The following is a 57671-nucleotide window of genomic DNA, read 5'->3' on the forward strand; positions in this document are numbered from 1 at the left end:
CCATGGCAAAACCGGCGGCTATCTGCGCTATTCGACCGAGCGCCGGAACTGGTTCGAAACCGATTTCCCCATGTTCAAGGAGCAGGCCAACAAGCCGCTTTCCGAACACAAGCGCACCAGCGAACACGCCAGCTACATTATCGAGGCCATCGAAACCGGTCGCTCCTATCGCGGTCATTTCAATCGCCGCAACAATGGCATCATCACCAATCTGCCTGATGACGCGATCATCGAAAGCCCGGGCTATGTTGACCGTTTCGGGATCAACATGATCGAGGGCATCACCCTGCCCACGGCCTGCGCGGCCACCTGCTCGGTCTCGGTGTCGGTGCAGCGCCTGTCGGTCGAAGCGGCCATGACCGGCAATATCGATACGCTCAAGCTGGCCGTTTTGCACGACCCGCTGGTCGGCGCCATCTGCACCCCGGACGAAGTCTGGGCCATGGTCGACGAAATGGTCGTCGCCCAGGCACAGTGGCTGCCTCAATATGCCGATGCAGTGCCGGCCGCAAAGGAGCGCATGGCCAAGTCGACGGTCAAGACCCGCGACTGGGACGGTGCCGCCCGCAAGCGCGTCCGTTCCGTGGAGGAACTGCGCGAAATGAGCGGCGCGCATCACTGATCTGAGGTCCCCCCGACGCTCCTCCTGGCGTCATGAAGCGGCCCGGCCTGAAGGTCGGGCCGCTTTCGATTTTGGACCTACAGTTTCCGGTTTTCACAGAATTGCGACGCAAGAGCCGACGGCTCGGCTTGTGTCGGGGGCGGGGCAAATCTAGCTTGGCGTCAAGGGAGGACAGGGCATGGACAAACCATCCCATTACGTCATTGTTGGTGGGGGCACGGCGGGTTGGATCGCCGCCTTCATCATTCAGGATGAGGCGCGCCGGAGGGGGCTCGACTTCAGGATTTCGGTGGTCGAGAGCAGCAAGATCCCGACGGTTGGGGTTGGCGAGGCGACTACGGCTGCCTTCCGCGTATTGCTCAAGCATTTCGGCATCGACGAAGTCGAGTTCATCCGGAAGACCGATGCAAGTTTCAAGCTGGGCATTCGCCACGAGGACTGGCGGCGCAAGGGTTTCACCTATTACGGCCCGATTGATGATCCGCATCAAGTGGTGCGGGCGCCCGTCGGCGCGCCCAGCGATTACCTCAACGTCTACGCGGTGGCCGCGGGGCGCAAGGTGCAGGATATGCACATGTTCCAGCCATTGCTGGAACAGTGGAAGGCGCCCTATGCCCGCAAAACCGATGGCGGCCTCATTCCGCTGGGACCGTTTCATCATGCCTTTCACTTCGACCAAGCGCTGGTGGGCAAGTTTTTCGCCAGCAAATCCCGCGACGTGGAAAAGGTCGATGCGCTGGTCGAAGGGATCGAACGGGACCCTGAGAGCGGTGACATAACGGCGCTGGTGTTGGACGGCAATCAGCGGCTCGAAGGCGATTTCTTCATCGACGCCACAGGCTTTCGCAAACAGCTCATTGTCAAGGAATTGCAGGCGCCCTGGATATCCTATGCCCATGAATTGCCGGTGAACCGGGCACTGCCATTCTGGATCGATGTGGAAGAGGGCGCCGAACTGCCCACCTATACGCGCGCCTGGGCACAGAGTTCGGGCTGGATGTGGCAGATCCCCACGCGTACACGCTTCGGTTGCGGCTATGTCTATTCCGATGAGTTTACCACCCCAGATCAGGCCAAGGCGGAGATCGAAGCGGCGCTGGGTCACAAGATCGAAGTACGTGGCGATATCCGCTTCCAGATCGGGCGGCTGGAAAAGGCCTGGATCGGCAATTGCCTTGCCGTGGGGCTCAGCTCAAGCTTCCTCGAGCCACTCGAATCCACTTCCATCCACGGGACTATCGTCCAGATGATGCTGTTCGCGCAGCGCTATATGGATCGGCCGGAGCGGATCGAGCAGAAGGCGCGGGATGACTATAATGCCCGCGTCGGGCGGCAGGTCGACGACTTCCGGACATTCGTGAACACACACTATGTCACCGAGCGCGACGATACTCCGTTCTGGCGGGAAGTTCGAGCCAACCGCATTCATCCCGAGACGAAGGAACGCCTCGCCCGCTGGCACAAGCAGATGCCGCGGGCCGAGCATTTTCCTGCCTATCTGGGCGGCCTGCCGCATATCGAGACGCAGTTGCACTATCCGGTACTGGACGGGCTCGGCCTGCTCGACCAATCCCTTGCGCGCCGCGAGATGGAGGCTGACCCCAAATTGCGCCAGTTTGCCCGCGAGACCTTCGACGCCCTGGTCCGCGAATACCGCGCGGCAGCGCAAAAGGCTTTGGGCCATGCCGAATTCCTGCGCATCGTGCAGGAGATGGGGTAGGGGCCCTAGGCGATCTTGTTTTCCCGCATCTGGCTGGGGGTCATGCCATAGGCCTTGCGGAAGTGCTCGTAGAATTGGGTCTGGCTGGAAAAACCGGACTGGAAGGCAATGTTGGCGATGGCCAGATTGCTGTCGAACAACAGGCTGCGTGCCCGGATCAGCCGCATGCGGGTGACGAATTTCTGCACCGAGATATGCATGACCTTGGTGAACAGGTTGGTCGCGTAGTTGGGGTGTAGGCCAACGACATCGGCGATGGCCTCGACCGAGAGCGGATCGCTGATGTTTTCCACGATGTGGCGCACCATGCGCACGACATAGCGAACCGGGCTTGCCGTGCGGCTGCGGGCGCTCGTTTTTTCGACCCAGGCCGGCAGCAATGTGTCCCATCCAGTGATGGCCGCGCGGCGGAACATGGTGCCGATCTCGGCGCGCACCAGGTCCGTGCGGAGCGCGTTGCCGCTGCGATAGTCGCCATACCAGCGCTCCAGCGTTTCAAGGCCGATGCACTCCGGCGCCAACTGGATCACCCCGCCGCCCATCAGGGTTTCCGTCAGTCGTCCGAGCTGCGGCATCTCGAGAAAGGCATCCATCGGCAGGGAGATATTGAGCTGCCGGGCATCGTCGACATCTCTTAATCCCACTGTCTGATGCGGGATGCCCGCCCAGAAAGCGACCAGCCGATTGGCACCCACGGTCAGGGGGCCACCATCAAAGACATAGTCCATGGTCCCCCGGGTCAACCAATTGAATTCTATATGGCCATGGCTGTGGGGTTGCGGCATGATCTGGGGTGGGAAAGCCCGGATGCCGAAGCGCCCGAAGGCCTTTCCCGAAGAGTAAAAGCTGCGGTCCGGACGCGGGGTCGGACGTGGCGCCTTCTCTTTTGCGCGCACCGGTCTGCCAAGGCCTTCAATTACAGTCATACTTTTCCCGCAGTTCTTAGAAAACCGGAATTAGTCACTATCATTCCGGATTGCGTCGGTCACTGCAAGGGGTAGGCTTTACCCATGCACGGAGGCAGGTTCGGAGAGGAGTATCCGGACCGGGCAATCATCGCCTTTGCCCCGATTGCGATGGGAGGTTCTATTGAGAAAGCACATCTATGCCCTTGGCGGGGCAGGACTTTTGCTGTCCGTTTCCATGTCGGCGATGCCGGCACAGGAAATGACCGGTGAACTGCCGGATCCGCCGGAATTCTCGGCCCAGAGCGAGCCGAATTTCGTCAGCATTTCGGACATCCTCGAATACAAGGCATTGCCCGAATACAACGAGCCCGATTGGGTCACGTCCAAATATGTGGACGCCGGGGCCCTGCCGCCTGTCGCAGAGCGCCTGCCCAAGGAGCCACTGGTCTACAAAGCCGCCAACATGCCGGACGGCATCGGCGTTTATGGCGATACCATGCGCCACGTCATCGGCGGCCGGCCTGAAGGCTGGAACTATATCGGCGGCCAGAGCCAGGGCTGGGGCGGCATCGACATTGGCCTCAGCGAATGCCTGACGCGCACCGGTCCGCTGTTCATGGTCAAGGCCGACGAACTCGAACCCATGCCCAACCTCGCCAAGAGCTGGGAATGGTCCGAGGACGGCAAGGAACTGACCATGCACCTGATCGAGGGTGCCAAATGGTCCGACGGCGACCCGTTCGATAGCGAAGACGTGATGTTCTATTGGGAGGACAATGTCCAGGATCCCAATGTGAGCGCGGTTCCCTCGGGTACCGGCACGCCTGAGCGGTTCGGCACGGGCACCAAGCTCGAGGCGATCGACGCCTATACGATCAAGTGGACCTTCGAAGAGTCATTCCCCACGCAGTACCTCTACGCGATGGCCTACGACTCCTTCTGTCCGGGCCCGAGCCATATCCTCAAGCCCGAGCACCCCAAATACTCGGACAACAGCTACGAGCAGTACAAGAATGCCTTCCCGCCCGAATATCTCAATATTCCGGTGATGGGCGCCTGGGTGCCGGTTGAGTATCGTCCTGACGATATCATCGTGATGCGCCGCAACCCCTATTATTGGAAGGTCGACGAACAGGGCAACCAGCTGCCCTACCTCAACGAGATGCACTATCGCCTCTCGACCTGGGCCGACCGTGACGTCCAGGCTGTTGCCGGTTCGGGCGACTTCTCCAACCTCGAACAGGCTGAAAGCTATGTCGAGGCCCTGCGCCGCTCGGCCGACGACAGTGCTCCGGCCCGCCTGCAGTTCGGTGCCCGCACCATCGGTTATGCCCTGCGCATGAATATGTCGGGCAATGGCTGGGGTGAACCCGACGCTCGTGAGCAGGCCGTGCGTGAGCTGAACCGGAACCTCGACTTCCGCAAGGCCGTCACCATGGCGGTCGATCGCCAGCGTCTGGGTGAATCGCTTGTCCGCGGTCCCTTCACCGCCATCTATCCGGGCGGGCTCTATGCCGGCACGACCTATTACGACAAGGACTCCACGGTCTACTACCCCTACAACATGGACGCAGCCAACGAACTGCTCGATGGCCTGGGGTTGATGGATACCGATGGAAATGGCGTGCGCAATTTCCCCGCAGACACCGCCGGCGGTGCTGATGTGGAAATCACCCTGCTCGCCAATACCGACTACGCGACCGACACCAATCTCGCCGAAGGCGTGATTGCGATGATGGAGCCGCTTGGTCTGCGTGTGATCGCCAATTTCCAGACCGGCACGGCGCGTGACGACATGGCACAATCCGGCCAGTTCGACTGGACGGTGGAACGCCAAGGTTCGGAAATGGTCGCGGTGGTACAAAATACCACCATGCTTGCCCCGACCGGCCCGCGGACGCACCCCTTCCACAAGGCTGGATCGGACGGCACGCTCGACCTGCTGCCCTTCGAGCAGGAACTGACTGATATCGTCAACGCCTTCATCTCGACCAGCGACAATGCCGAGCGGGCCGAGCTGATGAAGCAGTACCAGCAGATTTTCACCGAGAACGTCTATTCGGTGGGTCTGACCCAGTATCCGGGTGCGCTGATCATCAACAAGCGCTTCGCCAATATCCCGGCTGGTGCCCCGATCTTCATGTTCAACTGGGCTGAAGACAATATCATCCGCGAACGGGTCTATGTGCCCGAGGACCAGCAGGGCGATTACGAGCTGCATCCGGAAACCCTTCCGGGCGCTCCGGGCAGCGACGGCCCGGCCTGACGAGAAACGGCCGGCGGGACCCCGGGTTCCGCCGGCACCGCCCACGCCCGACCCCATAGGCGCAGGGCATCGAGTTCAGTATCCTCGGCCTGATCGTGCGACGACCACGATCGGCCCCCTCGGTCCACACTGACCTGAGGGTTGGGGTGAACGGCGACCCCGTTCAACAACGTCATAGAGGCTGACGATGCTTCGTTTTCTCTTCATTCGCATTCTAGGCGCCATCCCGCTGCTGCTGCTGCTCAGCGTGGTCACCTTCGCCATCATTCAGGCGCCTCCGGGCGACTATGGCGACTACATCCGCTCAATGGCCGTCAATCAGGGCGGTGCGACCTTCGAGCAGGCCGAGGCGCAGGCCCAGATGTATCGTGAGCAACACGGGCTGAACGATCCCCTGGTGGTGCAATATTTTCGCTGGATTACCGGCATCGTCACCCGTTTCGACTTCGGCCACTCCCTCTATTACAACAAGGAGGTCGGCCAGGTTGTCGCCGAGCGTCTGCCGGCCACCATCCTGTTGGCACTGACCTGTCACATCCTGGCCTCGGTCCTCGGCATTGGACTGGGGATCATTGCCGCCACCCGGCAGTATTCCTGGGCTGATACGCTCCTGGGCGTGATCTCGTTCCTGGGCATGACCATTCCGCGGTTCCTGCTGGCGATCATCATTCTTTACGTCCTGGTGTTCCGGCTCAATGTGTCGGAGGTGGGCATGTTCTTTTCCGCCCAATATGGCGGCGCGCCCTGGAGCTGGGACAAATTCGTCAACCTGGTCCAGCACGTCTGGCCGGTGATCTTTATCGCCACCTTTGGCGGGCTGGCCTACAATATGCGCGTGATGCGGGCGAACCTGCTCGACGTGCTCAACTCGCAATATGTCGAGACGGCACGAGCCAAGGGTCTGCCGGAAGGCGCGGTGATCATGAAGCATGCCGTGCCCAATGCGCTGCATCCGCTCATTGCCTATCAGGGCGTGGTGCTGCCCTACATGCTGACTGGTGAAATCGAAGTGGCCATCGTCTTCGGCCTGGCCACGGTGGGTCCGGCCATTGTCGGCTCCATGGGTGTCGGCGACGTCTATGTCACCGCCACATTCATGCTGGTGCTGGCCACCACGCTCATCATCGGCAACATCATCGCCGATCTTCTGCTTGTCGCGCTCGATCCGCGCGTTCGCCTGGGAGGGAACGCCGAATGACCCGCGTTGACAACAGTTCATCCGTGCCCTTGCCGCCCGATGTCGAGGCCGGACCCAAGCCGACACCGGCAGAGGAGGCCAGCACGGCGCCCGTGGTGACGCGCTATGGTTCGGGCAATGAGACCTATGCCACCCTGGTCTGGCGCCGTTTCCGCCGCTCCACCATGGGCATGATTGGCCTCGTCCTGGTGGCGATGCTGCTGGTCATCACGGTCTTTGCCGATTTCTTCGCGCCGATGGACCCCAAGGAGCCGAACCTGCCCTTTGCGCCGCCGGACCTGATCGCCTTCGAGGACCCGAGCGGCAATTTCAGCCTCTTGCCCTATGTCTATCCCATTGGTGACACGGGGGAACTCGACCCGGTGACGTTCCAGCCGCTGACCGGCGCCATGAAGGACAATCCGACGCCGACGGGCTTCTTCGTGAAAGGGTATGAATACCACCTGCTCTGGTTCATTCCCTCAAACATCCATTTCTTCGGCTCGACCGATGGCAGGCCGATCCAGCTGCTGGGAACCGACAAATTCGGTCGCGACATTCTCTCGCGCGGTATTGTCGGCTCCCGCATCAGCTTGATGATCGCCCTTGCCGTGGTGACCATGACGACGGTTGTGGGTACGCTCGTCGGGATTACCTCAGGCTATATCGGCGGGGCCGTGGATGCCTGGGTGCAGCGGTTCGTCGAATTCGTGCTCGCCTTCCCGCAATTGCCGCTTTATCTGGCCCTGACCTCACTGATCCCGGTGACGGCGCCGTCCAATGTGTTCCTGACCTTTGTGATCTTCGTCATGGCGGTGCTGGGCTGGGCGCAATTAAGCCGGGAAGTGCGATCCAAGACCCTGGCTCTCGCCCGCGTGGATTATGTCCGGGCCGCCATCGCCGTGGGCGCGACCGACGGGCGCATCATTACCCGCCACATCCTGCCCAACGTGCTCAGCCACATCATCGTGGCCGTAACCCTGGCCATTCCCACAGTGGTGCTGCTTGAAAGCTTCCTCGGGTTCCTGGGCTTTGCGGTCAAGCCGCCGCTGATCTCATGGGGGCTGATGCTGCAGGATACCGGCACGTTCTCGGTGATCGGCTCCTATCCCTGGATCCTGACCCCGGTGATCTTTGTGCTGATCACGGTCTTTGCCTTCAATGCGCTGGGCGATGGTCTGCGCGATGCCGTCGACCCCTATTGAGGATTGAGCCATGACCGAGAGCAAACCGGTTTCGTCCGAGCGCCACGATCTGGGGACGCATGAGCGTGAACTGATCCTTGACGCGCGCAATGTCGGCGTCGACTTCAAGGTCGAGGGCGGCGTGGTTCACGCTGTCCGCGACGTTTCCTTCCAGCTGCACAAGGGCGAAACCATCGCCCTTGTGGGCGAGAGCGGCTCGGGTAAGTCGGTGACGGCCCGCACACTCATGAAGCTGCTGACCAAACGCGCCACCATCCTACCGGAGACCAAGATCACCTTGTCGGGCAAGGACGTGGTTTCCATGAACGACCGCGAGATGCGCAAGCTGCGCGGCAATGACATCGCCATGATCTTTCAGGAGCCGATGAGCTCGCTCAACCCGGTCTATACGATCGGCCAGCAGATCTGCGAGATCATCCACCTGCACAATCGCGTCTCGCGCCAGGAAGCGATGAACCGGGCGGTCAAGCTGCTCGAGGAAGTGCAGATTCCCGAGCCGCGGGCGCGCCTCAACAATTACCCGCACCAGCTTTCCGGCGGCCAGCGGCAGCGTGTCATGATCGCCATGGCACTGGCCAACCGTCCCGAGGTGCTGATCGCCGACGAACCGACCACGGCGCTCGACGTGACCGTGCAGGCGCAGATCCTCAACCTGATCAAGGATCTCAAGGACAAGTACGGCATGGCGGTGATCCTGATCACCCATGATCTGACCATCGTTCGGCAGTTCTCCGAATATGTCTATGTGATGCAGAACGGTCGGGTGCAGGAGCACAACGAAACCGAGGCGCTTTTCGCCAATCCGCAGCATCCCTACACCAAGCATCTGCTCGCGTCCGAGCCCAAGGGCACGGCCCTCCCGCTTGAAGAAGGTGTTCACGAGACGGTGCTGGAAGGCAAGGAGGTGAAGGTCAGCTTCACCCTCAAGCGGGGCGGTTTCTTCAAGCCGGACTTCTTTGACCTTAAGGCCGTCGACAATCTCGACATCAAACTGATGCGCCACGAAACGCTTGGTATTGTGGGCGAAAGCGGCTCGGGCAAGACCACCTTCGGACAGGCCCTGATCCGCCTGATCGGCAATCAGGGCGGGCAGATATGGTTTGACGGGGAACGGATTGACACCAAGGACCGTCAGGCCATGCGCCCGCTGCGCAGCCGCATGCAGATCGTGTTCCAGGATCCCTTTGCCAGCCTCAACCCGCGCATGTCGATCCGCCAGATCATCGAGGAGGGGCTGGTGGTCAATGGCATCGGCGCCAATAGCCGCGAGCGGGTCGATCGCGTGCGCCAAGCCCTGCGCGATGCCGGCATGCCCGACAATATCCTGCAGCGCTTCCCGCACGAATTCTCCGGCGGGCAGAGGCAGCGTATCGCCATCGCCCGCGCCATCGCGCTCGAACCCGAATTCATCCTGCTGGACGAGCCGACTTCGGCCCTTGATCTCAGCGTGCAGGCCCAGATCATTGACCTGTTGCGCAAGCTGCAGGACGAAAAGGGCCTGAGCTATTTGTTCATCAGCCACGACCTCAAGGTCGTGCGCGCGCTCTGCCACCGCGTCATGGTGATGCAGCACGGCAAGATCGTTGAGCAGGGGCCGGTGAGCGAGGTGTTGACCAATCCATCGACCGACTACACCCGGCGACTGGTCCGCGCGGCGTTCGAGATCGCTGCCTGATCCATCAAAGTCAGGCCGGACGCCTAACGCAACGCCCGCCCGGCCTCGTCGAACAGGTGAATCGCTTCGGGTGGCACCTTAATGTGGATTGTCTCGTGCAAGTGTAGTTCCGGCGCCCCGTCAAGCTTGAGGGTTATGGTCTCGCCGCTCGGCATTTCCACATAGGCCAGGGCATATTCGCCGAACTGCTCGATGACGGCGAGGGTGCCACTCAGGTCCGCGGCCCCGTCGCTGGCAAGCTCCAGATGCTCCGGGCGAACCCCCAGCGTCCTGGCGCTGGCCAGCCCGGCATGTTGGATTGGCAACAGGATCTTGCCCGGCAGCATCACGCCATCCGGGGTGGGTGTCACATCGATGAAGTTCATCCGCTGGCTGGCGATGAAGCCGGCGACAAAGGTGTTGACCGGTTCCCGATAGAGCTCAAGCGGCGTGCCGACCTGCTCGATCCGGCCTGAATTGAGCACGACGATCCTGTCGGCCAGCGTCATGGCTTCGACCTGATCGTGGGTGACATAGATCATGGTGGCATCGAGCGTGTCATGCAGCTTGGCGATTTCCACGCGGGTCTGGGCGCGCAGGGCGGCGTCGAGATTGGAAAGCGGCTCATCGAACAGGAAAACCTTGGGATCGCGCACGATGGCCCGGCCGATGGCGACGCGCTGGCGCTGCCCGCCGGAAAGGGCCTTGGGCATGCGGTCGAGATAGGGCTCGATCTGCAGGATGCGGGCCGCCTCGCGCACGCGCTGGTCAACCTCCGCCTTGGGTGTCTTGGCGAGTTTGAGGCCGAAGGCCATGTTCTCATAGACGCTCATATGCGGGTAAAGCGCATAGGACTGGAACACCATGGCAATGCCGCGCTGCGGGGAGGGGACATCATTGACCACCCGCCCGCCTATGCTGACTTCACCGCCGCTGATGGGTTCAAGGCCGGCGATCATGCGCAGAAGCGTGGACTTGCCACAGCCAGAGGGCCCGACGAAAACGACGAACTCGCCCGACCTTATGTCGAGATCGACGCCATGGACCACTTCGAGTGCGCCGTAGGACTTGCGGACACCTCTGAGGCTTACATCAGACATTTGCTTCTCCTCAGGTCTCGACCATCAGCGTTGCGATCTCGAATGGCCGCAGATTGAGGGTTACGGCATTGTCCTTGACCTCCAGCGGCTTGCTATCGCCTTCCTCCATCAGGTTGACGATGCGCGCCGATCTGACCGGCAGGCCGAAAGTGATCGTGGCTTCGGCCCGGATATTGGCGTGTTCGAAGATGCGCAGCACCAAGGCGTCGGACTTTTCCGCCTTCTTGATGGTTTCGATAGTGACGTTCGGGACGTCGACCGAGGCGAGGCTGAAGCGGGCGAACTCGCTTGCCTGTGATGTAGCAACGGAGCGGGAGCCGATGACGGCAACCGGATTGTTGAAGCGTTCCGCCGCGCGGTGGACGTCCGCAAGGTCCGCCACACCCTCATGCACGAACATGGCGTAGCGGATGCGATGCTCGCCCAGATCGGCCTCGGGATGGGGGAAGGTCGAACCGCGCACCAGGGTCAGCCGCACCGATTGCTCGTGGCAGTCATAGGCATATTTGCTGTCATTGATGAGGGCGATGCCGAAATCGGCCTCGGAAATGTCGACCCAGCGATGCATCGAGGCCTCGAACCGCGCGCGGTCCCAGGTGGTGTTGCGATGGGTCGGGCGGGTGACATGGCCGAAGGCAATCTCGGACCTGATTTCGCTGGTGTTGAGATCAAAGCCGAACTGGGCCTTGAGAACCTGCGCCCGTTCCTGCCAATCGATGAAGGTATCGAACTCGACCTGGCGTTCGCCGGCGGCGAGCGAGATCACCTGAACGATCTTGGACTTCTGATAGGAACGCTCAATGCGGATGGCGGCGCGATGGGGGCCTGTTTCGACAACGGAAATCTCGGCCTTGCCATCGGCGAGCGGCCAGAACTGCTCTTCGAAATAGCGGTCGATATCCCAGGCATCCCAGTTCATCGGCTTGTCTTCATAGGCGATCAGACGGTTCGCACTGGCGCCGGGAGCGAGCGTTTCGCGGTTGCGGGTCTTGTCGAAGACGGAGGTGATTTCGCCGGACTTGTCGAAGGTGACGCGGATCAGCGCGTTTTCGAGATGGGTGGTCGAGACGGAAAGGTCGCCCGTGCTTTCAGCTACGCCCGAGACCAATTGCGCACCGGTCCAGCCCAGTGGCGCCATGTCGCTGACAGCGGCGACTGTGTCGGTCGATCCATCGGCGCGGTTGATCTTTTGTACCGGATGAATGCCGGACGTTGTGGCAAGCGCAGCGCTATCGGGAACATCTGCACCCAGATGCACAAGGCCCGCGCGGGTCTGGCTGGTGAAGTTGATCAGGCGCAGCTGATCGGCACCCGGCTTGGTGGCCGCCTGCGCGGCGGCGTGCCAGGGACCATTGGCAGAATCCAGGGTCGAGAAGATGCGGCCATATTCGGCGTCGCTATCGACATAGACCTCCGGGATCGAGGTGCCCGGCAGGATGTCGTGGAACTGGTTGATCAGCACCAGCTCCCAGAATTCGGCCAGGGTCTCGCTGGGATAGGCGTGGCCAGCAGTCGCTAGGGCAATGGCACCGAGCATTTCCAGCTCGCGCAGACGCCGTTCGGCATTGCGGTTGTTCGCCTTGTTCTTGGCGACCGAGGTCAGCGTGCCGCGGTGATATTGCAGGTACAGCTCGCCATTCCATACCGGGAATTTGCCCGGCTCCGCATCCATGGCTTTGCCCAGCCGGTCGAGGAAGGGAACGATGCCTTCGAGCTTGACCTTGGGCGCGCCGGGAATGCCGCGTTCGAGGCGCGTGCCGCGCTCGATCATGGCGCGGGTCGGACCGCCACCGCCATCGCCATAGCCATAGGACATGACGACTTCATTATAAGCCGCCTTGGGCTCGTAGCGTTTCCAAGCGCCCATGGTTTCCGAGACGGACAGGTCCCCATTATAGGTCGTGAAAATCTGCTCGCTGTCATATTTCTGGGCGGTAATGAGCTGCGCCTTGGTGGTGGTGCCGTCAATGCCGCGCCAGAAGAAGGTGTCGTAAGGATGTCGGTCGGTGTCATTCCAGCTCAGCTTGGACGTGACGAAATATTTCAGCCCCGACTTGTCCATGATCTGCGGCAGGTTGGCTGAATAGCCGAAGGTGTCGGGCAGCCAGACGGTCTTTGGATCGACGCCGAAATTCTCGAGATGGAAGCGCCGGCCGCGCATGATCTGGCGGACGAGACTTTCACCAGAGGCAATATTGACATCGGGTTCCACCCACATGGCGCCTTCGATCTCGAACTGGCCGGATTTGATCCGCGCCATCATCCGATCCCAGAGTTCCGGATAGTCTTTCTTGAGGAAATCGAAGAGGACCGACTGGTTGTACATGAAGACGAACTGCGGGTACTCCTCCATCAGGTTGAGCACTGTGGCAAAGCTGCGGCCGGTCTTGTCGCGAGTGTGCATGACGCGCCAGAGCCAGCCAACATCGAGATGGGTCGATCCGACGGCGGTAACTTGCGGCTGCACTTCGGTGTCGACGAGATCATAGATCTCGGCCGCGATCTTCTCGGCAGCCGGCAGGCTGGCCTCGAATTCGGGGGTATGGCCGTCGCGCCGGTCAAGGGCCCGCAACGACCTCTGTACGATGTTGAGAATGGCGTGACGACGCGGATCGTTCTGCGGCAAAAGGATCGCGACATCGACTGGCGTTTGCAGGTCAAAATAGAGCTTTTCGGCGCGCTCATTGCGGATGAAGAAATCCACCTCGAACCCGACCAGAGGCCTGTCGAAGAAGGTGAAGGCATTGACCATCAGGACATGCTTATTGCCCGGCACGGCGTCGCGCTCGATCACCAGTTCGGTGTGGTTGCCGTCCAGCGCCTGGGCGATCTTGCCGTCGAGATAAGCCAGGCATTGGGGGTCGGTCGAGCCGGGCCGGTCCTGCCACTGGCTAGTGAAATGGGCGACAAAGACCTTGCCGCGTGCTTCTTCGGGCACGGTGATTTCGGCGGCGAACCAGGTGTGCTCCTGATGCTTGGCCCAAACAGAATGACGGCCGAATTGTTCCCATTGCCGCCAGTCGGCCTTGAGAGCATCGGCGGCAGAAAAATTGTCGGCGCGCTGCACATGCCACTGGAAGGGCACATTGCCGAGCGGCGTACGGATTTTCTTTTCCAGGTCCGCGCACAGGCGCAGCAGCTTGCCCTCTTGCTTGAGGTCATCATCCAGCAAACCCAGCTTGGACGAGAGGGGGTTGGAATAGGTCATCCTTTAACTCCGACACCGGCGAACCCTGTGTTCATGTTCCGCCGCAACAAGAAATACACGCCGACCGCCGGCGCAGCGTAGATGATGGAAAAGGCCGTCAGGAACCCGTAGTTGATGGCCCCTTGCTGGCCGAAAGCCGCGTAGAGCCCGACTGACATTGGGAAAGCGTCCTGCACCCGCGCAAAGATCAGCGGCAGCAGGAACTCGTTCCACGCCCCGGTGAAGCTGAAGAACCAGACCACAGCGATACCGGCCCGCGACATGGGCAAGACGATTCTCGTGACGATCTGAAGAAGGCTGGCACCCTCCACATAGGCTGCTTCCTCAAGTTCGATCGGTACCGTGTCGAAGAAGTTTTTCAGCAGCAGCAGGGTGAAGGGCAGGTTGAGAATGGTCAGCGCGATGATGACGCCGAGCTGGTTGAGGAGGCCCGTGCGTTGTGCCGTGAAATAGAGCGGCACCAGAACGCCCGCGGCCGGCAGCATGCGCAGAAGGACAAGGGTCCAGAGAAAGGCGTTGCGACCGGGAATTTTCAGCCGTGATAACGGGTAGGCGGCAGAGATGCCGACAATGACGCTGAGCGTGGCCGTGCCGGCGGCGATCAGCATGGAATTGATGAACTGGCGCCCGGCATTGCCGCTCACGGCCAGGCCGAAATTGTCAAACCCAACGACGCTGGGAATCTCCAGCTGCCCCGTCGAGAGCGGGTTGAAGGCATTGAGTATGAGCCATGAAAACGGGCTGACCCAGATCACGGCCATGAAAGTGAGCGCAATTGCGGTGAGGCGGGAGGGACGGTTTTCTTCCATCACTTCGGCTCCCGCAGCAGGCGTAGATAGAACAGGGACAGGACACCGACGATCAGCAGCATGGCGACCGAGATCGCCGAGCCAAAGCCAAGATTGCCGCGCGAAAAACTCTGATTGTAGAGAAAAACGGCAAGGGTTTCGGTCTGCCGGCCCGGGCCGCCGCCGGTCATGGCAAAGATCAGCGGGAAGTATGTGAAGGTCCAGATGGTGATGAACAGCATGTTGGTGGCGATATGCGGCCGGATGATCGGCAACTGCACCAGCCAGATGCGTTGCAGGGGCGTGGCGCCATCGACCTTGGCGGCCTCGACCACCTCGCGTGACACCGAGTCCAACGCGGCGGTGAACAACAGATAGGACCAGGCAGTGCCCTTCCAGATATTGGCAATGGTGACGACGGGCAGGGCGTAGTCATTGATGAAATTGACCGGTGGGAGACCCAGCGGCGTGATGATGAGCTGGTTGATCAACCCGGTTTGCGCCGTTGTCGCCGACCAGAGGAAGGCGGCCACGATGTCGGGCAGGAGCCAGCCCAGCATGATGCAGACCTCAACGACGCTGCGCAGGGTCGAGCGCGATCCACGCAAGGCGGCCGCGAGCAGAAAACCAAGAACCGACTGGCCGACAATGGCCGAGAAGAAGACGAAGATGACGGTGGTCCAGAGCGATTCCAGAAAGCCGCGGCGGGTGAACAGGCGCTCGAAATTCTCCAGCCCCACCCAGCTCCACTCGACACTCTTGCGCCCCACCAGTGCCAGGTCCGTGAAGCTGAAGGCAAAGGCCCAGGCGGTGAAATAGAGCAGGAGGCCGATCAGCAGAATGGCGGGCAGCATGCCCAGTCCGAGCACCCAGAGATTGCTGGTTAGCCAGGGATTGGCCTGGTTCTTCATCTAAGCCTCTTGTGTGCGCAGCCGCCAGGATTTGCCGGACGGCGGTTGTCGCGCCGGGGCAGAAAGAGAAAGGCCGGCGACACCATGGAGGACGATATGGTGCCGCCGGAAGTGGGGTCGGGTTACTCGTAGTTCATGACGTTTTCTTCGCCGAACTCGTCGACGAGAGCGTCATGATATTCCTGGATCGCGTCCTCAGGCGTAACGCCATCCAGAATGTCGGCGGTGGCCTGCTGGATCAGGGCCGAGACGGTCTGATAGCCGGGGACGGTATCGCGACCGGTGGTGTCGGCGGCCAGCTTTGTCGCTTCGGCCAGGAATGGATCGGCCGTATATTCCGGGGATTCGGAGATATCGGTGCGGACCGCCATACGGTGGTTCGCCAAGGTCCATTCCCTGAAATTGCCTTCGTCGAAGATGGAGGTAATCAGCTTGAATGCCATGTCCTTGTCGGCGGCATTGGCGTTGATGCCAATCGTCCATCCGCCCGAAATATTCGTGGTTGCCTTGGCGCCTTCCACGCCTGATCCGGGCCATGGTGTCCAGGCCACCAGAGCGTCACGCTCTTCGCGGCTTGGCGGATTGTTGCAGTCCCAGAGGCATGCATCCTCCCAGGATCCGGAGGCAAGAATGCCCAACTCGTCCGCCGCGAGAGCTGCGCGCACGGCCGCCCCGATATCGGTGGCATAGTTGAGTTCGGCTGTGTTCAGCTCGCGCTCGACATAGACCTGGTAGAAGAAATCGAAGGTGCGGCGCAGAGCGGGGCTGTCGCCGATCCACTGGCCGGTTTCCCGATTGAGCAGGCGGTTGCGGTCGCCTTCGGGAACGTCGGCGCCGAGTAGCGCCATATAGACGCCCTGCATCGTGGCCGCTTCGCCCTGCTTGGTGCCGGCGGGCAGCTGGAAGGGATAGCGCACGCCCGCATCCTTGAGTTTTTGTGCGGCGTCGAGCACATCGTCCCAGGTCTCGGGTGCCCACGGCGTGGAGATGCCGGCTTTCTCGAAGTTTGAGAGATCGTACCAGAGCATGCGCACGTCGGTATCGGTGGGCAGGGCATAGACCTGGCCCTGATAGGATGCGACCTCGAGCAGACCCGGCATGTAATATTGGAACTGGTCCCAGCCGGCGAGCAGCTCGTCGAGCGGATGCAGGTAGCCGGCCGAGGCCAGCTCGGACACCATGAAGCTGTCCATCAGGTTGACGTCCGCAGCGGTGCCCGCAGCAAGGTCCAGCGCAATGCGCTGGTCGTAGCCCTGGCCGGGCAGCTTGATGGCGTTGACGGTCTCGCCGGTTTCGGCCTCGAAGGCCGCAATGCCGGGTTCGACCAGTGCAGCGATCCATTCGGCATACATGAACGACACTTCGGCCCGCGCCGGTCCGGCGATGGCGGCGGTCATGGCGAGTGATGCCACGCCGGTCAAAAGCACTTTCTTGAGCATTATTCCCTCCCTGTTTGTGCTGCCGTGCTGCCACGGCACATGCCGGCTCCTCTCCCGGCGCGTGGCGTAACAAATCACATTCAATGCAACGTTGCAATTAGGTAAGGAGGGGTCACGTACATTCATTCAGAAATTCGAACAATAGTATTGCAATCCAGTATTTTAGGAGAAGCTTCGGCGCGACAGGGTGAGGGTTATATCGATTGCATCGTTGCAAGAATGTTTGGTACACAGCCGCATTCGCCTCTGCTATGTAGGGGCAGGGGACTAGGCAGCATGCAGAAGAACAGGCCCGGACAAGCGGTTCCGGGGCGCGTCACACTCAAGACCATAGCCGAGGCGACAGGGTTGAGCCTGTCCACGGTCTCCCTGTCGCTCCGCGGCGGGACCACGCTGAAGCAGGAAACGCGCGACAAGGTTGCCGCGGCCGCCAAGGCGCTGGGCTATGTGCCGGACCGGGCCGGGGTGCGCCTGCGGACCGGCAAAACCAACGTCTTGGCATTGGTGCTGGATGGCGCGGAGGACTCTATCGACTTCGCGCGACAGATGATCCAGGGCATAGGGCAGGCCATCAAGGGGACGCCTTATCACCTGACGGTGACCCCGGAATTCGACCGGCGCTCGACCGACACCATTCGCTACATTCTTGAGCATCGCAATGCCGACGGCGTCATCATCACCCATACTGGTCCGCGCGACCCGCGGGTGCAGATGATGGTAGATGCGAACTTTCCCTTCGTGAGCCACGGGCGTACGGAATTCTTCACGCCCCATCCCTATCACGATTTCCACGCGGAAGCCTTTGCGACCATGGCCGTGGAGCGGCTGGCGGGGAAGGGGTGCCGCAAGGTCATGCTGGTGATTGGCGATGATCGCACCACGAACTACCACAATATCGTCACCGCATTTCACAAGTCGGCGGCCCGCAATGGTCTGGAAACGGCCCTGCTGGAAAGCACGCGGGGACTGACTCCGGCTGAATTGCGCGGGATTGGCGTCGAGCTTGCGCATTCGGCCGACCGGCCGGATGGCCTGATCTGCGACAGCGAGACGCGCACGATTGCCCTCTTGGGCGGGTTTATGGAATCCGGTCTCGTCGTCGGGCGGGACCTGCATCTGGTCTACAAGCAGACATCGGGCATTCTGCCCACCATGTTCCCGCGGCTGGACAGCATTCGCGAAGATATAGTGGCGGCGGGCGTCGAGCTGACGCGACTGTTGCGATTGCGCATCGAAGGCGCGCCGGCAGAAGAGCTGCAGACCCTGTCCGAACCGCAGCCGCAGTGGCGCAGCGGTGATTGAGGTCAGTTGCCGGGACGCGACACTGAATTGCGCAGGATAAGTTCGGCCCGGAGCAGGACTTCGCGCGATTTGGGTTTCTCTCCTGCCAGCAAAGTCAGCAATAGTTCCATGGCGGCTTCGCCCATGCGATGGCGCGGCTGCTTCATCGTGGTCAGCGATGGAGTGATGAAGCTGGCAAAGGAAATGTCGTCAAAACCCATCACCGAAAATTGCCGCGGCAGGTCATAGCGGCGGGCATTTAGGGCGATGATGACACCCATGGCGGTGGCATCATTGACGCACAGGAAAGCGGTGGGCAGGGCGTCGCGCACGAACATCAGCTCCGCTGCAGCGCGGCCGCTCTCGGTGGTGCCGTCGCCGTCGATGATGAGGCGCGGATCGATCTGGATGCCCGCGCCGCCGAGTGCGGCTCTATAGCCCTCTTCGCGGAGCCGGTTGATCTCGCGATTGGGCGCGTGACCGACAAAGGCAATGCGCCGGTGCCCCTGTGAGATCAGGTGCTCCGCAGCGACCCGGGCCCCCTCGAAATTGTCGACGCCGACAAATGGGATGTCCTGTCCCAATACGGGCTCATTGACTGCCACCATCGGGGGCAGGCGCGCCTCCGTCGGCGATTGCGCAAGCCCGAAGGGTAGATGTCCGGTGAAGAGGATCAACCCATCCGCCTGGTTGGAGCTGATGAAACGCAGATAGTCGGTTTCGCGGCTCGGGTCGTTCTGCGTATTGCCGATCAGGAGGCCATAGCCACGCTTGCTGGCCTCGGTCTCCAGCCCCACCAGGATATTGGAGAAGTTCGGGTCGCCCACATCCGGGGCCAGAATGAGAATCATGTTGGATCGCCGCATGCGCAGCGACCGGGCCATGGCATTGGTGGTGTAGCCGGTGCGGGCAATGGCATCGATGACGCGGCGGCGCGTGGCGTCGGCGACCTTGGTCGGCTCGTTGATGGCGCGGCTGACCGTGGCGATGGAGACCCCGGCCATGGCGGCTACATCTTCAATCGTGGCCAGCTTTTGCTGAAGCACCGCGCCCTCCACCTCCGCGCCGAGGCCTGGGCCCCAACGCAATTCTGCCTTTAGCAGACGCCGCAGCTTTAGCCATGGGCGCTCCACAGGCATAAACCGATTTCGCTCACTGTAAACCTTTACATAAATCATGAAAACCTTTACATCATCGGATTAGGGCGAATGAGTGCTGCATCAAGCGGGGCCGGGCTCGGGGAGGAAAGCGATATGGCCGAAGCGCCGGACACATCTGTGCCGCCGATTCTGTCGGCAAACCGCATCTCGAAATCCTTCGGCGAAATTCCGGTGCTGTTCAGCATCGATTTCGACATTCGTCCCGGCGAGGTCCACGCCATTATCGGCGAGAATGGCGCGGGCAAGTCGACCCTGATCAAGATCCTCTCCGGCATCGAACAGCCCACCTCGGGCACGATCACCTATGATGGCCAAAAGGTTGTGCTGCCTCCAAATGGCGAGGCGGCAGCCATGGGCATCGTGGTCATTCACCAGGAACTGCTGCTGGCCGAGCACCTGACGGTCGCCGATTCCATATTCCTGGGGCGCGAACTCAAATCCGGTCCCTTCCTCAAGCTTCGGGATATGCGCGAACAGGCACGGGCCATTCTCGACACGCTGCATGTGTCGATCGACCCAGATGCACGGATCAATACGCTGTCGGTGGCCGACAAGCAGATGGTCGAGATCGCCAAGGCCATCAGCCGCGACGCGCGCGTCATCATCATGGACGAACCGACCGCCGTGCTTTCGGTGGCTGAAAGCCGCACCCTGTTCGAACAGGTGCGCCGACTGACCGCCAAGGGCGTGGCGGTGATCTTCATCTCGCACAAGCTCGACGAGATCATGGAGCTGGCCGATCGGGTGACGGTGCTGCGCGATGGGCAGTTGATCGCCACGGTCGGCACGGAAAACCTGACGCCGGATTCCATCGCCCAGATGATGGTCGGGCGCGAATTGTCCAATCTTTATCCGCCCAAGCATGAGCCCGACGTGGATGCCGATGTCGTGCTTTCGGTGCGCGATCTGGAAGCGCCGGGCATTTCAGGCATCTCCTTCGACCTCAAGCGCGGCGAGATACTGGGCTTTGCCGGACTGATTGGCTCGGGGCGCACGGCAGTGGCCGAGGCAATCGTGGGATTGACCAAGAAGTCCGGCGGCGCGGTGAGCGTGCAGGGTGCCCCGGCCGAATTTGCCGATGTCTCCAAATCCGTTGCGGCGGGCCTGGCCTATATGACCAAGGACCGGAAGGGGCGGGGGCTGCTGCTCAATGCAGGCCTCCAACCCAATCTGACGCTCCTCACGCTGAAAAAACACCTCCGCATGGGTTTCCTGGATGGTCGAAGCGAGGAGCAGGCGCTGGACCGCGCAGTGCGGCGCTTCGATATCCGGGCGCGTGATCCCTCGGTCCAGGTGGGTAAGCTCTCCGGCGGCAATCAGCAAAAGCTGATGCTGGGCAAGACCATGGAGAGCGAGCCCGAGATCGTCATCATGGACGAGCCGACGCGCGGCATCGACGTGGGCACCAAGCAGCAAATCTATCACATCATCGCGGCGCTGGCCGCCGAGGGGAAGGCGATCATCGTCATCTCCTCGGAAATGCAGGAAGTCATAGGCCTTTCCCACCGTGTCGTCGTCATGCGCCAGGGGCGCATGGCCGGGGTGCTGGAGGGCGCGGAAATTACCGAAGCCGAGATCATGCGTTACGCGGCCGGCATCAAGCAGGGTGGAGAAAATGAGCGTCTCAGTGCCTGATACGGCAAGCAAGCAGCACAAGGGCTTCCGGCTCGACCTCAAGACCGCAGGGCCGCTGCTGGCGCTGATCCTGCTGATCGTCCTGGGCTACAGCCTCAACCCGCTGTTCCTGGGGGAAGGCAATGTCACCAATTTGCTGACCCGCTCGGCCTTTATCGGCATTATCGCGGTCGGCGCGACCTTTGTGATCACCGCCGGCGGCATCGACCTGTCGGTCGGCTCCATGGCCGCCTTCATTGCGGGCATGATGATCATCATCATGAACGCGGCGGTCGACAGCATGGGTGCGTCCATCTGGACGGTGCTGCTGGGCATTGGCTGCTCGGTGATCCTTGGTGTCGGCGCGGGGTTCATCAACGGTTTCCTGACCACCAAGGGCAAGATCGAGGCCTTTATTGTGACGCTGGGCACGATGGGCATCTATCGCTCGTTGATCACCTATTTCGCCGATGGCGGCACGCTCTCGCTCAATAGCGGTGCACGCGAAATCTACCGCCCGGTCTACTATGACAGCTTCATCGGCCTGCCTTACCCGGTGTGGGTGTTCATCATCGTGGCCGTGATCGGCTGGGTGCTGATGAACCGCACCGCCTTTGGCCGCTATTGCATGGCCATCGGTTCCAATGAACAGGTGGCCCGCTATTCCGCCATCAAGGTCGATCGCGTCCGCACCTGGACCTATATTCTGCAAGGTCTCTGCGTCTCGCTGGCCACCATCATCTATGTGCCGCGCCTCGGTTCGGCGTCCTCGGCAACCGGTGTGCTCTGGGAGCTCGAAGCGATCGCCGCGGTGATTATCGGCGGCACGATGCTCAAGGGCGGCTACGGTCGCATCGGCGGCACCGTGATCGGCGCGCTGATCCTGACGGCCATCGGCAACATTCTGAACCTTACCGATATCATCTCGAACTACCTCAATGGGGCGGTTCAGGGCGTGATCATCGTGGCAGCGGTCTATCTGCAGCGCGGCAGCCTCGGGCGGCGCGGCAGGAAGGCCGAATAGCCAACACAGTTCCCAAGCCCTCGTGGCTGGGCTCAACCGGCGCCAAGCGCCAATTTCTAGGGAGGAACTACCCATGTCTATCAAGGCATTGACCCTGGCCCTGGCGGCAACGACCGCTTTGGCCGGCTCGGCACTGGCTCAGGACCAGGTCAAGATCGGCGTCTCCATTCCGGCCGCTACGCATGGCTGGACCGGTGGCCTGAACTGGCACGCCCAGGAAGCCGAAAAGCGCCTGGAAGCCACCTATGACAATATCGACATCGTGCTGGTGACGGCCGACAGCCCGGGCGACCAGGCCAGCGACATCGAGGATCTGGTTTCCGTGCAGCAGATCGACGCCCTCGTGGTGCTGCCTTTCGAATCCGACCCGCTGGTGGAACCGGTCCGCCAGGCAAAGGAATCCGGCGCTTTCATCACCGTGGTTGACCGTGGCCTGCCCGATACCTCGATCCAGGACGTCTATGTTGCCGGCAACAACACCGAACTGGGTGCAGTCTCGGCCGAATACTTCAAGACCCGCCTGGGTGATGGCGACAATATCGTGATCCTGCGTGGTATCCCGACCGTCATCGACACCGAGCGCTTCGATGCCTTCATGGCCGGCATTGAAGGCTCCGGCATCAACGTGCTGGACAACCAGTTTGCCAACTGGAACCGCGATGATGGCTTCGAAGTGATGCAGGACTTCCTGTCGCGCTTCCCGGACATCGACGGCGTCTGGGCGCAGGATGACGACATCGCCATGGGCGTGGTGGAAGCCGTGCGCCAGGCCGGTCGCGAAGACGAAATGTTCATCGTCGGCGGCGCCGGCATGAAAGACGTCATCAAGGGTATCATGGACGGCGACGAGTTGATCCCGGTCGACGTGCTCTATCCGCCCGCCATGATCGCCACGGCCATGGATGTGACCGTTGCCAACTTCACCTCCAATGGTCCGGTTCAGGGTGAGTACATCCTGGGTGCGCCGCTGGTGACACCGGAGAACGCCGAGCAGTTCTATTTCCCGGACAGCCCGTTCTGAGGCCGGATACAGCAACTATAGAGGGGCGCCATTGGCGCCCCTTTTCTTTTGAGATCAACGCCTTGGCCCGTCGTCAGGGTGACACGCGAATCCAGCTATGTCTCCGCCCGAGTTCCGGGCGATGCCCGCCTTCCTTGGCGTTGCGGGGGCTCACCAGTTTTGTGCGTTCTCAGGCGTTACCAGGCGTGTATCCGGCTTCGCGGATGGCCTCTTCGCCCTTGGCGCGGTCGCCGGTGAAGCTGACTTTATGGGTGCCCAGATCGATTTCGACCTGGGTGCCCGGCAGAGCCGTTTCCAGTGCTTGCCGCACCGTACCTACGCAGTGACTGCAGGTCATGTCGTTGACGGTAAGCGTGGTCTTGTCGGTCATGTCAGTGTCCTTTGGTCTGGCTGCCTGCCGGGGTGCCGGCAAGATCATCGAGAATGGGGCAATCGGGCCGGTTGTCGCCGGCGCAGCAGTGGACGAGATGGCGCAGTGTTTTTACCATGCCCTGCAGCTCGTCGATCTTGGCTTCAAGCGCCTGGATGTGGCCGCTGGCGATGTCCCTGACTTCGGCACTGGCTCGGGAGCGGTCCTGCCAGAGGCCCAGCAGTGCCGCCGTTTCCTCAACGGAGAAGCCCAGCGTTCTTGCGCGCTTGATGAAGCGCAGCACATGCACCTCGTCCGGCCCATAGACGCGGTAGTTGCTGTCGGTGCGCGAAGGCGGGGAGATGAGTCCGATCTGCTCGTAATAGCGGATCATCTTGGCCGAAACGCCCGATTTCTGCGCGGCCTGTCCGATGTTCATGCGTCCACTCCCCGGACCGAACGCAGGCGCTGCGCATTGCCCACCACAAAGACAGAGCTGAGCGCCATGGCGCCGGCGCCGATCATAGGGGAGAGCAGAATGCCAAAGGCGGGGTAGAGAGCCCCGGCAGCCACCGGAATGAGAATGGCGTTATAGCCAAACGCCCAGAACAGGTTTTCCCAGATATTGCGCAGGGTAGCGCGGCTGACCTTCAGCGCATTGAGGACGCCTTTGAGATCACCGCCGAGCAGCACCACATCGGCGCTCTCGATGGCCGCATCGGTGCCCGAACCAACGGCAATACCGATATCGGCTTCCGCCAGGGCCGGGGCATCATTGATGCCGTCCCCGACATAGGCAACGACCCGATTGCCCTGACGCAGCGACTTGATCGCGTCCACCTTGTCGGCAGGTAGGACTTCGGCCCGCACCTCGTCAATGCCGAGTTGCGCAGCAATGGCCCTGGCTGTGCGTTCATTGTCTCCCGAGATCATCGCGGTTTTCAGACCCATGCCATGCAGGGCCTCGATGACCGCCTTGCTGGTCGGCTTGACGGTGTCGGCCACCACGATGGCGGCAGCTAGCTTGTCATCGATGGCCGCGAACACGGGCGTCTTGCCCTCGGCGGCGAGCTTGTCGATGGCCTCCGAGAAATCGGAAAAGTCCAGGTGGGCCATGTGGCGCTGCGAGCCCACCGCCACAAGACGCCCATCGACCCGGGCGGTGACGCCGGTCCCAGGATTGGAGCTGAACTCGGTGACGGTGCCCAGAGTGAGGCCTGCCTTCTCGGCGGCGGCGGCAATTGCGGAGCCGATGGGGTGCTCGGAATGACTCTCGACCGCCGCCACCAATGCCAGGACCTCATCATGCTCGAAATCATCGTCAAGGATAAGATCGGTCAGCTCAGGCTTGCCCTCGGTCAGCGTGCCCGTCTTGTCGAAGGCCACGATCCCGGCATCGCGAAGCTGCTGCAGCGCCTCACCCTTGCGGAAGAGAACGCCGAGTTGTGCCGCGCGACCGGTGCCGACCATGATGGACATCGGCGTTGCCAGGCCCATGGCGCAGGGGCAGGCGATGATGAGCACGGCAACCGCGTTGACCAGAGCATAGGTCAGCGCCGGATCGGGGCCGAGCCAGAACCAAACAATGGCCGTAAGGATTGCAAGGCCGATGACAATCGGCACGAAGACCGCCGTTATCCGGTCGACCACCGCCTGGATGGGCAATTTGGCCGCCTGGGCGTCTTCGACCATGCGGATGATATGGGCCAGCATGGTATCGGCGCCGACCTTGGTGGCGCGGAAGCTGAAACTGCCCGAAGTGTTGAGCGTACCGCCCACCACGCTGTCACCAACAGTCTTGGAGACAGGCAGCGGTTCGCCCGAGATCATCGACTCGTCGATATGGCTGGCTCCTTCGATGACTTCGCCATCCACGGCGATCTTCTCGCCGGGGCGGACAAGCACCACATCGCCGACCTTTACCGCTTCAACCGGCAGCTCAACCGCCTCGCCATTGCGCTGTACGCGGGCCGTCCTGGCCTGTTGCTGCACCAGCCGCCCAATGGCCTCGCCTGTGCGTCCCTTGGCAATGGCCTCGAGCCAGCGACCGAAGAGGATCAGCGTCACAATGACGGCGGCCGCCTCGAAATAGACATAGCGGGTTTCCGCCGGCACCAGCTGCGGCGCGAAGGTGACGATGCTCGAATAGAGCCAGGCCGCCCCGGCGCCCAGAGCCACCAGAGAGTTCATCTCTGGCGCGCCGCGCAGAAGGGCGGGAAAACCAATTTTGAAGAACCGCAATCCCGGAACGAACAACACGAAGCTGGCAAGAACGAAATAGGTCACCCACAGCACGTCCATTGAGACGACGGACATGACCCACATATGGAAGGGCATGTAGGCGTGGCCGATCATTTCGATCAGGAACAGGGGCAGGGTCGGAATAGCCGCGATGATGACGTCGCGCTTGAGGATGGCGGCATCTTCGTCGTGGTGGTGCATATGATCATGCGCCGGGGCTTCGGGCTGGCGCAGGCTGCCCTTGTAGCCAACCTTCTGGACTGCCTGGAGCAGGGCGTCGACATTGCCGCCTGAGACGGTGGCGCGTTCAGTGGCCAGATTGACCGAAGCCGCTCCCACTCCAGGCACCTTGAGCAAGGCCTTCTCCACGCGGTTAACGCAGGAGGCACAGGTCATCCCCTCGATATCGAGAGAAATCGACGTAGATTTAGGGTTGTGATGGACGTGTTCATTCATGGCAGGTCACCTCGTCCATCAGCATATAGACCTTCCCATGATGGTAAGGTCAAGGGGTGAGGTTCGTGCCGGCTTCAGCCGGTGGGGGCCACCAGCGCATAGCCATTCGCCGCGATGTCCGCCTCGATATCGGCGGCGCGCGCGCCCAGCAGCCGGTCATCGGTCATGGTGGTCGCAAAATGCCGCCACTCGGTGCCCTGAAGGTGCCGAGGGATGGCCGCTTCCGGTCCGAGCGGCAACACCAGAAGCTTGGGCGGATTTTCCTCGGTTCCAGCCGAAATGAAGACGTTCACCTGCATGCGCTTCTCCCTGCCCAGTTCAGGTTATTGCCGGTTGGCCCGCTTCGGTCGGTTTGCTTTCACGCCGACCTGTCGGGCAAGCAAACGCTGCGACCAGTTGGCACAGCGACATTCTTGCGACTTATGTCGTGGCTTGGCCAAGCGTACTTCTTGTGAAGTCAGGAGCATTTCCAATGCAGACACTTCGCAAGGACATTCATAATTCCGATGTTCCGCTATTATGTCAAAGTTGCGAGGCGCGGCACCAAGGGATTTGCGGTGCGCTGACACCGGAACAATTGCTCGAAATGTCCAAGCACACGCGTCGCGTCAACCGTGTGGCGGGCGAGGAATTGATGGCCGACGCCATGCCCATCGCTACCTACGCTAATGTGCTGCGCGGCGTGGTGAAACTGACCAAGGTGCTCGAAGATGGCCGCCAGCAGGTGGTGGGCCTTCAATTCGCGCCTGATCTGCTGGGGCGTCCCTTTGCTTCTGAGAGCCGCGTGTCGGCGGAAGCCGCCTCCAATGTGGAACTCTGTCTCATCCCCAAGGCGCGTTTCGAAGCCATTCTGGAGGAGAATGCGGCGCTTGAGCACCGGGTGATGATGCAGGCACTGCGCGAGTTGGATGAGGCGCGCGACTGGATGGTGACGCTGGGCCGCAAAACCGCAGCCGAGAAAGTCGCCAGTTTTCTCTATCTGATTGCAACCCACATAGACCCCGCAGAAGACGCAGTGACCAGCTTCGACCTGCCACTGAGCCGCGCCGATATTGCCGACTTTCTAGGTTTGACGGTCGAAACCGTCAGCCGGCAGATCAGCCGGCTCAAGGCGGACGGCGTGATTGAAATCGTCAATTATCGCCACGTTTCGGTTCCCGACCTGGCGCGTCTGAGGTTGCGCTGCGGCTAGGCAAGCTTGCCGTGCTCCAGGGTCAGCACGCGGTCGACAGTACCGTCAGGAATGCTTGCGTGAGTGACCATGATGACGGTGCGATCCTTGGCGGCGGTGGCCAGTACTTCGAAGAAGGCTTCTTCGGTTTCCCGGTCCAGCGCATTGGTCGGCTCATCCAGCAGAAGCACAGGCGCTCCGGAGAGCAGCGCGCGCGCCAGACATAGGCGGCGCGCCTGTCCGGCCGAAAATGTCCGTCCGGCTTCGCCAATGATCGTATCGAGCCCCTTGGGCAAGGTCCGAATATGCCCATCCAGCTGCGCCTTGGCCAGGGCCTGCCAGAGGGCGTCTTCATCGGCATCGGCTCGGCCGATGAGCAAGTTGTTGCGGATGGTGTCGATGAAGACCGGACTGTCCTGGCTGAGCAGGGCCATATTGGCATGGAGATCGGCGGTGCGAATGGCGGGAATAGGAGTGGACCCCAAGCGGATCGTGCCGGCTTGCGGATCGCTGAACCGCAGAAGCAGATGCAGCAGCGTGGTCTTGCCGCTGCCGCTGGGGCCGATGATGGCTACGCGCTCCCCTGCCGCGACCGAAAGGGTGATATCGTCCAGAACCGACGGCAGGCCGGGATAGGCGAATGTAACATGGTCGAGCGAAATGGTTTGATCAGACCTATCGATCACCACAGGCGAGGCGGGTTCGAGGACTGGCGTCGGCATTTCGGCAAGTGCCACCAGCCGCTCGGCGGCGGCCATGGCCTGAGTCGCCTTGCTGGTACTGCGTACGATGAGGCCCGTGACTTCGAAACTTCCCAGAACGGCCAACACCAGACCGGCCATTAGAGGCCCCTCGATCCGGCCACCCTCGAGCGCAACGAGACCGGCCCACAATGTCCCGACTAGGGCAATGGCCGCCAACACCTGGACGAGAAGGCTGCCAGCACTTGTGATGGCGCCCAGGCGCAGGTTGAGCCGTGATGTCTCCTCGCCCAGATACTCAAAGCGTTCCGCAGTGGTGCCCAGAAAGCCGAGCAGAAGCAGATCGGCATGCCCTTTCATCCCGTCCAGCACACCCATGCGCAGATCGGCGCGGGCCGCAACGCTCGCACGCCCCGCCCGGCGGCCTGCCGCCACCATGGCGGCAGGCACACCGAGACCGGCAAGAGCCAGTGCCAGGCCGTAGGGAAGCGCCGCTGCCGGCAGCAGGACCACCAACACGGCTGTTATGGCGCCACCCACGATCACGGCAGCCACCAAGGGGCCAATGGCGACGAGAAAGGCCGTGTCCAGAGCATCAACATCGGCGGTGAGGCGAGACACCAGATCGCCGTGCCGCAAAGAACGGTCGGGCAGAGGCAGACGCGGGAATAGGCGCTGAAACAGCCAGCCACGCAGATCCGACAGCAATCTGAGCGTGGCATTGTGACCGACGAGGCGCTCGCCATAGCGCGCCAGAATCCGCACGAAGGACAGGCCGCGTACCATCGCTGAAGGGACGAAGAGGTTGAAACCCAACCCCGCTGTGGTGAGGGCAGTGGCGGTGATGAACCAGCCCGAGGTTCCGAGCAGGGATACGCCCGCCACAAGCGTAATCAGGGACAGCGACAGGGCCAACAGCATGGCGCCGCTGCGTTGGCGGAAGAGCGGCAGGAAGGTAAGCAGCGCCTTCATGCAATATTCCTTTTCTGGTTCAGCAGCGGTGTACTCAGCAGAGTGCCGCCGACCAGCCGATAGGCCTTGTCCATACGCGCCGCGAGCGCCTCAGAATGGGTAGCGACGATCAGCGTGCGGCCGCGTGCATAGTCGAGCAGCCGCGTCACCACCTCCCGCTCCAGGGTCTGGTCGAGATGTGCGGTCGGTTCGTCGAGCAGGATGAGACTGGCATCGCGCAGGAAGAGGCGCGCCAGCGCAACGCGTTGCGCCTGCCCGCCCGAAAGGCCGACGCCGTCCTCGCCTACCAGGGTATCCAGACCTTCGGAGAGACCTCCGGCAAACCCGGAGACGTCAGCGTGCTCGGCAGCGCGTTCAATCTCCTGGCGCGTCGCCCCGGGCCGAGCCAGGGCAATATTCTCCGCTATGCTGGCATGAATGATCCGCGGCTTCTGGGTGAGTAGGAACGTGCGGCCACGCATTTCCGCCTCTGACCATTGGTCCAGGGGGCGCCCGTCGAGCAGGATGGAGCCGGTGTGATCACGCAGGCGGACGATGGCCTCGAGCAAGGTCGACTTGCCACTTCCACTCGGGCCGAGTAGCGCAACATTCTGCCCGGGGGATACATGGACGGAAATGTCCAATGCCACGCCGGCCATGTGGTCCGGGGTGCGCAATGTGACGTCCGAAAGGGTAACATCGATCGGCGAGCCGCTCCGCGGCGCGATATCGGCAAGAGTAACCGGCATGTTCGGACTGACGCCCAATTGCTGCGTGATCTCGGCGATGGCCGATCGAGCAGCAGCACGGTCATGGTAGTGGGAAGCGAACAGGCGCAGGGGGTTATAAACTTCGGGGGCCATGAGCAGCAGGAACATACCCAATTGCAGGGTCAGTGGACCGGAGCGTAGCTGGAGATAGTCGATGAAGGTGAGGCCGACATAGAGCGCAATACCCGCCACTCCCAACGCCGCAAAGAACTCGAGTACAGCGGAAGAGAGGAAGGCAATGCGCAACACTTTGATCGTGCGCAGGCGCAGGGCCTCGCTGGCGTCGACGATGCCAGCCGTCTCCGCTTGCTCGCGGCCGAAAAGCTTGAGTGTCAGCAGGCCCCGCAATCGGTCGGCAAAACGGCCGGTGAGATGGCTGAGCGCCCGGGCTTGACGGTCCGTGGCGATTTGTGCGCCCCATCCCACCAGCGCCATGAACAGCGGGATAAGCGGTGCCGTGACAAGAAAGAGAAGCCCGGCGACCCAATCGAGCGGAAGAATGACGGCGCCGAAAATTAACGGCAGTAGGGCGGCCTGGAGCGCGGCCGGAAGGTAGCGCGCGAAATAGCCTTCAACGGCATCGACCTGGTCGACAATGGCCGCGGCAGCTACGCCGGAGGGGGCAAGGTCAGTGGCGCGGGGCGGCCTTGCGAGCATCTGCGTGAACAGCGCCTGTCTGACATGGCGCTTGATGCGCTCCGCGCCCACCAGGCCCGCCTGCTCGCCAACAGCGCCCAGCAGTGCGCGGACCAGAAGCAATCCCAGGACGATAGCAACTGCTGGCATGAGCGCGCTTGCCGCTTCGCCGCCTTCGATGGCACGCCCCAGCACATCCGACAACGTCCAGGCCTGCCAGATCAGCAGGAGGCCGCCAAGGATAGGTGCTGACATGGCGAGGATGAGCGGGCCGCCGCCACGGCGGGCGATCATGTTCAGCGCTTTAGCGCCGGACTTGTCCTTTGGGGTGGTCACGGGGCCCCTATTGCCTGCTTGTCGGAGTTCCTGATGGCTCAGTGTCTATCTAGCGGACCGCAAGGCCAAGTGGCTTGATCTGAATCAAGGCAAAGACCAGTCTGTGGCAGCATAAGAGGGACATTGGCGGCCCCGACTCTGGCCGTCGCAACCAGAGAGTTCAAACGTGCCATGATCGACATGCTCGTCGTCGACCTCTCGCGATGGCAATTTGCCGCTACCGCGATGTATCATTTCATCTTCGTGCCGCTCACGCTGGGCCTGTCCTTTATGATGGCCATCATGGAGAGCGTCTATGTGATGACCGGACGCGACGTCTGGCGCAAGGCCACTCTGTTCTGGGGTACCTTGTTCGGCGTCAACTTCGCCATGGGCGTCGCCACCGGCATCGTCATGGAATTCCAGTTCGGCATGAACTGGAGCTATTATAGCCATTATGTGGGCGATGTCTTCGGTGCGCCGCTGGCCATTGAAGGCTTGATGGCCTTCTTCCTCGAAGCCACATTCGTGGGCCTGTTCTTCTTCGGATGGGACCGGCTGAGCAAGGTGGGGCACCTGGTCGTCACCTGGCTGGTGGCGCTGGGTGCCAACTTCTCTGCCCTCTGGATCCTCATCGCCAATGGCTGGATGCAGAACCCGGTCGGCGCAAAATTCAATCCTGACACCATGCGCATGGAAATCACCGACTTCATGGCGGTGATCTTCAACACGGTGGCGCAGGCCAAATTCGTGCACACGGTCAGCGCCGGCTATGTCTGCGGTGCAGTCTTCGTGCTGTCGATCTCGGCACTATTCCTGGTCAAGGGCAAGCATGTGGAAATGGCCAAGCGCTCCGCTGTCGTGGCTGCCAGCTTTGGCCTGGCCTCGGCCCTGTCGGTTGTCGTGCTGGGTGACGAAAGCGGCTATGTCGCCACCGAAAACCAGATCATGAAGATCGCGGCGCTCGAAGCGGCTTTCCACACCGAGCCGGCCCCTGCGCCCTGGACCATCATTGCCATTCCCGGCGCCGATGGTGAAACGGCCTGGTCGCTTTCGGTGCCGTGGGTCGGCGGCCTGATCACCACGCGCTCGCTCGACAAGGAACTGCCCGGCATTCACGAACTGGTGGACCGCGCTGGCGACCGCATCCGCTCGGGCATGGTCGCCTATGATGCGCTCGAGCAGATCCGCGCCGATGGCAGCAATGCAGAGGCACGGGCCGTGTTCGAGGAGCATTGGGCCGATTTGGGCTACGGTCTGCTGCTCAAGCGCTATCGCGATGATGTGCAGAACGCCACGGACGAGGAAGTCGCCATGGCGGCCCAGGACACGGTGCCCGATGTCTGGCCGCTGTTCTGGACCTTCCGCATCATGATGGGCCTGGGTTTCTTCTTCATCGCCTTCTTCGGCCTGTGGTTCTATCGCGCTTCGCGCGGCTGGATCGACACCAACAAACCCTTGCTGTGGTTCACGGTGTTCCTGCTGCCCACGCCCTGGATCGCCATTGAATCTGGGTGGTTCATCGCCGAGTTCGGGCGGCAGCCCTGGGTGGTGGAAGGCGTATTGCCGACCTTCTATGCCGCTTCGGGCCTCAGCGTGCTCGACTTGGTGTTGTCGCTGACCTTCTTCGTGCTCGTCTATACCGTGCTGCTGGTGATCATGATCATGCTCATGGTGCGGATCGTGAAAGCCGGCCCCAAGGAGAAGCTGTTCACCCAGGATGACGAAGACGACTTCGTCATCACAACCCTGCCTGCCACGCCCGCAACCAAGGAGCTTGGATCGTGAGTACCATTCCTCTCGACTACGAAACGCTGCGGCTGATCTGGTGGCTGCTGCTGGGTGTGCTGCTGATCGGCTTTGCCATCATGGGTGGGCGCGACCTCGGCGTCGGGGCACTGTTGCCCTTCGTCGCCCGTACTGACGAGGAGCGGCGCGTGCTGCTCAACCTCATCGGACCGACCTGGGAGGGCAACCAAGTCTGGCTGATCCTGGGCGGTGGCGCCATCTTTGCCGCCTTCCCGCCGCTCTACGCCGTCAGCTTCTCGGGCTTTTACCTCGCCATGATCGTGATCCTGCTGGCCCTGATCCTGCGGCCCGTGGGCTTCAAGTTCCGCGGCAAGATCGAGGACCCGCGCTGGCGCTCGGCCTGGGACTGGGGCCTGTTCATCGGCGGCTTCGTGCCGGCCCTGATCATGGGCGTGGCCGTGGGCAATGTGCTGCTGGGGGCACCCTTCCACTTCGATGACAGCATGCGCATCTTCTACACAGGTAACTTCTTCCAGTTGCTGATGCCCTTCGCGCTGCTGGCGGGGCTGGTGAGCCTGGGCATGATCGTCACCCATGGGGCCACCCTGATCCTTGGCCGTACCGAAGGAATCCTCGCCCAAAGGGCGCAGACCTATGGGATCTGGGCCGGGCTCGGGACGCTGGCGCTGTTTGCCCTGGGCGGCGTCTGGGTGGCGTTCATGAATGGCTATGCCGTCACTAGCGCCATCGACCCCAATGGTCCCATCAACCCGCTGGGCAAGACGGTGGAACTGGTGCAGGGCGGCTGGCTCAGCAATTACGGCACCTATCCCTGGATGATGGCGGCGCCAGCGCTGGGCTTTGTCGGCATGGCTCTCGCCGTGCTGGGGCTGATGGGCCGCTACCGCTGGCTGGCCTATCTGGGTAGCAGCGCCGGTATCTTCGGCATTGTTTCGACGGCCGGTGTCTCCGTGTTCCCCTTCTTCCTGCCCTCTTCGACCATGCCCAATGCCGGGTTGACCCTGTGGGACGCCTCGTCGAGCCACATGACCCTGTTCATCATGTTGCTGGCCACGCTGGTCTTCCTGCCAATCGTGCTGCTCTACACTGCCTGGGTGTTCCGGGTGATGCGTGGCACCGTGACCCCAGAGAGCCTGGGCAAGAACCCCAACGCCTATTAGGAGAACGACATGTGGTACTTTTCCTGGATATTGGGCCTGGGCCTGGCCTGCACCTTCGGCATTCTCAACGCCATGTGGTTCGAAATGCGCGAGGACCGGCGGCTGGCCCGCGAGCAGAAGCGCGACACCACAGCCGGCTAGTGCATGGCTGTTGACCGAATGGTCAAAAATCGAAAAGCCGGGTCTGGAGGTGTCTGGACCCGGTTTTTTCTTTTGTTTTCAACGTGTTAATTCGTCCGATGGGTTTGCGACTCTGTCGCCGTCCCACGGCGGCTGGGCGGCAATTTCGGCAGAAATGCCTCTTTCGTTTGCACCAGATGCATAACGGATGTGCACAATGGCCATCTACTAATCACGACCAGAGTGATCTAGATAAGGGTCATCAAACGAAGGGGAACCGAAATGAACATCGCCAAGAAGATTGCCGACTACGCCAAGTACCAGCGCACCCTGCGCGAGCTGAACAACCTCGACGCCCGCCAGCTGCACGATCTCGGCATCACCAAGGGTGACATCCGCGCCATCGCACGCGGCACCTACGTCGCCTAATCAGCGACTGTCGCCACAAGGCGGCACTCCAGACTGTCATCCGATGAAGGCGTCCACCCGGGCGCCTTTTGTCGTTTTTGACCCCGCTTTGGGCGAGGCGCCTTTGGTTTACCGAACCAGGTCTGCCACGACACAGCCCAGCGCGGTGACGAGATCGGTAGGGCGGATGCGAATCTGCAGGCCGCGCTGGCCGCCATTGAGGAATATCTCGTCGTAGAGCGTAGCCAATTCATCGAGCGCCGTAGGCACCTGCTTGCGCTGGCCGAGCGGGCTGATGCCGCCCACCTTGTAGCCGGTGAGGCGCTCGGCGTCGGCCGGTTTCATCATCTGGGCAGACTTGCCGCCCAGGGCGGCGGCCAGCTTCTTCATGTTCACTTCCTCGTCCGAAGGGACGATGGCGCAGATGGGCTTGCCGTCGAGCTCGGCCATCAGCGTCTTGAATACTTCGGAAGGCGATACGCCCATTGCCTCGGCGGCCTGCAGGCCGACACGCTCGGCATGGGGGTCGTATTCATAGTGGGCGAGGGTGAAGGGGATGTTCCCCCTCGCGAGGGCGATTGTGGCGGGGGTGGTTTTGGACATGGGGCTGTTTTAGGCCACTGCCCGCAAACGGCAAGCCTTAACGATCAAGGTCAAAGCGTCGAACCCAACGCGGATCGTCGGCCGGAGATTCATAGGCCTCAAGACCCACGTCCTTAAGTAAGTGCGGTTCGAGGTGCAGTGCTGCGACAGCGCGCCGGCGGCGGCGCTGCACCAGCGCTTCGGTTGCAGCATTGCGCAGGGCGGGGACAGGCACAAGCAGTGCGACTAGGGCTGGAATCGAGATCATTTTTCATTCACAGGCCTTATGGCCGGTGCCTCTATGTGGTTGACATGAGGCACAATCTGCCGCCGAATACTGCAGGTTTCCAACTAAACATCGATAAGCTGCCATAAGGAGATTTGATGCATGTCCTTGCCGCCACTGGCCGCGTTGCGCGCCTTCGAGGCGGTGGCGCGGCACCTCAATTTCACCCGTGCCGCCGAGGAACTGGGCATGACCCAGGCCGCTGTGAGCTACCAGATCAAGATCCTCGAGGAGCGCGTGGGCGCGCCGCTGTTCCTGCGCAAGCCGCGGCAGGTGGAACTGAGCGAAGCGGGGGCGCGGCTGGCGCCCGAGGTGGAACAGGCCTTTGACATATTGCGCAATGCCTTCGCGCGCTCGCGCGGGCAGATCGACGGCATGCTGGCCATCAGCGCCGTGCCCACCTTTGCCAGTCACTGGCTGGCACCCAATATCGGCCTGTTCCAATTGGCCCATCCCGACATTGCCGTGCGCGTGGAAAGCGCAACGCACCTGGTCGACTTTGCCGGCGAGGATATTGACGTGGTGATCCGGGCGACCAGCCGGGAGACCGAAGGCCTGGTCTGGCACCGCCTGCTCAAGGCGGAGTTCACGCCCATTCTCAGTGCAAAGGTGATCGAGGAATACCAGGTGCGCGAGCCGCGCGACCTGCTGCGCGTGCCGCAGGTGACGCCGGACGATCCCTGGCTCAGCAGATGGCTTGCGGCGCATGGCGTCGAAATGCCGGTCTCCGGAGACCGGCCCTTTGCCCGGCTGGGCATGCAGTTTCTCGAGGCGGCCGCCGTGGCGGCCGGGCGGGGCGTGGCCATGCTGACGCCGGCCTTTTACGGGGACGAACTGGCGGCAGGCCGGCTCGTGCAGCCGTTCAAGGCGGTGGGCTGGGACGGACACGGCTATTACCTCGCCTATCCGGTCAGCCGGAAGAACCAACCCAAGATCAGGGCCTTTCGCGACTGGATCATGGAGGCGACGCGGGAATTGCGCGAGAGCCAGACGGGCATGACGCTCTCCTGACACGCTATGGCCTGGCGTGCCCGCAGACTGGTTCCCATTCGAACAGGGGACCCCCATGACCGCCGCAGAACTCAACGCCATCATCGTCCGCGCCAAGGCCATGAGCTATGTCGGCGGTGGTGCGCGGACCCAGCCCAGCCGGCCCGGAGCCAACGATCTCAGTTGGTCCGAGGGCGAGTGGCGCTATCTCGACAGCTATTTCGGCGGCACGGATTTCCTGGGGCAGGAGGTGCTGTGGCGGGGATACGAGCCGGTCTGGGCGATGAACTATTACGGGCAGGTGCTGCGGCCCGACCTGATCGATGGCGAGCGGGCCGGCGCCACGATCAAGGCGGCATTGGGCGCCATGTATCAGGAAGGGCGGTTCCTTGGTGGCTTTGACTGGACCGGGGAGTTCGGTCGGTATGTTGATCGGAGCGAGGGCAATGTCGCCAGCTTTCGCGGGCGCGAGGTGATCGAGGTGGAGGGCACGGAAGCCTATGCCCTCGACTATTTCGGCGGGATGGTGAAGCCCTAGACAAGCAGAAGGCCCGGTGATCGCTCACCGGGACTTCCGTTTTCCTTGGCGGGGGGGTGCCGCGGAAAACTAGACAATACCGCCCGATCCGGCTGCGATTTCGGGGCGGATTTCGGCGACCTTGGCGCGGTAGCCCGATGCGCGGTAGGTAGCGAGGAGGTCAATCGCGCCGCCCTGTTCCATGCGGGCCATAGCCAGGATGGGCTCGACATCGGTGCGGTAGGCGAGGCGCAAGGCCTGGGTGGCGGCGAGGGCATCATTGCCCTCCTGCGCGGCCTTGAGACCAGCGCGGTCCACCAGGAGGGCCTGGGCATAGGCGCGCTGCACATCGGCGGCCGAGAGCATCAGCGACTCGATCGGGTCGGTGACATTGTGCGACTGGTCGAGCATATGGGCCGGGTGGAAGTCGCTGTAGCGGGCTTCGGCGTCGACCAGTTCATTGAACACCAGGAACAGGCGATAGGGATCGATCGAGCCGGCGTCGAGGTCATCATCGCCATATTTGCTGTCGTTGAAGTGGAAGCCGCCCAGCTTACCGAATTGGGCCAGCCGCGAGACGATCATCTCGATATTGACGTTGGGCGCATGGTGGCCGAGATCGACCAGGCAGAAGGCCTTGTCGCCCAGTTCCCTGGCAATCAGGTAATTGGTGCCCCAATCCTGCACGACGGTCGAATAGAAGGCCGGCTCGTACATCTTGTGTTCGGTGTAGAGCCGCCAGTCATCGGGCAGGGCGGCATAGATGGACTTCACGGCGTCCAGATAATGGCCGAACTGATCGGCGAAATTGACCTGGCCGGGGAAGTTGGAACCATCACCGATCCAGACGGTAAGTGCTTTGGAGCCAATGGTCTTGCCGATCTCGATGCATTCGAGATTATGTTCGATGGCCTGGTCTCGTGTTGCTTTGTCATAGGCCGAAAGTGAACCGAACTTGTAGCTCTGCAACTGACCCTTGGCGTCCGAGAAGGTGTTCGAGTTCATGGCGTCGAAGCCGAGGTTGAATCGGCTGGCAGCCTGCTTGAGCCGGTTGGGGTCGGCCTTGTCCCACGGGATGTGGAGAGAGACGGTCTTGGTCGCCTGGGTCAGCTGGGCGATGACGGCGCAGTCTTCGATCTTGTCGAAAATGTCGCGCGGCTCGCCCTTGCCGGGGAAGCGGGCAAAGCGGGTGCCGCCAGTGCCGACGCCCCAGGAGGGCACGGCGACGGAAAAGGCGGCGACCTTGTCCTTGAGGGCGTCGATATTGATGCCGCGCCGATCGAGGCGCTCGCCTAGGGTGTCGTAATCGACATGCAGATCCGCAGCGCGGCTGGCATTTTCGGCTTCGACGACGGAGGGGTCGATGATGTGTTCGGTCATCTCGCAATCCTCAGCGCGGGAACGACTGGGCATTGCCCGCGTCGACATTGATGATGTTGCCTGTGGACTTGGCCGAGGCTTCCGAGGCGAAGAAGTAGATGGCTTCGGCAATGTCCTCGGGGAAGACAGAGCGCTTGAGCATCGAACGCTGGCGGTACATTTCTTCAAGGCCATCCTTGTCGGTCTTGTAGGTCGAGGCGCGCTGCTCGAGCCATTCGCCGGCCCAGATTTTTGAGCCGCGCAGCACGGCATCGGGATTGACGACATTGACGCGGATCTGCGCTTCGGCGCCCTCGAGGGCCAGGCACCGGGCGAGGTGGATTTCGGCGGCCTTGGCGGTGCAATAGGCTGCAGCGTTGGGCGAAGCGGCGAGGCCATTCTTGGACGCGACGAAGACGACATTGCCGCCGATCTTTTGGCTCCGGAAAATCTTGAAGGCTTCGCGGCTGACGAGGAAATAGCCTGTGGACAGGATGTCCATGTTCTTGTTCCAGAGCTCGAGCGTGGTCTCCTCGATCGGGGCCGAGGAGGCAAGGCCGGCATTGGAGACGAGGATGTCGAGGCCGCCGAACTCGACCACGGCATGGGCGAAGCCGGAAATGATCTGGTCTTCCTTGGTGACATTGATATTCACCGGGCGGACGAAATCCTTGCCGAACACGCCAGACAGCTCCTCGGTGGCGCCATCGAGCGCAGTCTGGTCGATATCCGCCAGCACCACGCAGGCGCCTTCGCGGAGGAGCCGGGCCGCCGTCGCCTTGCCGATGCCACCGGCGCCGCCGGTGACCATCGCGATCTTGCCGGCCAGGGATTTCGGCTTGGGCATGCGCTGCAGCTTGGCTTCCTCAAGCAGCCAATATTCGATGTCGAAAGCTTCCTGTTCGTCGAGGCCCTGATACTCGGAAACGGTCGAGGCACCGCGCATCACGTTGATGGCGTTGACATAGAATTCGCCGGAAATGCGGGCGGTGGCCTTGTCCTTGGCGAAGGTGATCATGCCCACGCCGGGGATCAGGTAGACGACGGCATTCGGATCGCGGATGGTGGGCGAGTTGTCGTGCTTGCAGCGCTCGTAATAGGCGGCGTAATCGGCGCGATAGGCGGCGATCTGGTCGCCGAGGCCGGCAATGACCGCATCGACATCCGGATTGGCCGGGTCGAAATCCACGACCAGCGGACGGATCTTGGTGCGCAGGAAGTGGTCGGGGCAGGAGGTGCCCAGGGCCGCCAGCGGACGCAGATTGTTGGAATTGACGAATTCCAGCACGGCGTCGCTGTCGTCGAAATGCCCCAGCTTGTGGCTGTCCTCGGAGATGAAGCCGCGAATTTTTGGCATCAGACGAGCCGCAATGGCACGGCGCTCTTCGGCCGGCAGGGACTGGGTGGCGGCGCCACCGAAAATGGTATTGCCCTCGGTCTGCTCCTCGAACCAGGCTATGGCCTGATTGATGATGGCAATGGTGGTTTCATAGCATTCCTTAGGCGTGTCGCCCCAGGTGAAGAGGCCGTGTGACTCGAGAACGACACCCTTGGCGGCGGGGTTGTCGAGACAGAACTTTTCCAGCCACAGGCCAAGCTCGAAGCCCGGCTTCTTCCAAGGCAGCCAGCCGATCGAGTCGCCAAAAATCTGCTTGGTCAGCTCCCTGGAATTCTTCGAAGCCGCGATGGCGATGATCGCGTCGGGATGCATGTGATCGACATAGGGCCGGTTCACATAGGCGTGGAGCGGGGTGTCGATGGAGGAGGCACGCGGATTGAGGTTGAAGGTGGCGTGGGGCAGGTAGCCCACCATCTCGTCCTCGAATTCGACGCCGCGATAGAGGCCCTTCAGGGCCCGCAGCTTGTCCATGTAAAGCGTGGCAAAACCGTCCAGCTTGATCGAGGCATTGTCGCCGCCCGAACCCTTGACCCAGAGGACCTCGACCATCTCGCCGGTCAGCGGGTCCTTCTGCATGATCTTGGACGAGGTATTGCCACCACCATAATTGGTGACGCGCTTGTCCGAGCCAAGCAGGTTCGAGCGATAGACGAGGCGCTCCGGCTCTGACATCGCGGCCGCTTTGGCGTCATCCCACAAATTGGCGAGGCGCTTGGGCGCGGTGGACATCGGTTTCCTCCCGGAGATAGGCAGAGACTTGGTTAGTCGGGACATGCGCATAGAACGGCCAACACTGTCAATCACAAACGATCATATGTCGTCATGTATGATCGAATATGACAGTGATATGCGGAATTGTGATTGACTCTGCCCGGAAATGATGGAAGCAAATGCAATCAGGGAGTATCAGCATTGCACGAAACCGAACGTCACCGCGTCATTCTCGCCGCCGCTCAGTCCCACCCCGTGGTGACGGTCGCGGAGCTTTGCGAGGTGACAGGCTCGTCGGAAGCCACCATTCGTCGTGATATTGCGGCCCTGGATGAGCAGGGCAGGCTGCGCCGGGTGCGGGGTGGCGCCGAAGCGCTTAACCCACCGGCCCAGGGTGGCCTGATGGGTCGGCCATTTTCCGTCAATGAAACGCTCAACATCGCGCAGAAGCGCGCAATTGCCCGCGTCGCTGCCGAGATGTGCAATGACGGGGAGCCGATCATCATCAATGGCGGCACCACGACCTATCAGATGGTGCATCACCTGACGGGCAGGCGCCTCAGCGTCTTCACCAACAGCTTCGCCATTGCCGAATTTCTCATTCATAACTCGCGCAATTCCGTCGTCATTCCCGGCGGCACGGTCTATCGCGAGCAGAATGTCATCCTCTCGCCTTTCGGCGGTGTGGTGGCGAGCCATTTCTACGCCAAGCGCATGTTCATCGGCTGCCAGGGCATCGGTGCCCACGGGCTGATGGAGGCCGATCCAATGATCGTGCAGTCCGAGCTGGCGTTGATCGGCCAGGCAGACGAGCTGATCGTCCTGGCCGACTCTTCCAAGTTTTCGGGACGCTCGAGCCTCATCCTGTGTGAGCTCGACCGAATTGCCACTGTCATCACCGACAGCGGTATCCGCGACGAAGACCGCCAGATGCTGGAAACGGCAGGCGTGCGGCTCATCGTGGCGGATGCGACTGCTCAGGCGGAAACGACCGCCGCCTGAGAATGGGACCAAAAGACCAAGACCAGACAATCCCAGGGAGGGACCAAATGAAACTATGGAAACTGCTCGCTGCCACGGCCACTGCTGCCGTGCTGCTCGCCACCCCGGCCATGGCACAGACGCGCATAGCACTTGTCGTCAAGTCGCTCGGCAATGGCTTCTTTGACGCCGCTGCCAAGGGCGCCGAAGAGGCTGCGGCCGAACTCGGTGACGTTGAAGTGATCTACACGGGCCCAACCTCGGCCACGGCGGAAGCCCAGATCGAAGTCGTCAATTCGTTGATCGCCCAGCAGGTCGACGCCATTGCCATCTCGGCCAACGACCCCGATGCGCTCGTGCCGGTGTTGCAGCGCGCCATGGAACGCGGCATCAAGGTGATCTCCTGGGACTCCGGTGTGGCCCCCGAAGGCCGCCAGCTCCACCTCAACCCGTCCGACATCGACCTGATCGGCGAAACCATCATCAAGCTGGCTGCCGACTATCTGCCTGAGGGCGGCGATGTGGCCATTCTCTCGGCTGCCTCGACCGCAACCAATCAGAATGCCTGGATTGAAGCCGCCAAGGCCGCTATCCCCGAGAAGTTCCCGAACATCAACCTGGTTGCCACTGTCTATGGCGACGACGACTCGGTGAAGTCGACCGAAGAGGCCCGTGGCCTGATCGCGGCCCACCCGGACCTCAAGGCCATCATCGCCCCGACCACTGTCGGCGTGGTTGCTGCCGCCCAGGTCGTGACCGACCAGAACCTGATCGGCCAGATCAATGTGACCGGCCTGGCCCTGCCGTCCGAGTTCAAGCAGTTCATCGACAATGGTGCATCGCAGGCCGTGGCCCTGTGGAACCCGATCGACCTGGGCTACTCGGCTGTCTACCTCGCCAATGCCCTGGTGGAAGGCGCAGAAGCTGCGCCCGGCGCGACGCTCTCCATCGGCAAGGTTGGCGAAGTGACCCTGGACGACACCAACTCTGCCGCCATGGCTGCGCCCTTCCAGTTCGACGCGTCGAACATCGAAGAGTTCAGCAAGATCTACTGATCTTTCTTCACCTCTCCCTCTGGAGGAGAGGTCGACGCGAAGCGTCGGGTGAGGGGGCCTTGGTGAACAGCCAAAAGGCCCCCTCACCCTAACCCTCTCACCCAAGGGGAGAGGGAGCCAGATCGAGCGCTTATCTCGCTCAGCGCCCGACCCAAGGAATAAGATCATGACCGACCCCATCCTGACCCTTTCGGGCATATCCAAGAGCTTTCCTGGCGTCAGGGCGCTGCATGATGTGTCGCTCGAACTCTATGCCGGGCAGGTAACCGCCCTGATCGGGGAGAACGGGGCGGGTAAGTCGACGCTGGTCAAAACCATGACTGGCATCTACCAGCCGGACGCGGGCGAGATCCGGGTCAATGGGCAGCTGGTCAGCCTGCCGACGGCGCATTCGGCATCTGACGCCGGCATAACGGCCATCCATCAGGAGACGGTGCTGTTCGACGAATTGAGCGTCGCGGAGAACATCTATCTGGGACATGCGCCCAGGAACCGGTTCGGTCTGATCGACTGGAAGACCATGCGCCGGGAAGCGCAGTTGACGCTGGATTCCATGGCTGCCGGCATTGATGCGGGCATGCCGCTCAAGGAACTCGGTATTGCCAAGAAGCATCTTGTAGCCGTGGCGCGGGCGCTGAGCGTCGACGCACAGGTGGTCATCATGGACGAACCGACAGCGGCGCTGAGCCAGAAGGAAATCGAAGAGCTCTATGTTCTGGTCGACCTGCTCAAGCAGGATGGCAAGGCCATCCTCTTCATCTCGCACAAGTTCGACGAAATCTATCGCATTGCCGACCGCTACACTGTGTTTCGCGACGGGGAAATGGTGGGCAAGGGCTTCATCAAGGACACGCCGCAATCCGAGATTGTCCGGATGATGGTGGGGCGGTCGGTCGACCAGATTTTTCCGGCGCGCCAGGCAGAAATTGGGGGCACTGTGCTCGAGGTTTCGGGCCTCAGCCACCCGACCGAATTCGACAACGTGTCCTTCTCGGTGAAGAAGGGTGAGATCCTCGGTTTCTATGGTCTGGTGGGGGCGGGGCGCTCCGAAGTGATGCAGGCCGTTTTTGGCATGACCCGGCCTTCGGCAGGCGCGATGTTGCTGGAGGGCAAGTCGGTGGCGCCGAGATCGCCCGCCGATGCGGTGGCGGCAGGTATCGTTTATGTCCCTGAGGAACGGGGTAAGCAGGGCGTCATCACCGGCGAGCCCATATTCAAGAATGTCTCACTCCCTAGCCTCGACAAGACCAGCCGCTCCGGCTTCCTGCGCATGGCCGAGGAGTTCAGGCTGGCCCGCACCTATACCGAGCGGCTTGACCTGCGGGCATCTTCGCTCAGCCAGAACGTTTCGACGCTGTCGGGCGGCAACCAGCAGAAGGTGGTGATCGCCAAGTGGCTGGCGACGCTGCCCAAGGTGATCATTCTCGATGAACCCACTAAGGGCATCGATATCGGCTCCAAGGCGGCCGTGCACGAATTCATGGGTGAACTGGTGGCGCAAGGTCTCAGCGTGATCATGGTTTCGTCTGAACTGCCCGAGATATTGGGCATGAGCGACCGGATCGTGGTCATGCGCGAGGGACTGGTGGTGGACACTTTGGACAATTCCAATCTGCAGCCCGAGACGCTGGTGCGCCTGGCGGCCGGCATCCTTGAGGAGCAAGCGGCATGAACCGGGTGCTGAAGTCTCGCGAGGTTTGGCTGGGCCTGGCAATCCTCGCCGTCCTGGTGCTGGTCACCCTGCGCTTTCCGCGCTTTTCCCAGCCGTCGAACCTGCTGACCATCTTTAACGACACATCGATCCTGATGATGCTGGCGCTGGGGCAGATGGCCGTTATCCTGACCCGGTCCATCGACCTCTCCATGGCCTCGAACCTGGCACTGACCGGCATGGTCGTGGCCATGACTAATGCGGCTTTCCCCTTCATTCCCATTCCATTGCTGATTGCCGGATGCATTGTGGTTGGGGCGGGGCTGGGCGCCTTCAATGGCATCCTTGTCTGGAAACTCGACATTCCGCCAATCGTCGTGACGCTGGGGACGCTCACCATTTTCCGTGGCCTTGTCTTCGTGATTTCCGGAGGCGCCTGGGTCAACGCGGCTCAGATGAGCACCGACTTTATCCAGCTTCAGCGTGGTTCATTCCTCGGCCTGCCCATCCTGAGCTGGTTCGCCATCGTGGTGGCGGCGCTGGTCTATGTGCTCATGACCCGAACCGCCTGGGGCCGGGCCTTCTATGCTATCGGCGTCAATCCGACGGCGTCGGTCTATACCGGCATTGATGTGGGCCGCACCAAGTTCCTGGCATTCGTGCTCTCGGGCGCCATATCCGGGCTCTGCGGCTATCTTTGGATATCCCGCTATGTGATTGCCTCGGTTGAGGTGGCCAGTGGCTATGAGCTCACCATCGTGGCTGCCTGCGTCATCGGCGGAGTCTCGATCGCGGGCGGTATCGGCACGGTGGGCGGCGCCTTGCTCGGGGCGCTGTTTCTCGGCGTCGTCAACAACGCACTGCCGGTCATCGGCGTATCGCCCTTCTGGCAGATGGCCATTTCCGGCGCGGCGATCCTGCTCGCTGTTGTGCTCAATGCCTCAAGCGAGCGCACCAAGGGCCGTATCATTCTCAAGAAGGCCGAGGTGGCAGCATGACCGACGCAACTGCAACCGGCCGACACCTGCCTGATCGGCTCGACAATCCGCTCAAATCGGCGGTGGTGAGTTGGGAAAGCCTGCTGGTGCTGGTCGCGCTGGGCATCTTCATCGGCAATAGTTTCGCCTCGCCCTATTTCCTCAACGCCTGGAGCCTCAGCGATCTCACCTTCAATTTCACCGAGAAGGGCCTGATCGCGCTGGCCATGGCGCTGGTGATCATCACCGGTGAGATCGACCTGTCGGTTGCCTCGATCATTGCCCTGGCATCCACGCTGATGGGGCTGGCCCTGCAATTCGGTGCAGACACTCCGACCCTGGTTGCCGTAGGCGTCGGCGTCGGCATTCTCTGCGGCGCCTTCAATGGGTTTCTCGTGACCGGCCTCAAGCTGCCCTCGATCGTGGTGACCATCGGCACGATGAGCCTGTTCCGGGGCATTGCCTTCATCATCCTGGGAGACCAGAGCTATAAAGGCTATCCGAAGGACTTTTCCTGGTTCGGCCAGGGCTATGTCTGGTGGGTCGTTTCGTTCGAGCTTGTGTTGTTTCTCGTGGCCGCAGCAATCTTCTATGTGCTGTTGCACCGCACCAATTTCGGCCGCCGGGTCTTTGCCATCGGCAACAACGCCACTGCCGCGCGCTTTTCCGGCGTACGCGTTGATCGCATCAAGTTCGTGCTGTTCTGCCTGACCGGGCTGATGAGCGGCATTGCCGCCGTATTGCTGACAGCCCGATTGGGTTCAACCCGCCCGTCCATTGCCCAGGGCTTCGAGCTCGACGTGGTGACCATGGTCGTGCTGGGCGGGGTCTCCATCATGGGTGGTGCTGGCTCGATCCTCGGAGTCGTGTTGGCGGCCTTGATCATCGGCCTCGTGACCTTCGGCCTGGGTCTGCTCAATGTGCCGGGTATTGTGATGACGATCTTCACCGGGGCTCTGCTGATCGTGGTGATCGCCCTGCCGATCCTCTTCCGCATGTTCAGGGAGCGCCGCGGATGATCGTGGACAATGGCTACGAAAAGCACGCCTTCAAGATGAGGCTCAATCCGGGCATGGCTGAGGAATATCGTCGCCGCCATGACGAGATATTTCCCGAGCTGGTCGATCTGCTGCACGAGGCCGGTGTGAAGGACTATTCGATCCACCTCGATGAGGAAACCAACACACTCTTCGGGGTGCTCTGGCGCCGCGTGGATCACACCATGGCAGACCTGCCCAACACAGAGGTGATGAAGCGCTGGTGGGCGCATATGGCCGACATCATGGCCACCAATGAGAAGAATGAACCGGTCTCGGTCGACCTCGCGCCGATGTTCTGGATGAAGTGAACCTCCCAGAAATGCAAAGGGCGGCCTCGAGGGCCGCCCTTCCTGCGTCACAAAGCGCGTGCGCACTAGAAGCGGTAATTGACACCCAGCTTGAGCGCATGGGCGTTGGACTTGATATCCGTCGCGCCGGTATTTGCGATGGTGTTGATTGGGGCCTGCACGGTGGCAAAGTCATAATAGGCGTATTCCGCCTTGACGCTGATGGCGTCGGTTACCGCAACTTCCGCGCCAGCACCTGCCGTCCAGCCCCATACTGTGGACGAGAAAGTGCCGGTCGAGCCGCCTGGGGCCGGGTTGGTCGAGGCGGTGATGCCGCCGACCGCCAGGCCGGCAGTGCCGAACAGCAGCACGCGGTCAAGCGCGACGCCGCCGCGCAGCTTGCCGCTGCCGACCCAGTTCATGCGACCGATACAGTCAAATCCCGGGGCGTTGCTGCAGGTCTGGCTGCCATTGACATCGCTCCAGGCCAAATCGCCTTCAAGGCCGAGGACGAAGTTGCCGAACTGGGCATTGCCGCCGAGGGTGCCGCCCAGCAGGCCGCCACGTACGTCGACAGTGCTCGCGCTGGCGTTGACGACATTGGTGCTGGTGGCACGGCCAGTTGCGTAGCCTGCATAGACACCCGCGTAAAAGCCATTCCAGTCGAAGCTGGTCTCCGGCATTTCGACCAGTTGCGGGAAGTCGTAGCTGAGATCGGCCGCACTGGCGCTGGCCATGCTTGCTAGCCCGAGCATCACGGGTACGAAAAACTTGGTGAATTTGAGCAATGGTGCCTCCACTATGGTGAACGCACCGTGCATTGGAATGGTTAATCAAATGCTGAGGAAAGTCGATTTCCGTCAGGGACTTAGCCGTTCACGCTCATGCCTACGGATATTTCACAATCATTCATGCTGGCATAGCCTTCGGTGCGGCTGCGACCCAGAGCATCGCCCACGGCAAAGATCGTCGGCGCCGAAAGGGGAAAGGCCTCAACCGCACTGACTGCTTCGCCTATCGTGCCGCGCCAGATCTGCTCTTCGGCGCGGCCGATACTGCCGGCGATGATGGCGGGCGTTGAGAGGCTCATGCCCTTGGCCGAAAGTTCAGCGACGATACCGGGCAGGGTGCGGCGGGACATATAGTAGATCGCGGTAGTAGCCGGATCGGCCAGCGCCATCCAGTTGAGAGTGTCGGGCAATACGCGCTTGCGAGAATGGCCGGTGACGAAGCGCACCGACTGGGCGTGGTCGCGATGAGTGAGCGAAACGCCCAGGCGGCTGGCCAGCGCTATGCCGGCGGAAATGCCGGGCACGACCGAGACGGCAATGCCATGGTTTTCCAGCATTTCGATTTCCTCGCCGGCACGGCCGAAAATCATCGGGTCGCCGGACTTGAGGCGAACCACATGCTTGCCCTGGCGGGCCAGGGTCAGCATCATCTCGTTGATGTCTTCCTGGGCGCAGCTCTCGCGTTGCGCGCGCTTGCCGACAAGCATGCGCTTGGCCTCCCGACGGGCCAGTTCAAGCACTTCGGACGAGACGAGGTCATCGAACAAGATGACATCGGCCGATTGCAGGGCCCGTACGGCCTTGATCGTGAGCAGGTCCGCATCGCCCGGGCCGGCACCCACCAGCGTGACGCGGCCGGTAGCGGGCTGGGTGGCGAAGGCGACATCTTCGTCACCGGAATCGGGCGCACGGCTGGAGAAAGCGTTTTCGGCAAGGCGTTCCCAGAAGGTCCGGCGCTGCGGGCCGGCTTCGAGGCGGTCCATGACAGTGTCGCGGACCTTGGCGGCCAGCTGCGCCCAGAGGGAAAGTGTCTGCGGGAGCAGGGTCTCGATGCGGCGGCGGACGGCCTGGCCGAGGATGGGCGCCGCGCCGGCAGTGGAAATGCCGACGACGACGGGCGAGCGATTGACGATGGCGCCGAACTGGAACTGGCAGAATTCGGGGCGGTCGATGACGTTGTAGGGAACGGCAGCGGCCCTGGCTGCGGCGGTGAAGGCATGGGCCTCGGCATCGGATTCGATGTCGGCAATGGCGAGGGCGGCGCCGGTCAGGTCGGATGGGGTCCAGGGGCGGCGGTGGAGGGTGATAGAGCCGCTGGAAGTGGCGTGCTGGCCCCCCCTCCCAACCTCCCCCGCAAGGGGGGAGGTGTTGGATCGAGTCTGTGACTGGGCCAGGTGCTCCGGCCCGGCACCCTCCCCCTTGCGGGGAGGGATGGGGAGGGGGGCCGCAGGCGTCAGAGCTGCCAACTCCTCGCAAACCTCCTCCGCAAAAACCTCCACCTGCGCGCCGGCCGCTGCGAGAAGTTCGATCTTCCAGGCGGCCGGCTCACCGCCGCCGATGACGACGACGCGCTTGCCCTGAAGGTCGAAGAACACCGGCAGGACAGCGAGAGGGGCGATCCTTGCGTTATTCTGCTGCGATGAGACGGTTTGCATCGACAATCCCCCTGATCTCGGCGCGGCAGGAGCCGCAATTGGTGCCGGCGCGGGTGAGGGCGCCGACGGCTTCGACCGTCGTGCAGCCGTGCCGTGTCACAGCCTCGGTGATGGTGTTGACACCCACACCCATGCAGGAGCAGACAATGGCGCCGCCATCTGGTCGATCTGCGCCTGGGCGGCCAGCCAGGACCATGGAGGCCGTGAGGTCGGTTTCCGACAGCAGGTCCACCGCCCATTGGCGCGAAACCAGCACCGGATCGGGCGAGGTGTAGAGGGCTGCAACCAGCTTGCCGTTTTCGATCAACACGAAGGCGCGGCGGCCAGATCGCTCATCACGGATAGACTGGAAAGATGCGCCCGTCCCGAAAGTGTCGGCCAGAAAGTCAGCCCAACTCGCAGGCTCCTCGGTCATGGCAATCTCGGCGCGCCATCCGCCGGTAGCAGGGGCGATCGTCCAGTAGTCGGTGTCAAGGGCAGGCTTGTTTGCGGCAATCAGGAAGCCGTAAAGGCGCATACCGACGGGTTCGGCATGGACCTGCGCCATTTTCAGCGCTGGCTGGTGAGATACCGGGTCGACCTTGCCAGTGACCAAGGCGTCAATGCGACCATTGCTGGCAAACTGATCGGTCCAGTGCATGGGCACGAAAAGCTGACCCCGCCGCTGTCGGTCGGTAACGAGTGCGCGGACCATGGCATCACCATGCCGGTTGGAAAGGCGAACGAGGGTGGCGCGCCGAATGCCCAGTGCATTGGCGTCGGCAGGATGAATTTCCACGAAAGGTTCGGCCATATGGGCGGATAGGCGGGCCGCCTTGCCGGTGCGCGTCATGGTGTGCCAGTGGTCGCGCACGCGGCCGGTATTGAGGATGAACTGCCCGGGTGCCGGTGCGAAGGGCGGCGGTGGCTGGATCGGCAGGAAGCGGGCCTTGCCATCGGGCGTGAAGTATTTGCCGTCACCGAACATGCGCGCGGCAGGCTTGGTCCGCACGGGCCACTGCACTGGGGCCATGGTCTCGTAGTCGACGTGGGCAAGGCCCGAAAGATCGAAGTCGCGGGCGCCATCATTTTCGAAGGCGCTAAGGGCGACGTGCTCGGCAAAGATCTGCGCCGGGCTGAAATAGGAGAAAGCTTCGCCGTGGCCGAGGCGCCTAGCCACTTCCTTGACGATCCACCAGTCGGGTCTTGCCTCGCCGGGCAGCGGCAGGAACGGACGCTGGCGGGAAATGCGGCGTTCCGAATTGGTGACCGTGCCGTCTTTCTCGCCCCAGCCTGCCGCTGGCAGGCGCACATGGGCGAGTTCCATGGTGTCGGTGTGACGGTTCATGTCGGAGACGACCACGAATGGGCACGCCTTGAGCGCCGCGCGCACGGCATCGGCCTCGGGCATGGAATCGACCGGATTGGTGGCCATGATCCAGACCGCCTTGATCTCGCCGCGCGCCATGGCGGCAAACAGATCAACGGCCTTGAGGCCGGGCTCGCTGGCCACCCTGTCGCTGCCCCAGAAGCGTGACACCCTGTCAATGGCGTCAGGCGTGAAGTCCATATGGGCGGCGAGCATGTTGGCAAGTCCGCCAACCTCGCGACCCCCCATGGCATTTGGCTGGCCGGTGACCGAGAACGGCCCCATGCCCGGCTTGCCGATGCGGCCGGTCGCCAGGTGGCAATTGATTATGGCGTTGACCTTATCGGTGCCGGCCGCCGACTGATTGACGCCCTGGGAGTAGACGGTGACCACCTTCTTGGTGCGCGCGAACACGTCGTAGAAACGAGAGATGGACAAGGGCGAGAGGCCGGTCGCTCCCGACACACGGTCGATCGACCAGTCTTCTGCGGTCAGCAGTGCGGCTTCGAAGCCGCTCGTATAGGCCGAGATGTAATTGCTGTCGGTGACACCGAGGCGATCGAGATGGGCAAGGAGGCCAACGAACAGCGCGCTGTCGCCGTCTGGGGCCACGGGCAGGTGCATCTCGGCAATGTCAGCCGAAACGGTGCGGCGCGGATCGACGAGAACGACCTTGAGGTCGGGCCGGGCAGTGCGGGCGGCGACAATGCGCTGATAGAGCACCGGGTGACACCAGCCGAGATTCGAGCCGACCAGCACGATCAGGTCGGCCTCTTCCAGGTCCTCGTAGTTGCCCGGCACGGTGTCCGAGCCGAAGGCGCGCTTGTGGCCGGCAACGGACGAGGCCATGCAGAGGCGCGAATTGGTGTCGATATTGGCGGCGCCGACAAAGCCCTTCATCAGCTTGTTGGCGACGTAATAGTCCTCGGTGAGCAGCTGGCCGGAGCCATAGATGGCGACCGATTGCGGTCCATGCTCGGCAATGGCCGCCTTGAAACGGCTGGCGACGAGATCGAGGGCATCGTCCCAGCCCGCCCGCTCATCATTGATTTCAGGATGCAGCAGGCGCCCATCGAGTGAAAGGGTTTCGCCCAATGCGGACCCTTTGGAGCAGAGCCGCCCAAAATTGGCCGGGTGATCCGGATCACCAGCGATTTGGACGGTCCCGTCTGGCTGCGGGGTGGCCAACACGCCGCAGCCGACGCCGCAATAGGGGCAAGTGGTGCGAACCGGTTGCTGCTCCACTGGGCTACTCCGCCGCCATCTGCATCAACACGTCGGGCGCAATGAAGATCAGGCCATTCTCGACCTTGACCGGATAGGTCTGGACCGAACCCTCGTCGGCGCCTTGCGCCTCGCCGGTTTCAAGGTCAAAGACCCAGTTGTGCAGTGGACAGGTGACTGACGTGCCATGCACGATGCCCTCTGCGAGCGGGCCACCCTTGTGCGGGCAACGGTTGTCGATGGCAAAGACCTGGTCTTCGGCCGTGCGGAAGACGGCGATCTTGCCCGAGGGAGTTTTGACGCAGCGGGCGCCGCGCACGGGGATGGCAGTGATGCTGCCCAATTCAATCCATTCGGTCATGCGCCTTACTCCGCTGCCACCGGGAGCCCGAACTCCGCCAAAGCGGCGAATTCATGGGCATCCTTGCCGTTGACGCGTTCCTCCCAGGGATCGACCTGGGCAAATTGCTGGGAATAGACGAAGCGGTCGAAATAGTGCTTGCGCTTGACCTTGTCGTCGATGATGGCGGCCTTGATGCTGTCACTGCCGACACGCTTGGCCCATTTGTAGATGCGTTCGAGATAATGCCCCTGCTCACGATAGAGCTGGGTGAGGGCGACGATGATCTCGAGCGCTTCGTCCTCGGTATTGGCATGGCCAATGACTTCGGTGCCCTTGATGTCGAGGCCGGCGGCCCCGGCAAAATGGATGTCGTAGCCAGAATCCACGCAGATGACGCCGATATCCTTGCAGGTTGCTTCGGCGCAGTTGCGCGGACAACCCGACACCGCCATCTTGAGCTTTGCGGGCGTCCAGGCCCCCCACATGAACTTCTCGATGCGCACGCCCAGCCCGGTCGAATCCTGGGTGCCGAAGCGACACCAGTCCGAACCAACGCAGGTCTTAACCGTACGCAGGCCCTTGGCATAGGCGGCGCCTGACACCATGCCGGCCGCATTGAGATCGGCCCAGACAGCGGGCAGGTCTTCCTTCTTGACGCCGAGCAAGTCGATGCGCTGGCCGCCGGTCACCTTGACGGTGGGGATGGCGAACTTGTCGGCTACGTCAGCAATGGCGCGCAACTCCTTAGGATTGGTGAGACCACCCCACATGCGCGGCACGACCGAATAGGTGCCGTCCTTCTGGATATTGGCGTGGACGCGCTCGTTGATGAAGCGCGACTGGCCGTCATCCTCGTATTCGCCGGGCCATTCGGCCACGAGATAGTAGTTGAGGGCCGGGCGGCACTTGGCGCAGCCGCAGGAGGTCTTCCACTCCAGCTCCTGCATGACCGCGGGAATGGACTTGAGCTCCTTGGCCACGATCAGGCGGCGGACCGTGCCGTGGTCGTGCTCGGTGCAGGGACACATGGGCTTGACGGCAGCAGGGTTGTAGCTGTCGCCCAGGGTGATGGACATGAGCTTTTCGACCAGATGGGTGCACGAGCCACACGAGGCCGAGGCCTTGGTATGGGCGCGCACGCCATCGAGATCGGTCAGGCCCTTGGATACGATCGTGCCGGTGATCGTGGACTTACATACGCCGTTGCAGCCGCAGATTTCTGCATCATCCGGCAAGGCTGCAACGGCCGCCATAGGGTCCAGTGCGGCACCCCCCTGGTAGGCCTGACCAAAGATAAGGGTGTCGCGCATGTCGCGCGTATCGGTGCCCTTGCGGATCATGTCGAAGAACCAAGGGCCGTCGGCTGTCTCGCCGTAGAGCACGGCGCCGATGACTTTGTCTTCCTTGAGCACGAGGCGCTTGTAGATGCCCGAAGTGGCGTCCCGCAGCACGATTTCCTCACGGTCCTCTGCATCGGCAAAGTCGCCCGCCGAATAGACCGAAACGCCGGTCACCTTGAGCTGGGTCGCGGTCTGCACCGGGCGGAAGGCGGCATCGACCTTGGCCAGCGTCTTGGCAAGGATTTTGGCCTGGTCATAAAGCGGGGCGACGAGGCCATAGATGATCTTCTCGTGCTCGACGCATTCGCCCAGGGCCAGCACATCGGGGTCCGAGGTGACCATCTGGTCATTGACCACAATGCCGCGCTCGACATGAATGCCGGCATCGGTGGCAAGGCGCGTCTCGGGGCGGATGCCTACGGCCATGACGACGATATCGGCGCCATAAATGGTGCCGTCTTCGAGAGCCACGGCCTCGACCCGGTCTTCGCCAAGAATGGCCTTGGTCTGGGCCTTGCAGTGGACCTTGATGCCACGCGCCTCGAGATCACGCTGCAGCAGGTAACCGGCGGCCGGATCGAGCTGGCGCTCCATCACATGGCCCATCAGGTGCAGCACCACCACTTCCATGCCGCGGGCATTGAGGGCTGCAGCGGCTTCGAGACCAAGCAGGCCCCCGCCGATCACCACGGCCTTGGAGCCGGGGCGCTTGGAGACATCGACCATGCGGTTGACATCATCGAGATCGCGGAACGCCATCACGCCGGGCAAATCCTTGCCGGGCAGGGGGATGATGAAGGGCGCAGAGCCTGTGGCGATGATCAGCTTGTCGTAGGGTGTCTCGCCGTTCTTGGAGATGACCACCTTGCGCTGCCGGTCGATGCCGGTGACGGTTTCGCCGAACCGGGTGTGCACCCCGTGATCGCGATACCAGTCGGCATCATGGGTAATGATCTGCTCATATTCCTTCTCGCCGGCCAGCACCGGGGAGAGCATCAGTCGGTTGTAATTGCCGCGCGGCTCGGCGCCGAACAGCGTGACGTTGAACCGGCCCGGGGCTTCTTCGAAGATGTGTTCCAGGGCGCGGCCTGAAGCCATCCCTGCACCGACGACGACCAGTTTTTCCATTTCGTGCTCCAGAAATCAGGTCTGAAAAACAAAAGGCCGCCAACCGACACGTCGCTGGTCCCATGACCAGTTCGTATCCGTTGGCGACCTTGCCTCTGACGCCCAACCTTGGACGTCGCTTTGTCGAAGAGCGTCTTGGGAGGAGCCCCTTCGCTCTCTTCTTTGCAGGAACTGTGCCAGAGGCGTCCGGCACAGTTTTGTTTATGTTTTACAGGCGCTTACGTTCTGACGGCTATCTACCGTGGGAGTTGGGAACGATGGCAAAAGCCACAATTGATACCTGTATGCCCAAATTTTGCGCAACTGTTGGTGCGCAGGCAAGACTGCACGGTTGTTGAGCAGTAGCGCTATTCGGCCGCTGCGACGGAATGGCTCCGAGAGCGCCGCTTGGACCGGATGCGGTCAAGCGTCTCCTGATCCGGATTGGCGCCACCCTCATAGGCCTCAAGGAAGTCGAGCAGCTCTTCGCGATAGGCGTAGTAGTCCTTGTGAGCGAGGAGTGCCTTGCGGGACCGCGGACGGGGCAGGTCGACCTCCATCACATTGCCGATCCTGGCATTGGGGCCGTTTGACATCATCACCACGCGATCGGCCAGCAGAATGGCCTCGTCAACATCGTGGGTTACACAAATCGCGGTCACCTGGGTCCGTGCCCAGACATCCATGAGAACGTCCTGGAGCTCCCAGCGAGTGATGCTGTCCAGCATGCCGAAGGGCTCATCGAGCAGCAGCAGCTTTGGGGAAAGGGCGAAGGCCCGGGCGATGCCGACGCGCTGCTTCATGCCATTGGAGAGTTCGGACGCCAGTCGATGCATGGCATCGCCTAGCCCCACGCGGCTGAGATAGTATTCCACCACGTCCCGCCGCTCGGCTGCACTGGCATTGGGATAGACCCGGTCAACCCCCAGCGCCACGTTTTCGCGTGCGGTCAGCCAGGGCATGAGGGAGGGGGCCTGGAAAACCACGGCCCGCTCGGGACCGGCCCCGACCACCGGCTTGCCATCCAGGTCGATGGTACCGCCCGAAATGTCATTGAGCCCGGCCACCATGGAGAGCACAGTCGACTTGCCACAGCCGGAGTGGCCGATCAGGGTAACGAACTCGCCCTTCTTCATCTGGAAGTCGAACCGGTCGACCACGGTCAGGGGGCCCTTCGGCGTCGGATAGACTTTCGACACTTCGTTGAAACGGAGATAGTCGTCCTGCGTGTCGGATGCTGCGGCAGCCGAATAGGCGCTGGGCAGGCGCGCCGACTTGCCGCGCGCGATCGGCACGACATTCGGCAGTGTCAGATCCGCGTCGCCGGACTGGTTGCGGGCGGCCCCGATATCCATGAGATATTCGGTGATCTCGCGGCGCAGCTTGATGAACCGGTCATCACCATTGAGCGCAGCACGATCGCGTGGACGCTCGATGTCGACCCGGAAATCGGGTCCCAGCGTCGCCGCCGGTCCGGGTGTCAGCGGGATCACGCGATCAGCCAGCAGGATGGCCTCGTCCACGTCGTTGGTGATCAGGATAATGGTCTTCTTCTCGGCTTCCGAGATCTGCGCGAATTCATCCTGCAGCTTGGAGCGGGTGAGCGCGTCCAGAGCCGAAAGGGGTTCGTCCATCAGCAGAACTTCGGGCTGCATGGCGAGGGCCCGGGCGACGGCAACGCGTTGTCGCATGCCGCCGGAGAGTTCCGCCGGGCGCCGGTCAGCCGCGTGGCCGAGGCCCACCATTTCCACATAGCGCTGGCGCAGCTCCAGCCTTTCGTTGCGTGGGCGGGACTTGTGCACGGCGTTGATGGCCAGATCGACATTGCCGGCCACGCTGAGCCAAGGCATCAGCGAATAGGACTGGAACACCACGCCGCGCTCCGGCCCGGGTCCATCGATCTCCTTGCCGCGGAAGATGACGCCGCCCCGATCGGGTTCGGTCAACCCCGCCATCATCGAGATCAGCGTGGTCTTGCCTGCCCCCGAGAAGCCGAGAATGGCGACGAACTCGCCATCCTCCACCGAGAGGTTGATGTTTTCCAGGATGTCGACGCGCCTCGGCCCATCGCCATAGTGCTTGGAAATGTCCGAGAGTTGCAGGATCGGGGCCATATCGTGGTCCTATCGCTTGCCGGAGAAGGTAAAGGCGGTCTGCAGGGTGAACATCACCCGGTCGAGCAGGAAGCCGATGATGCCGATGGTGAGCACGGCTACGATGATGCGGGCCAGCGAGGTGGAAGAGCCGTTCTGGAACTCGTCCCACACGAACTTGCCCAGGCCCGGGTTCTGCGCCAGCATTTCGGCGGCGATCAGCACCATCCAACCAACACCGAGCGACAGGCGAAGGCCGGTGAAGATCAGGGGGAGGGCCGAAGGCAGGACCAGCTTGGTGATGGTGGTGGGCGTCGATAGCTGCAGAACCTTGCCGACATTGACCAGATCCTTGTCGATCGAGGCCACGCCCAGCGCGGTATTGATCAGCGTCGGCCAGAGTGAGCAGAGGGTGACGGTGACGGCAGAAATCACCAATGCCTTGGGGAAGGCGTCGCTGGCATCGACATAGAGCGCCGAGACCACCATGGTCACGATGGGCAGCCAGGCGAGCGGCGAAACCGGTTTGAACAATTGCACCAGCGGATTGAGCGCACCGTTGAAGGGCTTGCTGAGACCCGAGGCAATGCCAAGCGGCACGGCGATGATGGTGGCGATCAGAAAGCCGAGGCCAACGGTCTTGAGCGAGGTCACGATCTGGTCGAGATAGGTAGGCTTGCCGGTATAGGAGCGCCACTTGACGTCATCGGCCCGGCCATCGGCCACCAGCTCGGCATTGCGCTCGTCCTGGCGGGCGTAGAATTCGGCTTCCTTTTCCCGTTCGGCCAGATGGTCCTGCCACAGGGCGCCAGTCTGTTCCCAGACCTGAGCGGGGCCGGGTATCGCGCCGAGCGATGTCTGCACCTGCGGCGCGAGGGTCGCCCAAGCCAGAAGGAAGGCGGCGATGCCTAGAACGGGGAAAAACAGGCTGTCACGCAGCTCGCCCATCTGTTCGCGCGGGTCATCGCCGGCTGCAATCTTGAGCAGTGGCACCAGCCAGCCCAGGCCAAGGGCGGAGAGCCAGGCGGCCGATCGATTGATGGCGGAAAACAGTTTTTGCCGTCGCTGGCCCTGTGGGGCAGAAACTTCGCTTGCAAGGGTCATGTCTTTGGTCCTCAGGGCTGATGGGTGGCCGGCTGGCCGGCCACCCGAGGATGTCAGTTGGCGGCCACCACTTCGGCGCCGACGACGCTGTCGCCGGTCTTGAGGCCGATCGGAAGGCTGTCGATATAGGCGTTGGGCTGGGTGCCGTCATAGGTGACACCGTCGATGAACTCGGCCGTCGGCTCGCGATATCCAGTCGAGTCCCAGGGGAAATCAGCTTCGTCAACCACGCCTTCCTCGACCAGCAGACGGGCAGCTTCGAGGTAGATTTCGGGTTTGTAGACCGACTTGGCGACTTCATCATACCAGCTGTCGGGCTGGTCTTCGGAAATCTGGCCCCAGCGGCGCATCTGGGTCAGGTACCAGACGGCATCTGAGTAGTAAGGATAGGTGGCGTAGTAGCGATAGAAGACGTTGAAGTCCGGGACTTCACGCACGTCGCCAGCCTCGAACTCGAACGTGCCGGTCATGGAAGCTGCGATCACTTCGGCGTCGGCGCCGACATATTCGGAGCGCGACAGGATTTCCACCGCTTCCTGGCGATTGGCATTGTCGTTTTCGTCGAGCCACTTGGCGGCCCGGATCAGCGCCTTGGTGATGGCCAGGGTCGTGTTGGGATTGGTTTCGGCAAATTCGGCAGTGATGCCGAACACCTTTTCGGGGTTGTTCTTCCATATTTCGTAGT

At 62.0% G+C, this 57671-nt stretch carries 47 protein-coding genes and 1 pseudogene (1 of these 48 running past the window's edge); 23 read left to right on the top strand and 25 right to left on the bottom strand.

All coding sequences use genetic code 11. From position 1 onward, the window contains the following. Window positions 1–622: pseudogene (locus tag QZ564_RS04900) on the top strand (alpha-glucosidase/alpha-galactosidase); the annotation flags it as partial. 178 nt (window positions 623–800) lie between these two features. Then, window positions 801–2342 (top strand): tryptophan halogenase family protein, encoded by a 1542-nt coding sequence (locus QZ564_RS04905; protein ID WP_297105559.1) that lies wholly within the window; start codon window positions 801–803, stop codon window positions 2340–2342. A gap of 5 nt (window positions 2343–2347) precedes the next feature. On the opposite strand, the gene QZ564_RS04910 is transcribed toward QZ564_RS04905, so the two are convergent. Continuing rightward, complete coding sequence (locus tag QZ564_RS04910; protein ID WP_297105562.1) at window positions 2348–3070, bottom strand: helix-turn-helix domain-containing protein; 723 nt, start codon at window positions 3068–3070, stop codon at window positions 2348–2350. Between the two features lie 415 nt (window positions 3071–3485). Here QZ564_RS04910 and QZ564_RS04915 point away from each other — a divergent pair, with 415 nt between their 5' ends. The 4 genes from QZ564_RS04915 (at window position 3486) to QZ564_RS04930 (ending at window position 9573) form a co-directional block, all read left to right on the top strand. Beyond that, window positions 3486–5516 (top strand): ABC transporter substrate-binding protein, encoded by a 2031-nt coding sequence (locus QZ564_RS04915; protein WP_297105747.1) that lies wholly within the window; start codon window positions 3486–3488, stop codon window positions 5514–5516. A 187-nt stretch (window positions 5517–5703) separates the two neighbouring features. Continuing rightward, window positions 5704–6714: an ABC transporter permease gene (locus tag QZ564_RS04920; RefSeq protein ID WP_297105566.1), complete on the top strand. Its 1011-nt coding sequence runs from the start codon at window positions 5704–5706 to the stop codon at window positions 6712–6714. After that, entirely contained in the window at window positions 6711–7898 is a 1188-nt protein-coding gene (locus QZ564_RS04925; RefSeq protein WP_297105569.1) for an ABC transporter permease, read from the top strand. Before QZ564_RS04920 ends, QZ564_RS04925 begins: the two co-directional genes overlap by 4 nt. 10 nt (window positions 7899–7908) lie before the next feature. Then, the gene (locus QZ564_RS04930) at window positions 7909–9573 is read left to right on the top strand and encodes an ABC transporter ATP-binding protein (protein WP_297105573.1); all 1665 of its coding nucleotides are present in this window, start codon (window positions 7909–7911) and stop codon (window positions 9571–9573) included. A 23-nt stretch (window positions 9574–9596) separates the two neighbouring features. On the opposite strand, the gene ugpC is transcribed toward QZ564_RS04930, so the two are convergent. From ugpC to QZ564_RS04955, 5 genes are all read right to left on the bottom strand, one after another. Continuing rightward, entirely contained in the window at window positions 9597–10652 is a 1056-nt protein-coding gene (gene ugpC / locus QZ564_RS04935) for a sn-glycerol-3-phosphate ABC transporter ATP-binding protein UgpC (protein WP_297105575.1), read from the bottom strand. 10 nt (window positions 10653–10662) lie between these two features. Then, window positions 10663–13860, bottom strand: coding sequence for a glycoside hydrolase family 38 C-terminal domain-containing protein (locus QZ564_RS04940; protein ID WP_297105578.1), 3198 nt, complete (start codon window positions 13858–13860; stop codon window positions 10663–10665). Further along, window positions 13857–14669, bottom strand: a complete 813-nt coding sequence (locus QZ564_RS04945; RefSeq protein WP_297105581.1) for a carbohydrate ABC transporter permease — start codon at window positions 14667–14669, stop codon at window positions 13857–13859. Before QZ564_RS04945 ends, QZ564_RS04940 begins: the two co-directional genes overlap by 4 nt. Further along, window positions 14669–15559 (bottom strand): sugar ABC transporter permease, encoded by an 891-nt coding sequence (locus QZ564_RS04950; RefSeq protein ID WP_297105584.1) that lies wholly within the window; start codon window positions 15557–15559, stop codon window positions 14669–14671. The genes QZ564_RS04945 and QZ564_RS04950 overlap by 1 nt, the downstream gene beginning before the upstream one ends. 122 nt (window positions 15560–15681) lie before the next feature. After that, window positions 15682–16998 carry an extracellular solute-binding protein gene (locus QZ564_RS04955; RefSeq protein ID WP_297105587.1) on the bottom strand — a complete coding sequence of 439 codons (1317 nt, stop codon included), beginning with the start codon at window positions 16996–16998 and terminating at the stop codon, window positions 15682–15684. 276 nt (window positions 16999–17274) lie between these two features. On the opposite strand from QZ564_RS04955, the gene QZ564_RS04960 reads away from it, so the two are divergent. Further along, entirely contained in the window at window positions 17275–18300 is a 1026-nt protein-coding gene (locus QZ564_RS04960) for a LacI family transcriptional regulator (protein ID WP_297105590.1), read from the top strand. 2 nt (window positions 18301–18302) lie between these two features. On the opposite strand, the gene QZ564_RS04965 is transcribed toward QZ564_RS04960, so the two are convergent. Continuing rightward, the gene (locus QZ564_RS04965) at window positions 18303–19325 is read right to left on the bottom strand and encodes a LacI family DNA-binding transcriptional regulator (RefSeq protein WP_297105593.1); all 1023 of its coding nucleotides are present in this window, start codon (window positions 19323–19325) and stop codon (window positions 18303–18305) included. A 207-nt stretch (window positions 19326–19532) separates the two neighbouring features. Between QZ564_RS04965 and QZ564_RS04970 the strand changes: the two genes are divergently transcribed. The 3 genes from QZ564_RS04970 to QZ564_RS04980 all read left to right on the top strand — a co-directional run bounded on the left by QZ564_RS04970 (window position 19533) and on the right by QZ564_RS04980 (window position 23098). Next, window positions 19533–21074, top strand: coding sequence for a sugar ABC transporter ATP-binding protein (locus tag QZ564_RS04970; RefSeq protein ID WP_297105750.1), 1542 nt, complete (start codon window positions 19533–19535; stop codon window positions 21072–21074). After that, entirely contained in the window at window positions 21055–22077 is a 1023-nt protein-coding gene (locus QZ564_RS04975; protein WP_297105596.1) for an ABC transporter permease, read from the top strand. The genes QZ564_RS04970 and QZ564_RS04975 overlap by 20 nt, the downstream gene beginning before the upstream one ends. Window positions 22078–22150: 73 nt before the next feature. Continuing rightward, window positions 22151–23098: a substrate-binding domain-containing protein gene (locus QZ564_RS04980; RefSeq protein ID WP_297105599.1), complete on the top strand. Its 948-nt coding sequence runs from the start codon at window positions 22151–22153 to the stop codon at window positions 23096–23098. A 169-nt stretch (window positions 23099–23267) separates the two neighbouring features. On the opposite strand, the gene QZ564_RS04985 is transcribed toward QZ564_RS04980, so the two are convergent. From QZ564_RS04985 to QZ564_RS05000, 4 genes are all read right to left on the bottom strand, one after another. After that, window positions 23268–23468, bottom strand: coding sequence for a heavy-metal-associated domain-containing protein (locus tag QZ564_RS04985; RefSeq protein ID WP_297105602.1), 201 nt, complete (start codon window positions 23466–23468; stop codon window positions 23268–23270). Window position 23469: 1 nt separating this feature from the next. Then, window positions 23470–23886, bottom strand: coding sequence for a Cu(I)-responsive transcriptional regulator (cueR, locus tag QZ564_RS04990; RefSeq protein ID WP_297105605.1), 417 nt, complete (start codon window positions 23884–23886; stop codon window positions 23470–23472). Beyond that, on the bottom strand, window positions 23883–26144 hold the full coding sequence (locus QZ564_RS04995; RefSeq protein ID WP_297105609.1) for a heavy metal translocating P-type ATPase: 2262 nt from the start codon (window positions 26142–26144) through the stop codon (window positions 23883–23885). Before QZ564_RS04995 ends, cueR begins: the two co-directional genes overlap by 4 nt. Window positions 26145–26218: 74 nt before the next feature. Beyond that, window positions 26219–26443, bottom strand: coding sequence for a hypothetical protein (locus tag QZ564_RS05000; RefSeq protein WP_297105612.1), 225 nt, complete (start codon window positions 26441–26443; stop codon window positions 26219–26221). A gap of 173 nt (window positions 26444–26616) precedes the next feature. Here QZ564_RS05000 and QZ564_RS05005 point away from each other — a divergent pair, with 173 nt between their 5' ends. Further along, the gene (locus QZ564_RS05005) at window positions 26617–27336 is read left to right on the top strand and encodes a Crp/Fnr family transcriptional regulator (RefSeq protein ID WP_297105614.1); all 720 of its coding nucleotides are present in this window, start codon (window positions 26617–26619) and stop codon (window positions 27334–27336) included. Here QZ564_RS05005 and cydC read toward each other — a convergent pair. Next, window positions 27333–28988: a thiol reductant ABC exporter subunit CydC gene (cydC, locus tag QZ564_RS05010; protein ID WP_297105621.1), complete on the bottom strand. Its 1656-nt coding sequence runs from the start codon at window positions 28986–28988 to the stop codon at window positions 27333–27335. The two genes, QZ564_RS05005 and cydC, sit on opposite strands and share 4 nt — an antisense overlap. Further along, complete coding sequence (gene cydD / locus QZ564_RS05015) at window positions 28985–30709, bottom strand: thiol reductant ABC exporter subunit CydD (RefSeq protein WP_297105626.1); 1725 nt, start codon at window positions 30707–30709, stop codon at window positions 28985–28987. Before cydD ends, cydC begins: the two co-directional genes overlap by 4 nt. A gap of 174 nt (window positions 30710–30883) precedes the next feature. Here cydD and QZ564_RS05020 point away from each other — a divergent pair, with 174 nt between their 5' ends. The 4 genes from QZ564_RS05020 (at window position 30884) to QZ564_RS05035 (ending at window position 34167) form a co-directional block, all read left to right on the top strand. Beyond that, window positions 30884–32476: a cytochrome ubiquinol oxidase subunit I gene (locus QZ564_RS05020; RefSeq protein ID WP_297105753.1), complete on the top strand. Its 1593-nt coding sequence runs from the start codon at window positions 30884–30886 to the stop codon at window positions 32474–32476. Beyond that, the gene (cydB, locus tag QZ564_RS05025) at window positions 32473–33618 is read left to right on the top strand and encodes a cytochrome d ubiquinol oxidase subunit II (RefSeq protein ID WP_297105637.1); all 1146 of its coding nucleotides are present in this window, start codon (window positions 32473–32475) and stop codon (window positions 33616–33618) included. The genes QZ564_RS05020 and cydB overlap by 4 nt, the downstream gene beginning before the upstream one ends. Before the next feature lie 9 nt (window positions 33619–33627). Continuing rightward, on the top strand, window positions 33628–33759 hold the full coding sequence (gene cydX, locus QZ564_RS05030; RefSeq protein WP_297105643.1) for a cytochrome bd-I oxidase subunit CydX: 132 nt from the start codon (window positions 33628–33630) through the stop codon (window positions 33757–33759). Window positions 33760–34020: 261 nt separating this feature from the next. Then, window positions 34021–34167 carry a DUF1127 domain-containing protein gene (locus QZ564_RS05035; protein ID WP_297105645.1) on the top strand — a complete coding sequence of 49 codons (147 nt, stop codon included), beginning with the start codon at window positions 34021–34023 and terminating at the stop codon, window positions 34165–34167. A gap of 108 nt (window positions 34168–34275) precedes the next feature. Here QZ564_RS05035 and ybaK read toward each other — a convergent pair whose 3' ends face one another. Continuing rightward, window positions 34276–34749, bottom strand: a complete 474-nt coding sequence (gene ybaK, locus QZ564_RS05040; protein WP_297105648.1) for a Cys-tRNA(Pro) deacylase — start codon at window positions 34747–34749, stop codon at window positions 34276–34278. Between the two features lie 37 nt (window positions 34750–34786). Continuing rightward, window positions 34787–34996, bottom strand: coding sequence for a hypothetical protein (locus QZ564_RS05045; RefSeq protein WP_297105650.1), 210 nt, complete (start codon window positions 34994–34996; stop codon window positions 34787–34789). Between the two features lie 120 nt (window positions 34997–35116). On the opposite strand from QZ564_RS05045, the gene QZ564_RS05050 reads away from it, so the two are divergent. Further along, window positions 35117–36025, top strand: a complete 909-nt coding sequence (locus QZ564_RS05050) for a LysR substrate-binding domain-containing protein (RefSeq protein WP_297105652.1) — start codon at window positions 35117–35119, stop codon at window positions 36023–36025. A 55-nt stretch (window positions 36026–36080) separates the two neighbouring features. Further along, window positions 36081–36542 (top strand): DUF5680 domain-containing protein, encoded by a 462-nt coding sequence (locus tag QZ564_RS05055; protein WP_297105654.1) that lies wholly within the window; start codon window positions 36081–36083, stop codon window positions 36540–36542. 69 nt (window positions 36543–36611) lie between these two features. Here the strand turns inward: QZ564_RS05055 and rhaI are convergent, their stop codons facing one another. Continuing rightward, window positions 36612–37901 (bottom strand): L-rhamnose catabolism isomerase, encoded by a 1290-nt coding sequence (gene rhaI, locus QZ564_RS05060; RefSeq protein ID WP_297105657.1) that lies wholly within the window; start codon window positions 37899–37901, stop codon window positions 36612–36614. Window positions 37902–37911: 10 nt separating this feature from the next. Then, complete coding sequence (locus tag QZ564_RS05065) at window positions 37912–40008, bottom strand: bifunctional rhamnulose-1-phosphate aldolase/short-chain dehydrogenase (RefSeq protein ID WP_297105659.1); 2097 nt, start codon at window positions 40006–40008, stop codon at window positions 37912–37914. A gap of 183 nt (window positions 40009–40191) precedes the next feature. On the opposite strand from QZ564_RS05065, the gene QZ564_RS05070 reads away from it, so the two are divergent. The 6 genes from QZ564_RS05070 to rhaM all read left to right on the top strand — a co-directional run bounded on the left by QZ564_RS05070 (window position 40192) and on the right by rhaM (window position 46002). Further along, window positions 40192–40992, top strand: coding sequence for a DeoR/GlpR family DNA-binding transcription regulator (locus QZ564_RS05070; RefSeq protein WP_297105661.1), 801 nt, complete (start codon window positions 40192–40194; stop codon window positions 40990–40992). A 47-nt stretch (window positions 40993–41039) separates the two neighbouring features. Continuing rightward, window positions 41040–42026 carry a rhamnose ABC transporter substrate-binding protein gene (gene rhaS / locus QZ564_RS05075; protein ID WP_297105663.1) on the top strand — a complete coding sequence of 329 codons (987 nt, stop codon included), beginning with the start codon at window positions 41040–41042 and terminating at the stop codon, window positions 42024–42026. Between the two features lie 166 nt (window positions 42027–42192). Beyond that, window positions 42193–43698: a sugar ABC transporter ATP-binding protein gene (locus tag QZ564_RS05080; protein WP_297105665.1), complete on the top strand. Its 1506-nt coding sequence runs from the start codon at window positions 42193–42195 to the stop codon at window positions 43696–43698. Then, window positions 43695–44675: an ABC transporter permease gene (locus QZ564_RS05085; protein ID WP_297105667.1), complete on the top strand. Its 981-nt coding sequence runs from the start codon at window positions 43695–43697 to the stop codon at window positions 44673–44675. The genes QZ564_RS05080 and QZ564_RS05085 overlap by 4 nt, the downstream gene beginning before the upstream one ends. Beyond that, a complete protein-coding gene (locus QZ564_RS05090; RefSeq protein ID WP_297105669.1) occupies window positions 44672–45673 on the top strand; it encodes an ABC transporter permease in 1002 nt (333 codons plus the stop codon). The genes QZ564_RS05085 and QZ564_RS05090 overlap by 4 nt, the downstream gene beginning before the upstream one ends. Then, window positions 45670–46002, top strand: coding sequence for an L-rhamnose mutarotase (gene rhaM / locus QZ564_RS05095; RefSeq protein WP_297105671.1), 333 nt, complete (start codon window positions 45670–45672; stop codon window positions 46000–46002). Before QZ564_RS05090 ends, rhaM begins: the two co-directional genes overlap by 4 nt. Before the next feature lie 65 nt (window positions 46003–46067). Here rhaM and QZ564_RS05100 read toward each other — a convergent pair whose 3' ends face one another. The 8 genes from QZ564_RS05100 to QZ564_RS05135 all read right to left on the bottom strand — a co-directional run. After that, window positions 46068–46769, bottom strand: a complete 702-nt coding sequence (locus QZ564_RS05100) for an outer membrane protein (RefSeq protein WP_297105673.1) — start codon at window positions 46767–46769, stop codon at window positions 46068–46070. 80 nt (window positions 46770–46849) lie between these two features. Then, window positions 46850–48427 (bottom strand): siroheme synthase CysG, encoded by a 1578-nt coding sequence (gene cysG, locus QZ564_RS05105; protein WP_297105676.1) that lies wholly within the window; start codon window positions 48425–48427, stop codon window positions 46850–46852. Further along, entirely contained in the window at window positions 48399–51020 is a 2622-nt protein-coding gene (locus tag QZ564_RS05110; protein WP_297105682.1) for a nitrate reductase, read from the bottom strand. The genes cysG and QZ564_RS05110 overlap by 29 nt, the downstream gene beginning before the upstream one ends. A gap of 4 nt (window positions 51021–51024) precedes the next feature. Beyond that, the gene (gene nirD / locus QZ564_RS05115) at window positions 51025–51360 is read right to left on the bottom strand and encodes a nitrite reductase small subunit NirD (protein WP_297105685.1); all 336 of its coding nucleotides are present in this window, start codon (window positions 51358–51360) and stop codon (window positions 51025–51027) included. A 5-nt stretch (window positions 51361–51365) separates the two neighbouring features. Then, complete coding sequence (gene nirB / locus QZ564_RS05120) at window positions 51366–53810, bottom strand: nitrite reductase large subunit NirB (RefSeq protein WP_297105687.1); 2445 nt, start codon at window positions 53808–53810, stop codon at window positions 51366–51368. A gap of 347 nt (window positions 53811–54157) precedes the next feature. Further along, window positions 54158–55903 carry a nitrate ABC transporter ATP-binding protein gene (locus QZ564_RS05125; RefSeq protein WP_297105690.1) on the bottom strand — a complete coding sequence of 582 codons (1746 nt, stop codon included), beginning with the start codon at window positions 55901–55903 and terminating at the stop codon, window positions 54158–54160. Window positions 55904–55912: 9 nt separating this feature from the next. Continuing rightward, window positions 55913–56986, bottom strand: coding sequence for an ABC transporter permease (locus QZ564_RS05130; protein WP_297105693.1), 1074 nt, complete (start codon window positions 56984–56986; stop codon window positions 55913–55915). A 53-nt stretch (window positions 56987–57039) separates the two neighbouring features. Further along, window positions 57040–57671: the end of a CmpA/NrtA family ABC transporter substrate-binding protein gene (locus QZ564_RS05135; RefSeq protein ID WP_297105755.1), read on the bottom strand. 700 nt of this gene lie beyond the right edge of the window; 632 of the gene's 1332 nt are visible here — the last part of the coding sequence; its start codon lies beyond the right edge, outside the window — the gene reads right to left on this strand; it ends in the stop codon at window positions 57040–57042.

Origin of the sequence: uncultured Devosia sp. (assembly GCF_913055165.1) — a bacterium.
Lineage (GTDB): Bacteria > Pseudomonadota > Alphaproteobacteria > Rhizobiales > Devosiaceae > Devosia.

Excerpts from the sequence above, each read along its gene's own strand:
- QZ564_RS05085 (WP_297105667.1), top strand. The coding sequence starts at position 43,695 with ATGAACCGGGTGCTGAAGTCTCGCGAGGTTTGGCTGGGCCTGGCAATC.
- QZ564_RS04950 (WP_297105584.1), bottom strand. The coding sequence starts at position 15,559 with ATGAAGAACCAGGCCAATCCCTGGCTAACCAGCAATCTCTGGGTGCTC.
- QZ564_RS04940 (WP_297105578.1), bottom strand. The coding sequence starts at position 13,860 with ATGACCTATTCCAACCCCCTCTCGTCCAAGCTGGGTTTGCTGGATGAT.
- cydX (WP_297105643.1), top strand. The coding sequence starts at position 33,628 with ATGTGGTACTTTTCCTGGATATTGGGCCTGGGCCTGGCCTGCACCTTC.
- QZ564_RS05055 (WP_297105654.1), top strand. The coding sequence starts at position 36,081 with ATGACCGCCGCAGAACTCAACGCCATCATCGTCCGCGCCAAGGCCATG.
- nirB (WP_297105687.1), bottom strand. The coding sequence starts at position 53,810 with ATGGAAAAACTGGTCGTCGTCGGTGCAGGGATGGCTTCAGGCCGCGCC.
- QZ564_RS04915 (WP_297105747.1), top strand. The coding sequence starts at position 3,486 with ATGTCGGCGATGCCGGCACAGGAAATGACCGGTGAACTGCCGGATCCG.
- QZ564_RS05065 (WP_297105659.1), bottom strand. The coding sequence starts at position 40,008 with ATGTCCACCGCGCCCAAGCGCCTCGCCAATTTGTGGGATGACGCCAAA.
- QZ564_RS04930 (WP_297105573.1), top strand. The coding sequence starts at position 7,909 with ATGACCGAGAGCAAACCGGTTTCGTCCGAGCGCCACGATCTGGGGACG.
- rhaM (WP_297105671.1), top strand. The coding sequence starts at position 45,670 with ATGATCGTGGACAATGGCTACGAAAAGCACGCCTTCAAGATGAGGCTC.
- QZ564_RS04910 (WP_297105562.1), bottom strand. The coding sequence starts at position 3,070 with ATGGACTATGTCTTTGATGGTGGCCCCCTGACCGTGGGTGCCAATCGG.
- nirD (WP_297105685.1), bottom strand. The coding sequence starts at position 51,360 with ATGACCGAATGGATTGAATTGGGCAGCATCACTGCCATCCCCGTGCGC.
- cueR (WP_297105605.1), bottom strand. The coding sequence starts at position 23,886 with ATGAACATCGGACAGGCCGCGCAGAAATCGGGCGTTTCGGCCAAGATG.
- cysG (WP_297105676.1), bottom strand. The coding sequence starts at position 48,427 with ATGCAAACCGTCTCATCGCAGCAGAATAACGCAAGGATCGCCCCTCTC.
- rhaS (WP_297105663.1), top strand. The coding sequence starts at position 41,040 with ATGAAACTATGGAAACTGCTCGCTGCCACGGCCACTGCTGCCGTGCTG.
- QZ564_RS04945 (WP_297105581.1), bottom strand. The coding sequence starts at position 14,669 with ATGGAAGAAAACCGTCCCTCCCGCCTCACCGCAATTGCGCTCACTTTC.
- QZ564_RS04985 (WP_297105602.1), bottom strand. The coding sequence starts at position 23,468 with ATGACCGACAAGACCACGCTTACCGTCAACGACATGACCTGCAGTCAC.
- ybaK (WP_297105648.1), bottom strand. The coding sequence starts at position 34,749 with ATGTCCAAAACCACCCCCGCCACAATCGCCCTCGCGAGGGGGAACATC.
- QZ564_RS05125 (WP_297105690.1), bottom strand. The coding sequence starts at position 55,903 with ATGGCCCCGATCCTGCAACTCTCGGACATTTCCAAGCACTATGGCGAT.
- QZ564_RS04995 (WP_297105609.1), bottom strand. The coding sequence starts at position 26,144 with ATGAATGAACACGTCCATCACAACCCTAAATCTACGTCGATTTCTCTC.
- QZ564_RS04955 (WP_297105587.1), bottom strand. The coding sequence starts at position 16,998 with ATGCTCAAGAAAGTGCTTTTGACCGGCGTGGCATCACTCGCCATGACC.
- QZ564_RS05035 (WP_297105645.1), top strand. The coding sequence starts at position 34,021 with ATGAACATCGCCAAGAAGATTGCCGACTACGCCAAGTACCAGCGCACC.
- QZ564_RS05080 (WP_297105665.1), top strand. The coding sequence starts at position 42,193 with ATGACCGACCCCATCCTGACCCTTTCGGGCATATCCAAGAGCTTTCCT.
- cydC (WP_297105621.1), bottom strand. The coding sequence starts at position 28,988 with ATGAAGGCGCTGCTTACCTTCCTGCCGCTCTTCCGCCAACGCAGCGGC.
- QZ564_RS04960 (WP_297105590.1), top strand. The coding sequence starts at position 17,275 with ATGCAGAAGAACAGGCCCGGACAAGCGGTTCCGGGGCGCGTCACACTC.
- QZ564_RS05045 (WP_297105650.1), bottom strand. The coding sequence starts at position 34,996 with ATGATCTCGATTCCAGCCCTAGTCGCACTGCTTGTGCCTGTCCCCGCC.
- QZ564_RS04920 (WP_297105566.1), top strand. The coding sequence starts at position 5,704 with ATGCTTCGTTTTCTCTTCATTCGCATTCTAGGCGCCATCCCGCTGCTG.
- QZ564_RS05130 (WP_297105693.1), bottom strand. The coding sequence starts at position 56,986 with ATGACCCTTGCAAGCGAAGTTTCTGCCCCACAGGGCCAGCGACGGCAA.
- QZ564_RS04980 (WP_297105599.1), top strand. The coding sequence starts at position 22,151 with ATGTCTATCAAGGCATTGACCCTGGCCCTGGCGGCAACGACCGCTTTG.
- QZ564_RS05050 (WP_297105652.1), top strand. The coding sequence starts at position 35,117 with ATGTCCTTGCCGCCACTGGCCGCGTTGCGCGCCTTCGAGGCGGTGGCG.
- QZ564_RS04975 (WP_297105596.1), top strand. The coding sequence starts at position 21,055 with ATGAGCGTCTCAGTGCCTGATACGGCAAGCAAGCAGCACAAGGGCTTC.
- QZ564_RS05005 (WP_297105614.1), top strand. The coding sequence starts at position 26,617 with ATGCAGACACTTCGCAAGGACATTCATAATTCCGATGTTCCGCTATTA.
- ugpC (WP_297105575.1), bottom strand. The coding sequence starts at position 10,652 with ATGTCTGATGTAAGCCTCAGAGGTGTCCGCAAGTCCTACGGCGCACTC.
- QZ564_RS04925 (WP_297105569.1), top strand. The coding sequence starts at position 6,711 with ATGACCCGCGTTGACAACAGTTCATCCGTGCCCTTGCCGCCCGATGTC.
- QZ564_RS04905 (WP_297105559.1), top strand. The coding sequence starts at position 801 with ATGGACAAACCATCCCATTACGTCATTGTTGGTGGGGGCACGGCGGGT.
- QZ564_RS05090 (WP_297105669.1), top strand. The coding sequence starts at position 44,672 with ATGACCGACGCAACTGCAACCGGCCGACACCTGCCTGATCGGCTCGAC.
- QZ564_RS05000 (WP_297105612.1), bottom strand. The coding sequence starts at position 26,443 with ATGCAGGTGAACGTCTTCATTTCGGCTGGAACCGAGGAAAATCCGCCC.
- QZ564_RS04970 (WP_297105750.1), top strand. The coding sequence starts at position 19,533 with ATGGCCGAAGCGCCGGACACATCTGTGCCGCCGATTCTGTCGGCAAAC.
- rhaI (WP_297105657.1), bottom strand. The coding sequence starts at position 37,901 with ATGACCGAACACATCATCGACCCCTCCGTCGTCGAAGCCGAAAATGCC.